This window comes from Bradyrhizobium sp. C-145, from assembly GCF_023375135.1.
GTDB lineage: Bacteria > Pseudomonadota > Alphaproteobacteria > Rhizobiales > Xanthobacteraceae > Bradyrhizobium > Bradyrhizobium zhanjiangense.
The window spans coordinates 630,645-688,315 of the sequence record NZ_CP088150.1 but is presented as its reverse complement, the minus strand read 5'-3'; the positions used below and the strand labels follow the sequence as shown (position 1 = coordinate 688,315).

The 57,671-nt window shown below is 60.9% G+C and carries 52 protein-coding genes, 2 tRNA genes and 2 pseudogenes (2 of these 56 cut by a window edge); 22 read left to right on the top strand and 34 right to left on the bottom strand.

Annotation, left to right across the window (positions count from 1 at the left end; all coding sequences use genetic code 11):
• Positions 1-201 carry the start of a ParB/RepB/Spo0J family partition protein gene (locus LRP30_RS03130; RefSeq protein ID WP_249759324.1) on the bottom strand. 1,815 nt of this gene lie to the left of the window's left edge, so the window shows 201 of its 2,016 coding nt (coding positions 1-201); the start codon lies at positions 199-201; its stop codon lies beyond the left edge, outside the window.
• A 1,268-nt stretch (positions 202-1,469) separates the two neighbouring features.
• Here LRP30_RS03130 and LRP30_RS03125 point away from each other — a divergent pair.
• The 10 genes from LRP30_RS03125 to LRP30_RS03080 all read left to right on the top strand — a co-directional run bounded on the left by LRP30_RS03125 (position 1,470) and on the right by LRP30_RS03080 (position 12,224).
• Positions 1,470-2,951, top strand: a complete 1,482-nt coding sequence (locus tag LRP30_RS03125; protein WP_249759323.1) for a DUF3987 domain-containing protein — start codon at positions 1,470-1,472, stop codon at positions 2,949-2,951.
• A gap of 322 nt (positions 2,952-3,273) precedes the next feature.
• The gene (locus tag LRP30_RS03120; protein WP_249759322.1) at positions 3,274-3,690 is read left to right on the top strand and encodes a hypothetical protein; all 417 of its coding nucleotides are present in this window, start codon (positions 3,274-3,276) and stop codon (positions 3,688-3,690) included.
• Positions 3,690-5,201, top strand: a complete 1,512-nt coding sequence (locus tag LRP30_RS03115; protein ID WP_249759321.1) for a hypothetical protein — start codon at positions 3,690-3,692, stop codon at positions 5,199-5,201. The genes LRP30_RS03120 and LRP30_RS03115 overlap by 1 nt, the downstream gene beginning before the upstream one ends.
• 238 nt (positions 5,202-5,439) lie before the next feature.
• Positions 5,440-6,462 (top strand): hypothetical protein, encoded by a 1,023-nt coding sequence (locus LRP30_RS03110; protein ID WP_249759320.1) that lies wholly within the window; start codon positions 5,440-5,442, stop codon positions 6,460-6,462.
• On the top strand, positions 6,455-6,778 hold the full coding sequence (locus LRP30_RS03105; protein ID WP_249759319.1) for a hypothetical protein: 324 nt from the start codon (positions 6,455-6,457) through the stop codon (positions 6,776-6,778). The genes LRP30_RS03110 and LRP30_RS03105 overlap by 8 nt, the downstream gene beginning before the upstream one ends.
• Positions 6,766-7,128, top strand: coding sequence for a hypothetical protein (locus LRP30_RS03100; protein WP_249759318.1), 363 nt, complete (start codon positions 6,766-6,768; stop codon positions 7,126-7,128). The genes LRP30_RS03105 and LRP30_RS03100 overlap by 13 nt, the downstream gene beginning before the upstream one ends.
• Positions 7,129-7,132: 4 nt before the next feature.
• The gene (locus LRP30_RS03095; protein ID WP_249759317.1) at positions 7,133-8,842 is read left to right on the top strand and encodes a type IV secretion system DNA-binding domain-containing protein; all 1,710 of its coding nucleotides are present in this window, start codon (positions 7,133-7,135) and stop codon (positions 8,840-8,842) included.
• Positions 8,843-8,921: 79 nt separating this feature from the next.
• Positions 8,922-11,600 (top strand): MobF family relaxase, encoded by a 2,679-nt coding sequence (gene mobF, locus LRP30_RS03090; protein ID WP_249759316.1) that lies wholly within the window; start codon positions 8,922-8,924, stop codon positions 11,598-11,600.
• 58 nt (positions 11,601-11,658) lie between these two features.
• Entirely contained in the window at positions 11,659-11,802 is a 144-nt protein-coding gene (locus LRP30_RS03085; RefSeq protein WP_249759315.1) for a hypothetical protein, read from the top strand.
• Positions 11,799-12,224, top strand: coding sequence for a hypothetical protein (locus LRP30_RS03080; RefSeq protein ID WP_249759314.1), 426 nt, complete (start codon positions 11,799-11,801; stop codon positions 12,222-12,224). The genes LRP30_RS03085 and LRP30_RS03080 overlap by 4 nt, the downstream gene beginning before the upstream one ends.
• Before the next feature lie 411 nt (positions 12,225-12,635).
• Here LRP30_RS03080 and LRP30_RS03075 read toward each other — a convergent pair whose 3' ends face one another.
• From LRP30_RS03075 to LRP30_RS03015, 13 genes are all read right to left on the bottom strand, one after another.
• Entirely contained in the window at positions 12,636-13,352 is a 717-nt protein-coding gene (locus LRP30_RS03075) for a hypothetical protein (protein ID WP_249759313.1), read from the bottom strand.
• 579 nt (positions 13,353-13,931) lie between these two features.
• Positions 13,932-14,007, bottom strand: a tRNA-Phe gene (locus tag LRP30_RS03070).
• A 184-nt stretch (positions 14,008-14,191) separates the two neighbouring features.
• Entirely contained in the window at positions 14,192-14,374 is a 183-nt protein-coding gene (gene yacG / locus LRP30_RS03065) for a DNA gyrase inhibitor YacG (protein WP_128931121.1), read from the bottom strand.
• A gap of 155 nt (positions 14,375-14,529) precedes the next feature.
• Positions 14,530-15,159 carry a Maf-like protein gene (locus tag LRP30_RS03060; protein WP_128931120.1) on the bottom strand — a complete coding sequence of 210 codons (630 nt, stop codon included), beginning with the start codon at positions 15,157-15,159 and terminating at the stop codon, positions 14,530-14,532.
• A 155-nt stretch (positions 15,160-15,314) separates the two neighbouring features.
• Entirely contained in the window at positions 15,315-15,782 is a 468-nt protein-coding gene (locus LRP30_RS03055; protein ID WP_128942888.1) for a low molecular weight phosphatase family protein, read from the bottom strand.
• A 6-nt stretch (positions 15,783-15,788) separates the two neighbouring features.
• Positions 15,789-16,286 carry a UPF0262 family protein gene (locus LRP30_RS03050; protein WP_091895172.1) on the bottom strand — a complete coding sequence of 166 codons (498 nt, stop codon included), beginning with the start codon at positions 16,284-16,286 and terminating at the stop codon, positions 15,789-15,791.
• On the bottom strand, positions 16,283-17,578 hold the full coding sequence (hisD, locus tag LRP30_RS03045; protein WP_249759312.1) for a histidinol dehydrogenase: 1,296 nt from the start codon (positions 17,576-17,578) through the stop codon (positions 16,283-16,285). The genes LRP30_RS03050 and hisD overlap by 4 nt, the downstream gene beginning before the upstream one ends.
• A 263-nt stretch (positions 17,579-17,841) precedes the next feature.
• Positions 17,842-18,291: a DUF2948 family protein gene (locus tag LRP30_RS03040; RefSeq protein WP_128947210.1), complete on the bottom strand. Its 450-nt coding sequence runs from the start codon at positions 18,289-18,291 to the stop codon at positions 17,842-17,844.
• A 265-nt stretch (positions 18,292-18,556) separates the two neighbouring features.
• Positions 18,557-19,381, bottom strand: coding sequence for an alpha/beta hydrolase (locus LRP30_RS03035; RefSeq protein ID WP_249759311.1), 825 nt, complete (start codon positions 19,379-19,381; stop codon positions 18,557-18,559).
• Between the two features lie 127 nt (positions 19,382-19,508).
• Entirely contained in the window at positions 19,509-20,018 is a 510-nt protein-coding gene (locus LRP30_RS03030) for a hypothetical protein (RefSeq protein WP_128942884.1), read from the bottom strand.
• Positions 20,019-20,331: 313 nt separating this feature from the next.
• Complete coding sequence (locus LRP30_RS03025; protein ID WP_249759310.1) at positions 20,332-20,640, bottom strand: EthD family reductase; 309 nt, start codon at positions 20,638-20,640, stop codon at positions 20,332-20,334.
• A gap of 126 nt (positions 20,641-20,766) precedes the next feature.
• A complete protein-coding gene (locus LRP30_RS03020) occupies positions 20,767-22,473 on the bottom strand; it encodes an FAD-dependent oxidoreductase (protein WP_164935226.1) in 1,707 nt (568 codons plus the stop codon).
• Positions 22,474-22,498: 25 nt separating this feature from the next.
• Entirely contained in the window at positions 22,499-22,687 is a 189-nt protein-coding gene (locus tag LRP30_RS03015; RefSeq protein WP_249761686.1) for a hypothetical protein, read from the bottom strand.
• 328 nt (positions 22,688-23,015) lie between these two features.
• Here LRP30_RS03015 and LRP30_RS03010 point away from each other — a divergent pair.
• The 4 genes from LRP30_RS03010 (at position 23,016) to LRP30_RS02995 (ending at position 25,527) form a co-directional block, all read left to right on the top strand.
• Positions 23,016-23,090, top strand: a tRNA-Thr gene (locus tag LRP30_RS03010).
• A gap of 94 nt (positions 23,091-23,184) precedes the next feature.
• A complete protein-coding gene (locus LRP30_RS03005; protein WP_249759309.1) occupies positions 23,185-24,819 on the top strand; it encodes a site-specific integrase in 1,635 nt (544 codons plus the stop codon).
• A 289-nt stretch (positions 24,820-25,108) separates the two neighbouring features.
• Complete coding sequence (locus LRP30_RS03000; protein WP_249759308.1) at positions 25,109-25,255, top strand: hypothetical protein; 147 nt, start codon at positions 25,109-25,111, stop codon at positions 25,253-25,255.
• A gap of 83 nt (positions 25,256-25,338) precedes the next feature.
• Positions 25,339-25,527, top strand: coding sequence for a hypothetical protein (locus LRP30_RS02995; RefSeq protein WP_249759307.1), 189 nt, complete (start codon positions 25,339-25,341; stop codon positions 25,525-25,527).
• A gap of 188 nt (positions 25,528-25,715) precedes the next feature.
• On the opposite strand, the gene LRP30_RS02990 is transcribed toward LRP30_RS02995, so the two are convergent.
• The 3 genes from LRP30_RS02990 to LRP30_RS02980 form a co-directional block, all read right to left on the bottom strand.
• Complete coding sequence (locus tag LRP30_RS02990; RefSeq protein WP_249759306.1) at positions 25,716-26,273, bottom strand: hypothetical protein; 558 nt, start codon at positions 26,271-26,273, stop codon at positions 25,716-25,718.
• A 199-nt stretch (positions 26,274-26,472) separates the two neighbouring features.
• Complete coding sequence (locus LRP30_RS02985; protein ID WP_249759305.1) at positions 26,473-26,871, bottom strand: hypothetical protein; 399 nt, start codon at positions 26,869-26,871, stop codon at positions 26,473-26,475.
• Positions 26,872-26,998: 127 nt separating this feature from the next.
• Positions 26,999-30,208, bottom strand: a complete 3,210-nt coding sequence (locus LRP30_RS02980; protein WP_249759304.1) for a phage tail tape measure protein — start codon at positions 30,206-30,208, stop codon at positions 26,999-27,001.
• A gap of 496 nt (positions 30,209-30,704) precedes the next feature.
• Here LRP30_RS02980 and LRP30_RS02975 point away from each other — a divergent pair, with 496 nt between their 5' ends.
• Positions 30,705-31,403 carry a recombinase family protein gene (locus LRP30_RS02975; protein WP_249759303.1) on the top strand — a complete coding sequence of 233 codons (699 nt, stop codon included), beginning with the start codon at positions 30,705-30,707 and terminating at the stop codon, positions 31,401-31,403.
• A gap of 308 nt (positions 31,404-31,711) precedes the next feature.
• On the opposite strand, the gene LRP30_RS02970 is transcribed toward LRP30_RS02975, so the two are convergent.
• The 13 genes from LRP30_RS02970 to LRP30_RS02910 form a co-directional block, all read right to left on the bottom strand.
• Complete coding sequence (locus tag LRP30_RS02970; protein ID WP_249759302.1) at positions 31,712-31,882, bottom strand: hypothetical protein; 171 nt, start codon at positions 31,880-31,882, stop codon at positions 31,712-31,714.
• Between the two features lie 205 nt (positions 31,883-32,087).
• Positions 32,088-32,339, bottom strand: a complete 252-nt coding sequence (locus tag LRP30_RS02965; RefSeq protein ID WP_249759301.1) for a hypothetical protein — start codon at positions 32,337-32,339, stop codon at positions 32,088-32,090.
• Entirely contained in the window at positions 32,336-32,755 is a 420-nt protein-coding gene (locus LRP30_RS02960; protein WP_249759300.1) for a hypothetical protein, read from the bottom strand. The genes LRP30_RS02965 and LRP30_RS02960 overlap by 4 nt, the downstream gene beginning before the upstream one ends.
• A 420-nt stretch (positions 32,756-33,175) precedes the next feature.
• The gene (locus tag LRP30_RS02955) at positions 33,176-34,069 is read right to left on the bottom strand and encodes a helix-turn-helix domain-containing protein (RefSeq protein ID WP_249759299.1); all 894 of its coding nucleotides are present in this window, start codon (positions 34,067-34,069) and stop codon (positions 33,176-33,178) included.
• Between the two features lie 82 nt (positions 34,070-34,151).
• Positions 34,152-34,331, bottom strand: a complete 180-nt coding sequence (locus LRP30_RS02950; RefSeq protein ID WP_249759298.1) for a CopG family transcriptional regulator — start codon at positions 34,329-34,331, stop codon at positions 34,152-34,154.
• Positions 34,332-34,509: 178 nt separating this feature from the next.
• Positions 34,510-34,767: a hypothetical protein gene (locus LRP30_RS02945; protein ID WP_249759297.1), complete on the bottom strand. Its 258-nt coding sequence runs from the start codon at positions 34,765-34,767 to the stop codon at positions 34,510-34,512.
• Between the two features lie 96 nt (positions 34,768-34,863).
• Positions 34,864-36,954: a UvrD-helicase domain-containing protein gene (locus tag LRP30_RS02940; protein ID WP_249759296.1), complete on the bottom strand. Its 2,091-nt coding sequence runs from the start codon at positions 36,952-36,954 to the stop codon at positions 34,864-34,866.
• Between the two features lie 180 nt (positions 36,955-37,134).
• A complete protein-coding gene (locus tag LRP30_RS02935; RefSeq protein ID WP_249759295.1) occupies positions 37,135-37,701 on the bottom strand; it encodes an HD domain-containing protein in 567 nt (188 codons plus the stop codon).
• 24 nt (positions 37,702-37,725) lie between these two features.
• Positions 37,726-38,421 carry an HNH endonuclease family protein gene (locus LRP30_RS02930; RefSeq protein WP_249759294.1) on the bottom strand — a complete coding sequence of 232 codons (696 nt, stop codon included), beginning with the start codon at positions 38,419-38,421 and terminating at the stop codon, positions 37,726-37,728.
• 113 nt (positions 38,422-38,534) lie between these two features.
• Positions 38,535-39,688 (bottom strand): IS3 family transposase gene (locus tag LRP30_RS02925; protein ID WP_249759293.1). Its coding sequence is split into 2 segments (ribosomal slippage): positions 38,535-39,439 and positions 39,439-39,688, totalling 1,155 coding nucleotides; the frame shifts between segments, so codons are not numbered across the junction.
• A complete protein-coding gene (locus LRP30_RS02920) occupies positions 39,582-40,769 on the bottom strand; it encodes a DUF262 domain-containing protein (protein WP_249759292.1) in 1,188 nt (395 codons plus the stop codon). Before LRP30_RS02920 ends, LRP30_RS02925 begins: the two co-directional genes overlap by 107 nt.
• 11 nt (positions 40,770-40,780) lie before the next feature.
• Positions 40,781-43,561 (bottom strand): site-specific DNA-methyltransferase, encoded by a 2,781-nt coding sequence (locus LRP30_RS02915; protein WP_249759291.1) that lies wholly within the window; start codon positions 43,559-43,561, stop codon positions 40,781-40,783.
• 32 nt (positions 43,562-43,593) lie between these two features.
• A complete protein-coding gene (locus LRP30_RS02910; protein WP_249759290.1) occupies positions 43,594-46,659 on the bottom strand; it encodes a DEAD/DEAH box helicase family protein in 3,066 nt (1,021 codons plus the stop codon).
• A 480-nt stretch (positions 46,660-47,139) separates the two neighbouring features.
• Here LRP30_RS02910 and LRP30_RS02905 point away from each other — a divergent pair, with 480 nt between their 5' ends.
• From LRP30_RS02905 to LRP30_RS02895, 3 genes are all read left to right on the top strand, one after another.
• Positions 47,140-48,606, top strand: a complete 1,467-nt coding sequence (locus LRP30_RS02905; RefSeq protein ID WP_249759289.1) for an ATP-binding protein — start codon at positions 47,140-47,142, stop codon at positions 48,604-48,606.
• An 18-nt stretch (positions 48,607-48,624) separates the two neighbouring features.
• Positions 48,625-49,017, top strand: coding sequence for a hypothetical protein (locus tag LRP30_RS02900; RefSeq protein WP_249759288.1), 393 nt, complete (start codon positions 48,625-48,627; stop codon positions 49,015-49,017).
• Positions 49,018-49,213: 196 nt separating this feature from the next.
• Complete coding sequence (locus LRP30_RS02895) at positions 49,214-49,513, top strand: hypothetical protein (RefSeq protein WP_249759287.1); 300 nt, start codon at positions 49,214-49,216, stop codon at positions 49,511-49,513.
• Positions 49,514-49,557: 44 nt separating this feature from the next.
• Here LRP30_RS02895 and LRP30_RS02890 read toward each other — a convergent pair whose 3' ends face one another.
• On the bottom strand, positions 49,558-51,720 hold the full coding sequence (locus LRP30_RS02890) for an exonuclease domain-containing protein (protein WP_249759286.1): 2,163 nt from the start codon (positions 51,718-51,720) through the stop codon (positions 49,558-49,560).
• A gap of 409 nt (positions 51,721-52,129) precedes the next feature.
• Between LRP30_RS02890 and LRP30_RS02885 the strand changes: the two genes are divergently transcribed.
• Positions 52,130-54,460: an ATP-binding protein gene (locus tag LRP30_RS02885; RefSeq protein WP_249759285.1), complete on the top strand. Its 2,331-nt coding sequence runs from the start codon at positions 52,130-52,132 to the stop codon at positions 54,458-54,460.
• A gap of 404 nt (positions 54,461-54,864) precedes the next feature.
• Here the strand turns inward: LRP30_RS02885 and LRP30_RS02880 are convergent.
• The 3 genes and pseudogenes from LRP30_RS02880 to LRP30_RS02870 form a co-directional block, all read right to left on the bottom strand.
• Positions 54,865-55,325, bottom strand: a pseudogene (locus LRP30_RS02880) (metallophosphoesterase family protein).
• A gap of 81 nt (positions 55,326-55,406) precedes the next feature.
• A pseudogene (locus LRP30_RS02875) lies at positions 55,407-55,931 on the bottom strand (Ku protein); the annotation flags it as partial.
• Between the two features lie 149 nt (positions 55,932-56,080).
• Positions 56,081-56,398: a metalloregulator ArsR/SmtB family transcription factor gene (locus tag LRP30_RS02870; RefSeq protein ID WP_249759284.1), complete on the bottom strand. Its 318-nt coding sequence runs from the start codon at positions 56,396-56,398 to the stop codon at positions 56,081-56,083.
• 145 nt (positions 56,399-56,543) lie between these two features.
• Between LRP30_RS02870 and LRP30_RS02865 the strand changes: the two genes are divergently transcribed.
• The 3 genes in view from LRP30_RS02865 to LRP30_RS02855 are tightly spaced (each overlapping or abutting the next) and all read left to right on the top strand, a layout consistent with a single transcriptional unit that may run on beyond the window.
• The gene (locus LRP30_RS02865; RefSeq protein WP_249759283.1) at positions 56,544-56,906 is read left to right on the top strand and encodes a metalloregulator ArsR/SmtB family transcription factor; all 363 of its coding nucleotides are present in this window, start codon (positions 56,544-56,546) and stop codon (positions 56,904-56,906) included.
• Positions 56,899-57,426 carry an arsenate reductase ArsC gene (locus LRP30_RS02860; protein ID WP_249759282.1) on the top strand — a complete coding sequence of 176 codons (528 nt, stop codon included), beginning with the start codon at positions 56,899-56,901 and terminating at the stop codon, positions 57,424-57,426. Before LRP30_RS02865 ends, LRP30_RS02860 begins: the two co-directional genes overlap by 8 nt.
• Positions 57,426-57,671: the start of an MIP/aquaporin family protein gene (locus tag LRP30_RS02855; RefSeq protein ID WP_249759281.1), read on the top strand. It continues 456 nt past the right edge of the window; the window shows 246 of its 702 coding nt (coding positions 1-246); the start codon lies at positions 57,426-57,428; the stop codon falls past the right edge of the window. Before LRP30_RS02860 ends, LRP30_RS02855 begins: the two co-directional genes overlap by 1 nt.

Here is a 57,671-nt window from a genome sequence, read left to right as displayed (position 1 = left end):
GACACCTTCCGCATTAAGCTCAGGTTCGACGACAAGATTTTGCAGAATGCCCTTGGCGGCGATGCTCGACGCATAGCCTTCGATTGCTGCTTCGCTATGCGGCGTCTTACGTGCGTTCTTCGGTGACTTCTTGAGCTTGCTGAGCGGAACGAAAATCTCCGTCCCGCTTGCGGGGACGGTCTTCACCTGCTTGGCCGACATGATCGATCTCTCCTGCTGTTTCACGGGCGCAGAGCGCGCACTCCGCGCCTGCGCCCCTGCCCGTCGGCGAGACCGGGGGTAGCAAGTGCCAGGGCGAGCCGGGCGGCGGGGGATCGCCCGCCCGATAGGGCCGCTCTCTGGAAGCGGGTCTGCACAAGCGAATGGGCAAGCCCGCGATGGTTCGTCGTCTAGGGACAGCGCGGAAGACCGGGGAGGCCGCCCGGGTCGGCGCCGGCATGAGCCGGCGCTTCACCCTGGCGCGCGCGAGGGGCGGAGCCCATTCGCGAGTTCAAAACGAGATAGTCGTCTCGATCGAAATGAAGTCATCCTCCGACAGGACCAGCAAGAAAGGCAGCCGCAAGAGCGTCAGCATAGCGCCGCCCCTGGCGGGACGCGGGACCGACTGCAGTCCCGAGACCGGTTAAAAAGGCACCCGCAGGAGGGTCAGCATAGCGCCGACGTGGAACGCGGCGGGACCCGGGACCGAGTGCCTCCGGCGAGGGACACCATATGCAACCTGAGACATCTGCCGCAGATGGCGACCAAATCGGCGGCGACGGTGGAGCAACACCATTATGGAAAGCAGGTCGCACCAGCCTGATGACAATCGACCTACAAATAATGCCGTCGAGCCGTGATCGGCTATTACTTCTGTCATTTCGTCATTTCGTCGGATCACGTCGGCAAAGGGGCCGGTGGGAATTGGCGCAACCAGTGCGGGGTTCTCCGCACTCGCGAAGTTCTCCCGCAACGAGGAGACTTTGCAGATCCCAACCGCATGGTCCGACGAAATGACAAAATGCCAATATTCGTCAGCCAGGATTCCAACGTCCGAGATCCCTTTGAACCCTGCACGTCCGGGCGGTCTCGCAATCCTCGTGCGAGATAGCGCCAGTTCTGACGAAAAGCTCGCATGCTCCCGGCCGAAACAGGGCCAGTCTTGTCAGACGAGGATGAACACAATCACCCGGCGACCGGGTGATCGGTTCGGCCTTCGATCCTGCTCCTGGACATTTTTGTCATTTCGTCATTCTGTCAGGCCCCGACTCTCTGGGTGGTCTCGTACCTTCACCGCATCCTGAGTATTGTCATTTGGTCATTTCGTCGGGCTGCAACCCTGACGGTCATATTCGGAAGCCCAGGCACGATCGTGCCGCTGGAGCGCGGAACATTGGATTTTGTGGGGGGTCACGGGACTCATCGGGTTTAAGTCGCCTGTAGATCAGATGCCGCCCACACGAGGTGGGTCTCAAACGGAAGGCATCATCATGGCGAAGAAGCGTACCACGACCAAGGCGGAGGCCGATGCTCCGCCGAACGGAGATGCGATCGGCACGAACTGGCCCGCGGCCGATCTGACGTTCATGCAGCCGCAGTCGACGCCGGCTCCGGTGTTCCCGCTGCAGCACCTCACCCCGGCCATCGAGGCGCTGGTCCGCGGTTTCACGGAAACGCAGCATCTGAGCGCCGCCTATGTCGGCCCCACCGTGCTCGCCACCGTCTCCGGCGCGATCGGCAATCGCTGGCGGATCGGACTGACGTCGGCGAAGACCGAGCCGCTCGCCTTGTTCGCCGCGATGGTGGGCCGGCCCGGCTCCGGCCGCAGCACCGTGATCGAGATCGCCCAGGACGCGCTTCAGCATGCCGAAACTGCGATCATGGGCCATGGCGCGAACACGCCGCGCTCCTCGGCAGGTTCGCAGGAGATGTCGGCGCATCAGGCGCGGCAGACCTCGAGCGCGATGAAGCGCATCTTGCGCAGCGGCGCCGTCCCGGCGGATCTGGATGAGGACGAAGCCGCTTCCGGGCCCCCGCTGGTCCTGTGCGATGCAACGGGCGCGGGCTTCATCGACGAGCTGCAGCACGATGCGCGCGGCCGCACGCTGCTGTCGGCCGAATTCCGCGGCGTGCTCACGGGGCTGATGGCCGGCCAGGGGCATCGCGGCCGCACGATCCTGCTGCAGGCTTTCGACGGGCCGCGCTACCCGGTCAAGTTGAAGACCGGGTTCATCGTTGTGCCGGCGCTGCTGCTGACCGTTCTGGCCGCGGTCCACCCGCAGTCGATCGGTCACATCACGCAAGGGGATGGGCTGTGTGCCCGCTTCCTGTGGAGCTATCCCGATGTGACGCCCATCCACGCGTTGCCCAGCGAGGCTGGCCCCGTGGATCTCCTGCGCAAGCTGGCGGTCGACCTGGTCCGCTCGGGCGGTAGCGACTCGACTGGCCAGTATTACGACACGATCGCGGTGTCGGACGAGGCGCGCACGGTGCTCGACCGCGCCAGCCGCACCTTCACCGCTGGCCTCGACGATCTCGGCGATCGCCTGCATGATGTCTACGTCCGTGCCGCCCAGCAGGCACGGCGTATCAGCGCGGTGTTCGCGGTCACTGAGGCGGTCAGCAAGGGCCAGCAGCCGATTGCGGTCTCCGGCGAGGATGCCGAGCGCGCGGTCGGCTTGATGGCCGAGTTCTTCCTGCCGATGGCCGAGCGCACGCTCACGGTGACGCGAGAGAAGGAAGAAGCCCCCACCACCCAGCTCGCCCGGCACCTGCGCCGGCTGGGCAAGGCGACGATCAACTCCCGCGAGGACATCCTGCGTGGGCGCGGATCGCCGCTGCGCGATGCCGGTGCGATCCAGGATGCGTTGCGCGAACTGCAGCTGCGCGGCCTCCTCCAGCCGGCGGAGCGGGTCGGCCTGGGCCGGCCCGCACAGAACTGGCTCGTGCACCCGGCCTTGCTAACGGCGTAGCCGAGAAGCGGCGACGGGGAGCACCCATCGCCGCTTCCCGCCTCGGTTAAGATAATTCGACGACGCGATCCAATCCAGCCAGCACGAAGGACGCAGAGAACTATCGGTCTTCGCGGCATGCATGCCGAATCTGGTCCGTTCATTTCGAAAGACGAAGCAGCACGGTGCCCACGTCCATCTGGCGGCGAGGTTGTCGCGTAGCCTCTTAGCGGCATCGATCAGCTGCACACGCGCGATGACAATTGCTCTCACATACAGCTTTGACGGTGTTACACGGGCGCACCGACCTTGCGATCACAATCCCTAGCCACACATCTTCGACATGGATATTGGCCAGCATATTCAGGCGATCGTCGAAACGCTCGGAGCGGGTGCGGAACGCATCCCGCTGCGGCGAGCGGTGCGGTCTTGCCTGGCTAATTTCGACGCCTTGCGCGGCCGCGGCCTGACCTGGGAGCAGATTGCCGCGCGCCTGACCCAAGCCGGCGCTCGCGACAAATCCGGTCGGGCCATTGCCGCGCACAACCTGCGAACCGAGTACGCGCGACTTGCCGCCGAGCCAGACGCCCATGAGGGAAACGGACGCGTGACGACGCACCGCCTCCTCGAACTCGAGCACGGCCGCAAACCAATCATTAAGAGCGCTGGTGTCACAGTTCCCCGATCGCCGGCGTCGTCGTCGAGCCGGCTCGCCGAGATTCTGAAGACGCGGCCGCGTCCGCTCGACCTGGACGATTAATGAAGCTTGCAAAGCCAGCCTCCGTTACCAGAGCAAGGCAACGTGACCGCGTCTCGGCTGAGCTCTTGGGGCTTGCCCTGAACTTCTACCGAGGCGAGCAGGCCGTCGATCCGCTATCGTCGGCGATGGATTTCGTGGCGGCATGCGACACCTTTGCCGCGGATGTCCACGATTGGCTCGACGATCTGCCTGAACATTCCGAAAAACAGAGAGGTAAAGGACGTGTTCAACGCTATCCGTCAAGGCGGCGAAAGGATCTGATCGCGGAGCTTCATCACTTCGCTGATTTTTTGAATGCAAATGTCGATCGGCCCGCAGGGCAGGCCCTCAAGATCGGCCCGTTGAAAGGCCGCCGCAACCTCAGCAAGTACGCTTGCGAAGAGTTGCTCGGCGATCGAATCCGCCCGCTTCGAATTCCAGACAAAGATCTAGCCGCGAACTGGAATCCGCGCGAACTCGCTCCATCGGACATTGACGTCATTAAGCGGGCCTTCGCCGCTGCCGAGGGCACGACAGTCAAATCTTACCGGCTCATTCTGCCTGAACCGCGAAATCTACTGGCGGGCGTCATTCAGGAGCTTTCGCACAGGTCACAAGATTGCACGCAAAACATCCCGATCCGGGATTTCGTTGAGATTCTCGGGCCAGAGGCCATTCTGAACCTGGGCAGCCGGGCTCGAATTGTTGCTTTCCAGCTTCAAAGCGCGACCGAGATGTGGGGAAGCAAGGAGAAGGATTCCCAACGCAACCGAACGGTGACCGATTTCGATAAGAGGCCGCCGATCTATCAATGGATCGCTGAAGCTCTCGAAATCGGCGCCAAAACCACGAGAGAGCCGCCAGGTGTGCAGGTGCGGCTCTTGGCCGGCGACAAGAGCAGCGACTCATTCGAAGACAGGTTTGCGGGATTCATCCGCGCCGCGATGAAGCTCATGCCGGAATTCGCGCTGAGATGTGGTGTCGGGAACTTCGACCCTTTGGTCGGGACCGACGGCGCATGGACCATCAAACGCAAGCGAGCCGACGGTACCGGCGCTCGTGTTGCGAGGCGCGATGTTGCTCTTGAAGTCGCCTATGACTTCGCAACGAGAATCGTGAGGCATCGCGAGCAGATCGTCATTCTCGGTGACTACGTCGAGACGCTCAGTCGATGGAACCTTCGCTTGGCCGCGTTAGCGCGGTCCAACCCGAAGCTGGTCGATGATCGCGATTACTTCCAGAAATTCGCAAGGAATGCAGCGGCGGTCTGGCGCAAGGATTGCGAAGACGAGTATCGCAGAGGCATATTTTATTCGTCCGACGCAAAGTACCGCGGAAATAACCAGCTGGCAGCGATGTTGGACATCGACATACTGCGCTCGCGCTATCCTCTCGGAAAAGGCGCGTCGCAATTTGCCGATGTGGATAGCACGCGGCTGCTGAAATTGCTCAGCCCTCTTCATTCGAATGTGGAGATTCATGCCCGGCTGGGCAGGATCTTCAAGCTTCTCGATCGGATGGACGGCGCTTGAAGCGGGCGAAAACCTCGACGTGACATATGATCGAACAGGACTTTGCTGATCCAGCCGACCGCTGGATCGAAACCTGAAAAACGCTTTCGACGCACTTGCTCGTGTCGAATGCGTTGTAACTTGGCGCATCTGTCGCGCGTGTTCGGTGGAGCCTCTCATGTTTGCGGTCCAAATCGACTGATCACAAGTCCCTTCGCAAGGACCGAGGGCTAGCCACCCTTGCAAGGATTTGTGGTCCTTGCCGCGCGCCCAGACGCGCTCTCCCACTCAAAGCGCTGCCCCTCGAATGTGGGGGGTCACGGGACCCATCGGTACGCCAAGCCTGATTCTTTCGCAGTTCCTTCAACCAGGAAAGAGGACTGCTATGAACGATCAGGATCGCAAGGAAAAGCGCCTGCAGCGCAAGGCTGTAAGGCTCGTCAAGGACGCGCGTGAGGCCGAAGAGCGGGCCAGGACCGGTCCCATCATTCACCTCGTCATCGGTCCCAAGGGCGGAATCGGAAAGTCGACTCTGGCGCGGCTGCTGATCGACAAGCATCGCTTGACGGGCGGCGGCGTCCGCATCGTGCAGGTGGATCGCACCGCTCTCCTGCCCAGGCTCTACGCCGATCTGGTGTCCGTCGTTCATCTGCCCGGCACCGAGGAGATGCGGAGCGATCCGTTGGCCGCAATGACCGCGATGGAACCGCTGTCGGCCGCGATCGACGCCTCGCTCGCAGACGGTGTGCCGGTCGTCGTCGATGTCGGCGGCGGGCCGTCGGCCGCGGCGACGGTCGAGTACATCGGCAAGGCCCGGCTGGATGCGCACCTGCGCAACAATGGCGTGCAGGTCGTGGTCTGGCTGGTGTTCGTGGCCGATTTCGCGGCGATGGGCCAGAGCGCCGCCCTCGGCAAGGCGCTCGCGATCGCATGCCCCTCGGCAGAGATCGTCGCCGTCCTGAACGAGCGCAGCGGCCGATTCAAGTTCTTTCCGGGCTCCTCCTCCGACGACGTCTGGCGCGAAGCGGTGGCGCCCTTCCTGGAAGGCCGCCGCATCCTGCAGATGCCGGCGGCCGCGGCCGGCGCGCTCGTGCCGTTCGAACAGCTCGGCATGACGTTCGTCGACATCATCAACGCCGATGACACCGACATCGCCCAGCGGCTCAACGTGTCGCGCGCGATCGCCGCGGTCCTGCAGGGCGACGTCGCGAGCTGGCTCGAGATCATGTGGGGTGGCATCGAGGCGCTGGCGACCGCTGATCAGGGAGGCCACGATGCCTGATCAGGTGAACGACCAGCAACAGCAGCCCCGGCCCGAAGAAGATTTCGATGCTTGGCTGCGCCGCCTGCGCGAGTTGCGCGTGCGCGGGGAAGCCGGGCGCCACGCAATCGTCGAGCGGTTGGGCACGATGCCCTTCCATCAGCTCCGGCGTGTGCCCGGCTGGGTGATCGCCCGGCTCGGCCCGCGCGGGATGGCCCTCTTGGCCGAACGCTCGCGGATCATCCGCGTTCAGGGGGGTGGCTCGCCCGCCCCCAAGAGCCCGCCCGCCCGGTTCGCACCGCGCGCAACATGCCGGAAAAGAGCGTGTCGTGGTTGACCCGGCTCCGCCGGCGCCAGCCCTTGTGGTGGGAATGCACGCGCAAGACGTCCATCTCGGCGGCGATCGGCGGTCTCATCATCGTGTCGGTCCCGTTCGTCGAGCGCATCCTGCCCGAATTGACGGTTCAGCCGTCGGCGCCGCGCGTCTGCGGCAGGCTCGACGCCTGGACCGGCGATTGCACCTATGTCGTCGGTTCGACGGGCCTGAGCCTGTCGACGGCCGCCGACAAGCTCGGCTTGCCGCTCGCCGTCCTGGCCGCGGCAAACCCCTCGTTCGACTCCAGCATCCTCTTGCCCCAAGGCGCGCGCCTCTACGTCCCGCGCCGCACTGGCATCAACCTCAGGTGACATCATGATCAAACCCCATCCGACCGAACCGTTCCCCTCGCTCTCCGGCGCGCGCCTCTTTGGCAGCATGACGTTCCTTGCTGTGCTGCTGTCGATGAGCGTCGCCTTCTGCACGCTGATCCCGCCCCTCGTGTGGTGGCATCCATACGATGCGGCAGTTACCGTGCACCTCTCCGACCTCTGGTCGTTCATCCAGCAGGCCAAGATGCCTCATCTGGAGACGAGCGGGATCGGCGAGCTCGCGGCGTATCCGTTGCGCCTCGTGGCCGCCCTCATCGACGCCATGCCGCCGGGCGATCTCGTCATGCCCTTCGTTCTCCGGCTTGCGGTGGCCTGCGCAATCGGAGTTGCCGCGGCGCGAACGGTATTTCGACGCGTGCGTGACGCCAGCCCAAAACGTATCGCAGCGCTTCACGTCAATGGGCCACGGCCGCTGTGGAGTCCGTCAGGTGCCGGTTATCTAAACGCGACCTTCCACCCGCTGCGTCGGCAAACCGGCGAGGGCATCTTCCTGGCTCCGGGAACACGCTTGCCTATCGTCACTGAGAAGGAGGGTATCCTGCTGATGGGGCCGCCCGGGTCGGGCAAGTCCGTGATTGCGGAGGGTCTGATGAATCAGGCCCTGGGGCGTCGCGATCGGGTACTGGCCCTCGACGTGAAGGGACAGCTAGCCGCCCGGTTTGCGCGATACCGGCCGCTCGTCTTCGACCTCGCGGGAGCAAATTCGGTGGTGTGGGCGATCGGCCGAGACCTGCTGGATGATGCCGACGCCGATGAATTCGCGGCAAGCCTGATCCCGGATTCCCGGGATCCGGTCTGGGCTGAGGGATCGCGACTGATCCTGAGCGCGATCATCCAGCACCTGCAATCCGAGCGCGGCCAACGGTGGGGCTGGCGTGATCTGCACGACATGCTGTCAAAGCCGCCGGGCGAACTGGAGCCCATGATCCGCAAAATCGCCCCTGATGTCGCCGGCATGATCATGACGCGCGGCGAGGAGCCGGCGAATTTTATCTTATCCCTCCAATTCAACCTGATCGCCCATGTGGGCGCCACCGCCCGCCGCTTCGCCAAGTTGGAGCAGGACGGGACACGACCTCGATCGTTGCGTGCCTGGGCCGTTGCCGGACAGTGGCGCCGGCCGATCATCCTGCGCTACGACCTCCAGCGGCGCGACCGTTCGGCCGCCTTCGTCAAGCTCGTGCTGCGGATTCTTGCCGGAACCATCCTGGGCGGAGACGTCGAGGACGAGCATGACTGGCGCATATGGTTGTTCCTGGACGAGGTCTCGCGGATCGGGATCGACAAGAGCCCGGCCATCACGGATCTGGCGGCGCTGGGACGGTCGCGCGGGGTCCGCACGATTGTTACGGTCCAAAGCCCGGCCCAGCTGAGGGAATCCGAGGCGTTCCGGGAAAACTTCGGGCTACAAATCATATGCGGTCTGGCGCCCGGTGAAAGCGCGCAGCGCGTCGCCAAGGAATGGGTCGCACAGCGCACGGTTCGCGACGCTCGCATCCCCGCGCACGCCGACCAGCGTCAACAGGAGTGGACCATTCCGCCGGTTACGGTCTCCGAATATCAGTCCGACCTCGGCCTGAAATTCGACCTGTGGGGACGTCCCTTCATCCGGGCCGCCGTGCTCGGCCTCGCTGACATTCCCATCGTCGATTGGCCCTTGCATCGCTGGCTCCCGCGCAAAACGCGGGCCTGAATAGTCAATCGAGAGCCGCCTCCGGGCGGCTCTCATTTTTTGAGCTTGCGGATTTTGTGGGGGGTCACGGGACCGATCGGTGCGCGATCTCCGGGATGCTTCCTCCATCATGGTTGCATCGCTCCAAATCGGCACCGCCTCGACGTACTACGCCCGGGACTATTATCACGGCGGCGAACGGCAGATCGCGGCAACATGGTTCGCGCGTGGCTCGCAGTTTGGTCTGACGCATGGTGGGGCCGTCGACATCGAGCGTTTTGCTCAGCTCCACGCGGGCCTCGACCAGGAGGGGCGCTGGCTGCTGACGACGGGCAGCCGCAAGGTTGAAGGCGTCGACTTCACCTTTTCGCCGTCCAAAAGCGTGAGCCTCGTCTATGCGCTCACGACGAATCTGGAGCTTCGCCAGGCCGTCCTCGACGCCCACCTGACGGGCGTCCACCGCGCGTTGGAGATTCTGGAGGACGAAGCGACTTACGCGCGCCGAGGCCGCGACGGGCTCCACCGCCAGCACGTCAGACTGACGGGCGCGCTGTTTACCCACGATACGGCGCGGCCGGCGCCCCACCTGGATGGATCGGTCTTTTCGGACCCCCAGCTCCACACCCATTCCGTCGTGTTCAACCTGGCCATGCGGAATGATGCTTCCATTGGGTGCATCGACACGCGTCTGGGACAGATCAAGACCTGCCTGGGATCGATCCATGCAGCTCATACCGCCTACGAACTGCGCAAGCTTGGTTTCGTCATTCGGGAGATCGGAAAGCACGGCACCTTCGAGGTGGGTTTTGATCCCGAAATCCGAAAATTCTTCTCCAGCCGCAGGAATCAGATCGAAGACGAGCTCGCCGAGAGCGGCCAGGATTCCGCCTCCGCACCTGCAGTAGCTGCGGCAGCCACGCTGTCGACGCGTCGCAGCAAGCAGCGCGATGATGGCACCGATCGCTTCGAACTCTGGCAGGGCAAGGCCGCCGAGCTGGGCCTCGTCCCCGGGCTCTGCGTCGAGAATCTGCGCGTGGCCCCGAACCTCGACCGCGGCGGTCGGGATGAGACGTTCGAAGCCGCGCTCGCGAAAATTCCCGAGCAGCTCACGGAGCATGAGGCGACGTTTTCGCGGATCGACGTGATCCGTGCTGTCGCGACCGCCCACGTTGGGACCGCGACCGATCCCGCGCATCTGATGCAACGCGTCGATCGCCTCATCGCGAGCGGCCGGATCGTCGAAATCAGAAAGGATCAACTCAAGGAGCCTGTCTATTCGACCCCGGAAATGGTCCGCCTGGAACGTGAGACGATTGATCTTGCAAAGCAGCTGGCGAATCGGCGCTGGTCTGGTCCAGACCTTGTCGCGCTGAACGAGAAGGCGGTCGCGGTCGGCCTGTCGAGCGAACAGGTCGCCGCCGTCAACACGCTGGCTGACGGGCGCGCCCTGGCGTTGCTTCAGGGCAAAGCCGGAACGGCAAAGACATATTCACTTAAACCGCTGGTCGGCCAGTTGAAGGAGGACGGACACCGCGTGATTGCGGCAGCCGCCTCCTGGCGCACAGCCGAGATGCTCGCGAGCGAATTGCAAGTCGAGGCGCGTGCCATCGATTCCTGGCTGGCCATTGCACGAACCGGCGGCCGCTTTCTCGATCCAAAGACCGTGCTCATCGTCGATGAAGTCGGGCTGCTTGGAGCACGGGCGACTCACGCGATCCTCAAGGAAGCCCTGAGCGACGCGGCGACTTGCGAACGGACACCGGTCGGTCCGATCACCGGACAAGTGAAGCTGGTGCTGTCCGGCGACTCCAGCCAGCTCAAGCCGATCGCGGCGTCGGCCGGCCTTGAGCTCGTCCACCTCGCGACCGAAGCGGCGGTGCTGCAGAAGATCGTCCGGCAGCGTGATCCGAAGATGCGCCGCGCGGTGGAGCACCTTGCACACCGCCGGGTCGACGAGGCCTTCAAGATTCTGGAGAGGGAAGACTGCATCGTCGAGACCGATGGTCAAAAATCCACCATCTCGACTGCTGTGGACAGATGGTTTGACGCCCGGCGGGAGCAACCCGGCAAGGATCATCTCCTGATTGCCCGCTCCAACGCCACCGTGCGCGGCCTCAATGCCGAGATCCGCAAGCGGCTTCGCGCTACCGGCGATATCCAGGGGCGGGACGTATCGGTCACGGCGTCGTCAGCATCAGGCGATCCCTATGTCTTGCGCCTCGCCGTCGGGGACCGGATCAGGTTCGGTCGCCGGGCCGAATTGGCTGGTCATCGGATCATCAACGGCACCTGCGGCAAAATTGAGCATCTTGAGCAGGACGGCCGCGACCACGCCAACATCACCGCGCGCATCGGTCGCTCCCGCGTCTCCTTCTCGACGAGGGCGGTAGCCGACGAGCACGGCCACGCACGTCTCGCTCACGACTACGCAACGACGGTCTACCAGTCACAGGGGCTGACTGCCGAGACCTGCACGGCTGTGATCGATGCCCACTACGTGCGGAATTCGCTCTATGTGGCCGCCAGCCGGGCGCGTGGACCCTTGTCGCTGGTCGTCGACGTCGCCGAGGTCGATGCCCATGTCAGAGCCGCGCGTTCGCGAGAGGCCAGGCAGAACGACGTTACTGCCAAGGAGCGTCGCGCCCTCCTGCTGAAATTGTTTTCTCGCGAGAGCACCAAGACGAGCACGATCGAGCCGTCCGAACTGGCGGATGCTACCGCAGTTGTCGCTCGCGATCGACAGCATCGCAAGAAGCGTGAGCTCGGCCATGAGCTCTAATCGCTCTCCAGCGAAGCCGCGGCCTTCCGATCCGGAGTTCTGGACCGTGGAGAGCGAATTGCCCGATCCGATCCCGGTCTCGAAGGCCGAGCTGGACGCAATCGAGCGATATTTCGGCGACCTGCTCGACGCGGTCTTCGATCCCAAACCCCGCACGATGCCGGGGGTGACTACGGCACCTCGAAAAGGAGAGAAGCGATGACCACCCATCCGTTCTACGAGCCCCGCATCCTGAAAATGGACTTGGAGAAATACGCCGACATCGCCGTCGACAGCGGTGTCTGGCTGGTTGGCGAGGTCCTGGCGCAGGGTCCCTCGACCAACGGTGAATTCACGCCCGATACCCGCTACGTCTACAAGCCCCGGCACCGGGAGGCGGCGATCTTCCAGCTTCGTGCAATGAACGAGGAGCTGCGCCACCAGATCTTCATTGAGGGCTTTCTCAGGCTTCCGGATAATGGCGCGCAGGCCATGTTCCAGGGCCTGTGTGAGACGCACACCGAGATGCTGCACGAAGCCTTCCGCGCCGAATGGACGCGGCGCCACGGCAAGATGATCGATGTGAGCAAGATGCGCAGCAAAGCTGCGATCGAATTGCTTCACAAGCTCGTACCGCCCCGCTAGACTCGATCCATGACTTGAGGCAGGGGCAATATTCTCATGGCACGCAAGCATCTTCACGCATTGGAAACGCCCTCGACGAACGGAGTCAAGGCGACGCGAAACGTGCTCATCTACGTGCGCGTATCGACCGACGCTCAGGCCCAGAATGCCCTCAGCCTGATGGATCAGGAGAACCAACTGGTTGCTCGCTGCAAGCGAGACGGCGAGAATGTCGTCGGCATTTTCCGCGACGAGGGTGAGACGGCCACGAACATGAAGCGGCCGGCGTTCGGACAGATGATCGCGCGCGCGACCGACGGCACGCGATCGGTCGACGCCATTCTCGTCTATTCGTTTTCCCGCGCGTTCAGAAACCAGTTCGAGCAAGAACTCACCGTCCGCGCACTGCGCAAGCACAAGGTTGAACTGATTTCATTCGCCGAGCCGCTGACCAACGACGCGAGCGGGGACCTGTTCAGAAAGTTCATCGGTATCGTCAACGAATTCCAGTCCGCGGAGACATCCCGCGCGACGACGCGCACCATGAAGGAGAACGCGCGCCGTGGATTTTCCAACGGCGGCATCATTCCATTCGGATACAAGTCCGTCGACGCGGAGATCATCGGAAACAAGCAGAAGAAAAAGCTCGCGATCGAACCGGTCGAGGCCGAGATTGTCGTTCGCGCCTTCGACCTTGCCCGGAACGGCGATGGAAACTCCGGCCCGCTCGGCACCAAGAAGATCGCGATCTGGTTGAACGAGCGCGGCTTCCGTTCGAGGAACGGCTCGTTGTTCGGCACCGGAACCGTCCACGAGATTCTCACGCGCGACGCCTATACAGGGGTTCGCCGTTTCAATGAGTTCAACCGCAAGGGCGATGGCGAACGCAAGGACGCCGACGAAATCGTCGAATATGATGTGCCGACGATCATCGATCGTGCCTTGTTCGACGAAGTCCAGGCCCTTCTGGTTGCGCGGCAGCCGCGAGCCAAAGGGCCGCGTCTGACCTCGGCGCCCTCCTTGCTCGGCGGACTGGTGCGCTGTGACTGCGAAGTATCTTGCGCGTTGACGACCGCGACAGGCACCTCCAGGACCGGAAAGATCTACGCCTACTACAAGTGCATCCAGGCCACCAAGCAGGCGCGCCACAAGCAGGGCGACGGGACGAGCTGCGTCAACCGAAAGGTTCCCCGTCCGGTCATCGAAAAGCTGGTTGTTGAGGCTCTGACCGATCAGTTGCTACAGCCGGACCGGGTGACTTCGATCTTGCTCGCCTTGAAAGCCCGCCGCGACGAGCGGCAGGCTTCCGCCGATCGCCGGATCGTCGATCTCGCCCGCCAGGCTTCTGAGGCCGAAGAGCGGTTGGGGCGCCTCTACGGCGCGATCGAGGCGGGTACCGTTGACGGCACCGATCCGACTCTCAAAGAGCGCGTTGCGGCTCTGAAAGCCTCCCGGGACAGAGCGGTTGAAGCGCTGGATTATGCGAAGAAGTCGAGCGCAGCGCCGATCGAGATTGACCCTGTCGCTGTCGATCGGTTCACCCGCCTGATGCGCGAACAGCTGATCTCCGGCGATGTCGCAGCGCGGAAGGCCTATCTTTCGAGCATGGTGGACGCGATCATCGTGTCCGAAGACAAGATCCGGATCGTCGGTTCAAACGACAACATCCGGTCCACCTTTGGACCGGACGGGCAACCGACGCCCCGGGTTCGTAAATCTGTTCAGGAATGGTGCCCAGGGGCGGAATCGAACCACCGACACTGCGATTTTCAGTCGCATGCTCTACCAACTGAGCTACCTGGGCGTGCTCCAAGAGAGGGGCCAAAGCCCATCGAGCGGGCGGTTTATAGTGGGCTAGAAGCGACCTGTCCACCCGGCTCCGCCTGAAGGCTACGCCGGGCGCGGCGCGGCTGTGTACAAGGTGGGGCGGGCTCGCCGCGGCTGGCGCGCGGCGCTTCTTGAGCTCACCAAATCATTGATATCGCTAGTTATTCCACGTCATCGGTGTCGTCGTCGCGGCCGGGGATGACGTAGGAGCCTTTCAGCCAACGGTTCAGGTCGACGTCGCGGCAGCGCGAGGAGCAGAACGGGCGGGTGGCCTCTGACTGCGGCTTGCCGCAGATCGGGCAGGTCTTGCGGGGGGCAGCGGGCGTTTTGACGTGATCGTTCATGGTCGGGGCAGCTTACACAAGGTAAGGCAGGTCAAGCGCCTGCCGGCAAACGAGTTCCTCGGGCGAAGGGCGCAGGCGCCCCGCCCAGGGCCCGCGGGCCAATTCTACTGTGCATGGGGTTGTTTTCGCGTTTTTTGTCGGCGGCGCTGTCAGGCTCACACCGCGATGGCGTTGAGCCAGCCGAAGCGGGTCGGAAAGCCCTCGCCGCCGAGCAGGGCCGTGGTCTCGTACAGCGGCAGGCCGACCACATTGGTGTAGGAGCCGACCATCTTGACCACGAACGAGCCGGCGATGCCCTGCACAGCATAGCCACCGGCTTTGCCGCGCCATTCGCCGGAGCCGATATAGGCCTGGATGTCGTCTTCCGACAGGCGCTTGAAGCGGACGCGGGTCTCGACCAGGCGCTGGCGGAAGGCCTCGCGCGGCGTCACGAGGCAGATCGCGGTGTAGACCCGGTGGTTGCGGCCCGACAGCAGCCGCAGGCACTGCGCGGCTTCGTCGACGAGGTTGGCCTTGGGCAGGATGCGGCGGCCGACCGCCACCACGGTGTCGGCAGAGAGGATGAAGGCGCCGCGCAGCTCGTCATCCAGCTGCACCGATTTCAGCGCCGCATCGGCCTTGGCCCGGGCCAGGCGGTTGGCGCAGGCGCGCGGCAGCTCGCCTCGCTTCGGCGTCTCGTCGACGTCGGCCGGCCGGAGTGCATCCGGCTCGATGCCGGCCTGGTTGAGCAGCGACAGGCGTCGCGGCGAACCGGAGGCAAGTACGAATTTGGGGCGGCCGAGCATCAGGTGATTTGGGGGATGAAGCAGGAGTGAATTGCGCGCGGAACCTATCGGAAGGGGGCCGGTTTCACAACCCGGGAACCGGAGGTTTGCTGATTCGAAGTTGCCAACACGCGTGTGCCTGCGCTCTGTGACGCGGGTGTTACGGTCGCCGCATGCTACCCGCTCGCCGCACCCGCCTTCGCGAATCGCCGGCGGATGCGCATCAAGAGCTGATCGCAGACCTCGCGATAGGCAGCGAGCTTCTGGTCACGGCTGCCTTCGATGGTGGTGGGATCCTGCGTCGGCCAGTATTCGACGTCGGCGGCGAGCGTGCGGGTCAGCTCCAGCGCCCTGTGGTGCGCCTCCGGCGACAGCGTGATGATGAGGTCGAAGTTCAGTCCCTCCCAGTCCTCCAGCTCCTCGAAGGTCTGCGGCCTGTGGGCGGAGATGTCCTGGCCGAGCTCGGCCATCACGGACACCGCAAACGGATCGAGGTCGCCCTTCCTGGTGCCCGCCGACCTCACGTAGAGGCCCTGCGGAAACATGTGCTGCAACAGGCTCTCAGCCATCGGCGAGCGCACGCTGTTCATCGCGCAGGCGAATAGCACCGATTGCGGATCGCGTGCGCGTGGGGGCGCAGCCATCCGCTTTTATCCTTTCCAATGCAGGACGGTAATGAGCGTGAACAGCCGGCGCGAGGTCTCGAAGTCGACCCGCACCTTGCCCTTCAGCCGCTCCTGGAGCGTGCGCGATCCCTCGTCGTGGATGCCGCGGCGGCCCATGTCGATGGCCTCGATCTTGTCCGGCGTCGCGGTCCGGATCGCCTGATAGTAGCTGTCGCAGATCATGAAATAGTCCTTCACGATCCGCCGGAACGGCGTCAGCGACAACAGATGCGCGACGACAGGCGTGCCGTCCTCGCGGCGGATGTCGAACATCAACCGGTTGCCGGTGATGCCGATATGCAGCGTGAACGGTCCCTGCCCGTCGGCACCGTCGGGCGCGAACAAATTCTGCTCGATCAGGTCGTAGATCGCGATCGCGCGCTCGTGCTCGATGTCAGGCCCGGAACGGCCGATCGAGTCCTCGTCGAGCGTGACGCCGACGATGCGATTGTTGGAGTCGTCCTGTTCGGGCGGCTTTGTCATGACAGATTGAGGCGCAATCCAATCGAGCGCGAATGGGCGTCCAGCCCCTCCGCCTGTCCGAGCGTCATCGCGGCCGGGCCCAGCGCACGCAGCTGATCCGGGCCGCATTTCAGGATCGAGGTGCGCTTCATGAAGTCGTGCACCGACAGCCCTGAGGAGAATCGCGCCGAACGCGCAGTCGGCAGCACGTGGTTGGAGCCACCGACATAGTCGCCGATCGCCTCCGGCGTATGCGCCCCCAGGAACACCGCACCGGCGTTGCGGATCTTCGCGGCGAGCGCATCGGGATCAACTGTCATGATCTCGAGATGTTCGGCCGCGATCGCGTCCGCGAGCGGGATGGCGTCAGCAAGATCCTTCACCGTGATGATGGCGCCGAAATCGGCCCACGAGCTGCCTGCGATCGCGGCGCGCGGCAGCGTCTTCAGCTGCGCCGCGACCGCCTTCTCGACGTCGGCGGCAAGCCGCGCGGAATCGGTGATCAGGATCGATTGCGCGCTGGCATCGTGCTCGGCCTGCGCCAGCAGGTCCGCGGCGATCCAGTCGGCATTGCCGGTGTCGTCGGCGATCACCAGCACCTCGGAGGGACCGGCGATCATGTCGATGCCGACCTTGCCGAACACCAGCCGCTTGGCGGCAGCGACATAGGCGTTGCCGGGGCCGACGATCTTGGCGACCGGCGCGATCGTCGCGGTGCCGTGCGCGAGCGCGGCCACGGCCTGGGCGCCGCCGACCCGGTAGATCTCGGTGACGCCGCCGAGCGAAGCCGCCGCCAGCACCAGCGGATTGAGCTTGCCGTCGGGCGAGGGCACCACCATGACGAGACGCGCAACGCCGGCGACCTTCGCGGGCACCGCATTCATCAACACCGAGGACGGATAGGCCGCGGTGCCGCCGGGCACGTAGAGGCCGGCGGATTCGATCGCGGTGTAGCGCCAGCCGAGCTCGACGCCGAGCGGGTCGGTGAAACGCTCGTCCGTCGGGAGCTGGCGGCTGTGATAGGTCTCGATGCGGTCGCGCGCGAGCTTCAGCGCGTCCAGCGTCGCGGCATCGCAGGCCTTTGTCGCGGCTTCGATCTCGGCGGCGGTGACGCGCAGCCCCGATGCATCCAGCGTCAGCCGGTCGAACTTTGCGGTGGCCTCGAGCAGGGCCGCATCGCCCCGCTTGGCAACATCGTCGACGATCGCGCGCGCGGCGGCCTCGACGTCGGCCGAGACCTCGCGCTTGGCGGCGAGGAAGGCCGCGAATCGCTGGTCAAAATCGGCGCTGCTGCGGTCGAGACGAACGGGCATATTGGCTTGGCTTCTGGCTGGTCTTTTGGGGCGGATTGGCTCACCCGACCCCCTGCTCAATGGCGCGGCCGGGAAGCGGCGTCAACCCTTGGGCCCGGCCGTTCCTCTCCAGCGCCGTCCCAGCGACGGCCAGGGCCCATTACCACCAGCGGATGGGTGCAGGCGCAATTGGGCCACATCTCGTTTCAACAACGAAGCCTTAGGGTGATGGGTCCTGGCTTTCGCCAGGACGACAGCGGAATGCGCGGCCTTGGCATGCCACCTCACCCCTCCCCCGCGATCCCCGGTCCCGTTCCCAGCGCGTCCGCCCCGAGGTCGGTCAGCTCGCATTCCAGGCATTCGACGTCGAGGCGGATGGCGCCGCCCTGGGCGAACAAAAGCAGGGCGCTGCCACCCGGCTCCTCGCTGCGGCCATCCTGGGGGTGAAACTCGATGCCGATGAGGTCCAGGATCTCGTCCGGCGCGGCGAGGTCGATGTTGCGCGATTTGCAGGCAAGCACGCGGTCGAAGCGGAGCGCGGCGACCAGCCGGCGCGGCTCGGCCGCGCCTTCCAGCGTCTGCTCCCAGTCCAGCCGGCTCATGCCGATGACAAGCCGTTTCTCGCTCTGCCGCCAGATGATGTCGGAGGCCTGGACACGGGCGTCCTGAACATGGGTCGAGATCACCGCGAGATCGTCAGCATCGAGTGCGATCAGCTTGAGTTGGGGACACATCGCCGGCGCTTCTCCTTCAGGGCGGACAGGACTCAACGCGCGCGGGCGCCGAAATTTCCGCGGCAAGCTAACTGTCCCGTACACTTGAGGCTATTGATATCCTCCATCTCCAGCACGTTCCGCGGATACCCCTCCCGGGCGACGCAACCCCGCACCCGTCTCGCCGCCGCGCCATAGCCGATGCGAAGCATCGGCGTTCTAAGGACAGCGGCCGAAGGCCGCCTATGCCACCCTCTCCCGCAAGGGGAGAGGGTAATCGTGAAGCTCACTCCTTGAAGAACGCCAGGAGGTCCGCGTTGATGGTCTCGGCGTGCGTGGTCGGCATGCCGTGCGGGAAGCCCTTGTAGGTTTTCAGGATGCCCTTCTTCAGCAGCTTGGCCGACAGCGGTGCGGAATCGGCGTAAGGCACGATCTGATCGTCATCGCCGTGCATCACCAGGACCGGCACCGTGATCTTCTTCAAATCCTCGCTGAAGTCGGTCTGCGAGAACGCGACGATGCCGTCGTAATGCGCTTTCGCGCCGCCCATCATGCCCTGGCGCCACCAGTTCTGGATCACCGCCTCCGACGGCTTGGCGCCGGGACGGTTGTAGCCATAGAAAGGACCCGCGGGGAGGTCGCGATAGAATTGCGTACGGCTGGCGGCGAGTTGCGCCTGGAGACCGTCGAACACGCTCTTCGGCAGGCCGCCGGGATTGGCAGGGGTCTGCACCATCAGCGGCGGCACGGCGGACAGGATCGCCGCCTTCGCGACGCGGCTCTCGCCGTGACGCGCGATGTAGTGCACGACCTCGCCGCCGCCGGTGGAGTGGCCGACATGGATGGCGTTCTTGAGGTCGAGATGCGCGGTGAGCGCGGCAAGGTCGTCGGCGTAGTGATCCATGTCGTGGCCGTCGGCGACCTGCGTCGAGCGACCGTGGCCGCGGCGGTCATGGGCGATGACCCGGTAGCCGTGCGTGACGAAGAACAACATCTGCGCGTCCCAGTCGTCGGCCGAGAGCGGCCAGCCATGGCTGAACACGATCGGCTGGCCCGAGCCCCAATCCTTGTAGAAGATCTCGACGCCGTCTTTGGTTGTGATGGTGGGCATGGATTGCTCTCTTTCGGTGAAATCATCTGCACGACGCGCGAACAAGCGCGCCGATGATCCGCAGATAGTTGCGCGAGACCCCGAATGCGATGCATCGCGTCAACTGGGAACGTTGAGAATCGTGTGATCAGGCAAACGCCATCGGCCTGAAGCGGCGCCAGGCGCCGATAGTGAGCAGCACGAAGAACACCAGCACGATGCCCTGCACCACGGCGAACACCGGACCCGACGGCGGCGCCGGCGGCACGGCGGGTGCAAGCGCGGCGAGCGCCGGCACCTTCAGGAACGACTGGATCACCAGCACGAAGACGTTGAAGTAGAGCGAGATCATCGCGGTCACGATGTAGACCGGACGCCAGACGCCTTGGAGCTTCATGCCGTAGAGCGCGATGCAGGCGATCGCCAGCAGCACCAGCGAGATGATGCCGATGATGTGCGAGGGCAGCAGCTCTTTGAGGGGAAACAGGAAGCCGGTTGCGCTGGTGAGGATCGTGAACAGCAGGAAGATCGCGGTGAGGCCCGGCATCGACTTCGAGCCGAGCAGGCCGAACATCACGACGAGGCCGGTGGCGATGGCGATCAGGCTGATGATGACATGGATCAGCGTAAGCGCGGGCAGGCTCAATCCAAGCACCATGGCAGCTCTCCTACTCTCCGCATTGAGACGATCAGAGTAGTATGACGGTGCTCATGGGATTGTCACCTGCGTTGGTGTCCCACAGTGCGCGCAGCCATGCGTCATCGTGCGAATTGACAAACGCATGGCTGAATTTTCTGCAGCGCTGTCACGAACGACGGCAGTTTGTAGCCCAGATGGAGCCGCAGCGAAATCCGGGGATCTCGCTTGTAGATGCTGCTGTCCCGGATTACGCTTCGCTCCATCCGGCCTACGAGCTTTCAATCGATCGTTGCAACATCGGCCCGCGATCGGCGGGCCGATGCGACGCGGCTCACACTTCCTTGGTGTCGAAGATCAGCAGGTCGGCACCGCCACTGGCGAATTTCGGCACGTCAGCGCCGGTCGCCTTGCCTTCCGGGCTGCCGAATGCGGCCTGGATGTCGTCTACGCTGTCAAAGGTGAGAATGGCGACGAGATGGATTCCGGAAGGCCCAGTGGGGGAGCTGACCGGTCCCTTGCTGACGGCGTATTTCTTCAGGCCGGGAAGTTTCTTGGCGAGTGGAATGTGCGTCTCGGCATAGTACTTATCGAAGGCAGCAGCATCCTTGGGCGTTTTGTAGAGCACGACGATTTCAGCCATTTAGTCCTCCCAATGAATCTTTTGTTCGTTCCACGGGCGATACGCCTCGCGACGAGGGGATAGTCTGCACCAAGCGGCGCGATGGCAAGCCACATTCGGCTTGCCATTCCCTTGTCTTGTCCTTGCCTAAAGCGCCGGTTTTGCGGCGTCGCCGAGATAGCCGTGCAGGGAGGCCACGACCTGCGCGCCTTCGCCGATGGCGCCGCCGACGCGCTTGACCGAGCCGGAGCGGACGTCACCGACGGCGTAGACGCCGGGCACCGAGGTCTCGAGCGGCGCCACCAGCTTGCCCTGGTTCTGCTCGGATTGCGCGCCTGTCACGACGAAGCCGCCGCGATCGAGCGTGACGCCACAGCCGTCGAGCCAGGAGGTCGCGGGATCGGCGCCGACGAACAAAAAGAGATTGCGGATGTCGGCAGAATCCTCGTCGCTCGACAAGCGGCTCTTCCAGCGGATCCGCCGCAGCAGCGCGGCCTCATCGCCTTCGAGCGCCGTGATCTCGGTGTTGAACATCAATTCGATGTTCGGCGTCGCTTCGATGCGCTCGATGAGATAGCGCGACATGCTGGCGCCCAGGCCACCGCCGCGGATGATCATCAAGACTTTCTTCGCGTGACCCGACAGGAACACGGCGGCCTGGCCTGCCGAATTGCCGGCGCCGACCAGCGCCACCTCCTCGCCGGCGCAGAGCCGCGCCTCGACCGGCGAGGCCCAGTACCAGACGCCGCGCCCCTCGAACTTGTCGAGGTTGTCGATCTCCGGCCGGCGATAACGCGCCCCGCTCGCGACCACCACCGCGCGTGACCGCAAGGGATCGGCGCCGTCGAGTGCCACCGAAAATGCGCCGTCCTTGCGGGTGCAGTCGAGCGACTTCACCGTCACAGGGATCATGATGTCGGCGCCGAACTTCTGAGCCTGGGTGAAGGCGCGCGCGGTCAGCGCCTGGCCGGAAATGCCGGTCGGAAAGCCCAGATAGTTTTCGATGCGCGCGCTGGCGCCGGCCTGGCCGCCGAAGGCGCGGGTGTCGAGCACGGCGACGGACAGCCCTTCGGACGCCGCATACACGGCGGTAGCGAGCCCGGCCGGTCCGCAGCCGACGACAGCAACGTCGTAGATGCGATCACCCTTCGCCCCGCCGATCATGCCGATGGCGCGCGCAAGCTCGGTCTCATTGGGGTTGCGCAGCACCGCGCCGCTTGCCGCGACGACCAGCGGCCAGTCTTCCGGCTTGGGCGAATAGCGCGCGATCAATTCGGCCGCATCGCGATCATTTTCGGGATCGAGCAGATGATGCGGCTGGCCGTTGCGGGTGAGAAAGCCCTGCAGGCGCACCACGCCCGCCGAATGCGACGGACCTATCAGCACGGGACCGCCGATGCCGCCCTGGATCAGATTGACCCGGCGCAGGATCAACGCGCGCATGATGCGCTCGCCAAGCTCGGCTTCGGCGACCAGCAGCGCGCGCAGCCGCTCCGGCGGCAGCAGCAGCGTCTCGACATCGCCCTCGGCGCGGCCGTCGACCAGCGCCGGCTGTCCCGAGAGCTGGCTGAGCTCGGCCAAAAATTGCCCCGGCCCCTGGTCGATCACCGGGGTGACATGGCCAAGACCATCGCGCTGGGTGATGGCGACATGGCCCTTCAGCACGACGAACATGCCGGGTCCCGGCTTGCCGGTCTCGAACAGGAACTCGCCGTCGGCATAGCGGCGGACCTCGCCGAAATGCCTGATGCGTTCGATCTCGGCCGGCGTCAGCGCCGGAAAGGTCTGTTCGGGGCGGGTGAACCGCGACATCAGCGCGTCGCGATCGGTTCGTTGCTGTTCGTCCTGCCCCATGGCCACTGTCGTGCACTCCAAAATGTTAGTCGTCGGCCTTGCCGGCGGGCCCCTCATTTAGGGACTCATCGTCGTTGTGCGAGGGCTCGGCCATTGCGGCGCGTTCGCGCGCCTGCACCTTCCGCCGCTTCAGGTTTTCGCGCAGGGCGGATTTCAGCCGGTCCTGTCGCCCGTCCTGGCCGCGTGCTGCGGCTTTATCGGTCTCGTCGATCATCATCCGGGCTCGTCAAGAAAGGGTCGCGTCGCGGTTTAGCATGCCCAAGGAATACGACAGCTCAAGAGGCCCGCGCGATCCGATCGTGCGAACTTCAAAATGGGCCGAATCCAACCGCACAGCCAACTGGCCAATTGGCTGGGGGACATCACTGGGACCAAAATCGTCCAAAATCGGTCATTTCGGGGCAAAATGGTCATCTCCGGTCGGCAACGGCGCTGATTTTCTCGATTTGGCAGGGCCGGCAAGCTTGCACATGAGGGGGCCTTGTGGCATCCATCGCCCCGCTTGGCGGGCCCAGTCGCGGCCCGATTCTGTGCCAGCATTTGCTGCCGTAGCTCAGTGGTAGAGCACTCCCTTGGTAAGGGAGAGGTCGACAGTTCAATCCTGTCTGGCAGCACCATCCATCCCATTGGATGCATTGATTTTCTTGGAAATTCGGTCCTGAGTGCCACACGAAAGTGCCACACAGACCCATGGTTTCCTTGAAGACTTCTATGGCTAAACGCGCCCGCTCCAACGTCCCCCAATTCCGAATTCGAGTTCCTGCAAAGGTCGTCAACCAGCTCCGCGGTAGGCGTATTCTGCTCAACCTGTCGAATCGCCACGATCTTCCGTGCATCAAGGTGACGAAGATCGCTGACGACATTGCGTTCAGCCTTGAAACGAACGATCGCATCATCGCTGAGGCCCGGCAGGCGAATGCGTTGGACCACCTCAAGAGACTCTTCGAACTAACGGAAGCTGAGCCGATCCATCTTTCATACAGGGAGCTGGTCGCTCTCAGCGGCGAGACCTACCGGCTCTACAACGAGATCCATGGAGACAATCCCGGAGAGCCTTCTGCCTGGGCCTACCACAAGGCACTTCACAGAGCAGCGCTTGAAGGACGCATCAAGAACCCGCCGCCGGCCGCGCTCGCGCCAAACGAAACGTCCAACGCAATCGAGCTGTTCGGGACCGGCGATCTGACTGCGGCTGTGAACGCGCTTCCGGCGGGACAATACGACAGCCTGGAGGACCGCTTCGGTTTGCTTGCCGACTGGGTGCTGATCCGCCATCGCATCAAACTTGCATCGGCAGAGCGGCGGCGCTTCCTACAGCTTGTCGGCACGGCGTCCTTGGACGCTGGATGGCAACTGCGCCGCAATTCGGAAGGCGACTATAGCCCGGACCCAAAAGCGCAACGTTTCCCAGCAATCGAAACGGTCGCAACAATCAAACCCAAGCAGACGATCACTGGCTTGTTTGATCTGTGGTGGGCAGAGGCCAAAGCTACCGGGCGCAGCAAGAGCACGCACGACGCCTACAAAGGCGCCATAGACCGCTTGGTGAAGTTCCTAGGACACGACGATGCCCGCCGCGTGACTGACACAGACATGATCGCGTTCAAAGATTGCCGCCTAAAGACGGTTTCCGCCAAGACGTTGAAGGACGGTGACTTGCCGGGGATCAGGTCAGTGTTCGGCTGGGGCGTGGACAATCAGAAACTGTCAAAGAATCCAGCTGATGCAATCAAGGTCAAATCTGAAAAGAAAATCCGCACTCGCTCAAAAGGCTTCACGGACGAAGAAGCAGAAGCGATTGTCGGTGCTTGCCTCGAATACGAGCGGAAGCCGAAAGAGGATGCCAGGACCGCCGCCGCAAAAAAATGGGCGCCACTCATCGCGTGCTACACCGGCTGCCGCATTGCTGAGGCACTCCAGCTTCGCAAAGAGGATATCCGTAAGCACTCCAAACATCATGTGTTTGACTTCAATCCCGACGCCGGCAGCATCAAGTCAGGTTCGTATAGGCTAGTACCTGTGCATGAGCACCTCATCGGCCTCGGCTTGCTACGCTTCGTCGAGGAGTCTGATGAGGGCCCCCTCTTTGCTAAGGGCGCCTACAAGCGCGTCTTGGATTTTGTTCGAACGGTCGTGACCGACAAGCGTGTGCAACCAAACCATGGCTGGCGGCACCGTCTCAAAACTATCGCCCGAAACCTCGGGCTAGATCATCGCATCGTCGATGCGATCCAGGGGCACGCGCCGCGAACAGCCGGCGAGGACTATGGAGATGTGACTGTACCGGCTATGGCGCGGGTGATCCAAGCTATCCCGCGTCCCGTTCCAAAAAAGCGTTCTTCATAGCGTCTCGTGAGGCGCCGCGAATCCGCCATGAATTGGTCGGATACGGAAATTCGCATCAGAGCATAGTCAGACCCACAGCCCGGTGGCGACGATTGCTCAAACCCTGGATCGTAATACGGGGAGAATAGGGACTAGCGATCCCAACAATGACTACCGGCACGCCGCCGGCTCTCTAATGATCTTCCTGGTGCGCACGCTGTGCACCACGCGCAATGGGCCTCGATTGCGCAGGGGTGATCCCAACACGTAACTCGCCTTGGCGAAGGCCTTGGCACGTGGGGATTGTCCTATGAAGACCATTGGCTGGGCTGCGATTATTTTCACCGTCCATGACCCCTACACTTTCGGTGCGCTTGTCCTGCTGATCGCGGGCGAGATCGCAGCCTCGTATCTATCTCGTCGCAAGCCAGCGCGAATTTCTCAAAGGAAGAAATAGGCCCGCGCTTAGCGATTTTTTAACCATGTCGTCCTATTCTCATACTGCCGCACTTTGTTTTCCAAACGCTTTTGAGAGGCTCAATGAGTAACGAAGCCGGAACTGTCCAGAAATTAGACGTCCAGAAATTGGACCTCGTGAAAGGTGCCATGGCGAAGGGCCTACATCGCCTGGTCGTACGCACCCGCAAGATGAAGCTGAATTGGTGGAGCGGCAACGTAGCCGTCGAAGAGACCGTCACCACCGTGGAGCCTAACAATGCTAGGCACTGAGCTTCCTCACTGGCGCAAATGCAACCGGTTCACCCAGGACACGCTGCGGGAAGCGCTTGGCGTGAAGTCCCGGCAGACCATCATCACGTGGGAAAAATCTGAGGCGCCGCTTCCGCGCACGATCGAGCTGGCATTGCTGGCCCTAGAATATCTGCCAGAGAAGTGCCGGAAGATCGATGGCCACCGCTTCACTGCGGCGGAGCTGCCGGCTGTGCGTGAGAATGTGAGGATGAGGACTTAGCCTGTTTGTCAGCCGCCTCCTTGGCGTCTGTGGCCAACATGATGAACATGCCGCAATGATAGATGGCGCCCATCACGACCTGTGTATGGGTCATGTCCCGGACGGCCTGCTTTTCCCGCTCAGTCTCGTTGACGGCAATATAGGCTTCGCGCACGTCCTCGCTCAGTCTTTTGATCTCCTCATCATTGAGGGAATGAGCAAGTTCGTTTCGCACGTAGGAGCACTTCGATAGTAAGTCCCAAATCGGCTGATCGACTTCCGGCGGATCAATCTTCTTGCATTCCTTGATTTTTTCCTTGGTGAAGAAGAAGTGCTTCGGATCCCTCCCGTAGACATCGAGCAAAGCGGTCATCGACCGCTCGACTACAATCTGCGCCTTTAGGACGGTCAGAATCATGTCGTCGACGCGCTTCAGATTCTCGTCGAACCGCTGGCGGTGTTCTGCAAAGAGCAGCTCGCGCTGTGTGGGCTCGCGCTCCTCAAGCTCCCATATTTCCTTGGCCATCAGCTCCCTCCTTGGTTGAGGGCAAGCATGACATCATTTGGTGGGCAATTCACCGTTTTTACGGTCGGCGTACACTCCGCGCGGATCCTTGTAGAGCGCGCGGGACGAGGCTTCCTTCGAGCGCATCCCGAAAATGTGCATCGCCAGCCTCCGCGATCGGAGCGACCAGGAGGCTACTGCAAGTCGCATCTGCCGATCGCTAACCTCTCTCGACATTCTTGCGCTTAGCCAATGGCTGCTTTTTCTTGGCCCGAAGACTATCAAGCTTCATTTGGACTAACCTTTGAAGGCTATCCTGCGCAGCTTGCAATTGCTGCTCAGTGGCAAGTGACCGCTCCTGCCTCCAGGTCTCCGGCGGCGATTTAACACGACACAAGCTCCGCATCTCCTCGATAGCTTCTAGGGTGGTGTAGAGCTTGTTTGCGATCTTCTCACACCTGAGGCGTCCCTTGGCGATCTCGTTACGAAGGCCAGGGACTCCTAGTGAACCATCAGGGAAGGCCAACCTCGCGGCGACCTGGAGTCTCAACGGCGTGGTTGGACCAACGTTTTCAACAGAAATAGCGCTCTGCAATTTCGATGAACTTTTCGTCGACATCTTCTCTGTCTCTTTGACGTTCAACTGAAATGATTGTCGACGATAGGTTCACACTATTTGCATAGCCATTTGCATCCGCGCAAATGCCGCAGTTGTGAAAGGCGGCCGCGCGCGGCCACCCTTCTGATCAAGTGTATTCGGACTCGCTGTCGTGAGCGCGCCAGTTCATCGATTCGTCGATACGTCGCTGGACGAGCGTGGCGACCGTGTTCGGGTCTTGCTGGCCGTGGATGTGGATGGTTGCACCACCACCGGCACCGGGTCCGAAGTCGCCTCGTATCGGAGCGCTCATCGCCGGAGGCGGAGGAACGTTCTTGATGGCTTCCGCAGGCGACGGCACCTTGCTGATGGCGTTCCCCGAGCTTGCGGCGCTATTCATCAGCCACTCACGAAACGCACGAGAAGCGGCGTGGCCACGGAGCTTGCCCCATTTGCCGCCACCCCAATCGTTGAACCGCTCGCGGTTGATGTTTACACCAGTACCGCCAGCGATGTAGTTCGGATCGCCGGCACTACCTTGGTCGGTGTGCCCCCTGATGTAGTTGCTACCAGCGAGGGCTTCGTCGATCTGCCGCATGCGAGCAGCCATGCGCTTGGGATCGCGTTCCAGCTCTCTCAATCGACCGATGTCTAGGCCCTTCCGAACGGGACCATAGAAGCTCCGCCCGCGATTGTTGAAACCAAGGCCACCAGCGATTGAGCCGCCGTTCATGTCCATCCGGTTCATCAAGCTTTCTGCAACCGCCGTACCAGCTCCCGGATTTTCCAGGTCGATCACAGCAGCCAACTGCTTTTTCAGCGCGGGGTTTGATTGAAGTTCCCTTGCGAACCGTTCACGGCGAGCCGCTAAGAAGGCATTGCCGCTGAGGCCATGGCCGGTACTCATGTCACCAACACCGCCGTGAGGTATGCTGACATCGCCTACTCTGTCGGTGCCACGACGGATGACGCTGCCGCTGCGACCAGCCGCGAAGTCAGGCAGAGCACCGCCCGGCGTGCTACCGAACAGACTGTAGGCTCCGCCACCGGCAGACGATCTCACTGACGGAACGCCGGCGATGACGCCGCCGCCGCCAGAGCCGGTGCCGAGCCGCGAGAAGCCGCCCATCGTGGAACTGATGAACGATGCACGCTCAACGGTTGCGCCGATCTTCCTCATCTGCTCGGTCAGGTCGTCGACAGAGTACCGCCCGGTGAACGACGGGATGCTCTTTCGATTGGTGATGACGCTTGAATACGACGCTTTTTGGAAGGACGCCGTAGCGCCATTCGATGGACCGAGGAATGATTGCTTCTGGACTGAGCCATCTTCCCATGGACCGGAAGCGCCATGTCCGCCCCCCGTGCCTTCTCCACCGATAGGAGAGAGGCCGATCCAGCCGCGAACCCGGTTGATCATGGATAGTGCAACGTTCTTGATCGCATCGACGACGGAGACGAACGCGGAGAACATTTTATCCGCGACCCAGTCGAGCGCCCTTTTCAAGGCAATTACCGAAGCGATGAAAAGGGCGAACGGACTGTTCAGCAGCGCCATTGCTCCGGCAATCAGCAAGATCAGCGGATTGACGACGACGAGCGACGCTGCGAGTGCCGTTAGATTGGCGGCAAGTCTACCGGCACCTTCAGGATTGTTGCCGCCTGTCAGGAACTTGACGACGTTGAAGACCGACAAGAGGCTTTCGCCCCAGGCTTTGATGCCAGCAGCAAAGCCACGGCCCCAGGACTTCCACGTCTCGATCGTGCCAGGGCTGAACTGAGATGCCAGCCAATCGACCGCCTGTCCCCAATCCTTCAAGCCGAAGCCTTGGATTATTCCGTCTGTCAGCGCTTCGAAGTGATCCTTGATCGAGTCCCAGTTGAACGAGTCAGCGTGTCTCAGGATTGCATCGGCAATTTGCGTGAACGCCTTATCCAATCCGCCGCCGATCTTCTCTTGTGCCAGTTTCGCTGCGGCCATGACACTGGCAGCAGCGCCGGACATGGACATGATCGACTTGAGCGCGGCCTTGTCGAGGAATCCTTTGTCGGTCTCGATATCTCGTTCAACCTGCTTCAATTTGTCCTTGGCGAGGACCATCGAGAGAATTTCATCGAACCACTGCTCGCCGCCAAGGTCTTTCGCCACACGGATGCGCAGCTTCTCCGGCAGCTTGGCGAGGTTGTCGAAGATCTTGTAGATCGACTCCATCGGCTTGCTCCGCATGGATTGCGCCATTCCATAGCGCCCGCCGAAACCGAGATAATGAGCGGCTTCCTGCATATCTTTCGCTCGCTGACCATGCGCTGTGTCCGCGGATGCAACACCACCGACAAAATGCGAGACGAAATTTCCAGACTTGCCGGGCTGGATACCGACGTCGATTGCGGTACCGACGAGTCCGGCCAGTTGCTCCGGGGTTAGTTTCCCTCCAGTCGTCGCGATCGCAGAGAGACCTCGCTTCACACCTTCAACAATGTCGGTGCCGGACGCCTTCGTGTCTTTGTTGGCTATCGCGATTGAGTTTGAGATCGAGGCGTAACGAGCCTTATCAAATGCAATGAAGGAAGCGAGTCCGCCAAATAGCTCTGCGGTGTCCTTCGCGGAAATGTCCATTGCAGTTTTGGCTTTGAGCGCAAGCTCTGTAGCCTCGCCCAGGACTTGCTTGCCGATGCCGGCCTTGCTCAACTCAGTCGCAACGCTGAGCGTTCCTTCGATGCCTGTCCCGAACTTGATGCCGAGATGATCTAGGGCGCTCTTTCGAAGACGGCGGATTTCGTCGCTGGACAGGTCTGCAAACGTCTCTGCCGATGTCTCGGCTTTTGCAACCCTGAGCCGCTCCCGAAAGGCCGACGCGATACCACGTCCGAAGTTTCGCTCTGCCGATACCACGCTGCTGCTTAGCTGGCGCACTGCCGATGCCGCACCGACGCCTAAGAAGGTGCCTCCCGCAATCTTGCCGACGCTGGTGCCACCTCCCCGCGCGGGGGATGTGCCGGCTGAGCTTCGCTTCGCGACGAGAGCTTGATACTGGCGCTCTTCGCTCATCATCGCGGCGTACATGCGGCGCGCTGACTTCTCTCGGTCCTGATCAGCCTTTGCCCATGAACTTCGGTAGGACGCTGCCGCGCGTTCGGCGACGTTGCTGAGGCCCCGCATTTGGTCGGCAGCCGATCTGTTGGCTCGAGTCACTCCGTCCATCGACCGGGCGATCGATCTGCCGACTTTGGAAAAATCATTGTTGAGGCTCTTCGCCTTGGTTCTGAGTGCTTCGATGTTTTTCATGACTCCGGCGACTACCGGAGAGATGCCATCGGTTGCCGTTAACGTTGCGCTGACGCTCAGGGTCTCAGACATTTGGTGTCTCTTTGTTGATAGAGGTGCTTCGCCGCGCCGCTGCTGCGGCCGGACGCGCTGACCTCCCTTTTTTGGTGGGTACTTCAGAAGGCGGGGCTGGGGGTGTAATTCCCCCTTTTGATGCTCGCTAGTAGGAAAGGGGCGGCCAACCCCAGGGGGCTATGCCAATAAAAATTCGGGGTCGTGGGAAACCGTTTGGGCTTTGTCGATTGAAGCGATGCGAGAGGGCCGAAGCTTGATCTCTTCCTTCGCCTTGGTGGAATGCAGCACCAGCCGTACCGCTGAGCGACCCACATAGGAGTGAGTGGAGTTGGCGGCCCCGCTTACGGGGCGGGCGCCAGCTTGGAAGCGTTGTCGGTCATACCTGGGAAACTTACGGGTAGTGCGACCACGAAAGTTTCAACCAGCCCTTGGCAGATTCAGCTTGCTGCCCCTCGCGCAGCATATTACAAAATAGTCAACGAACATTGACTAGTTTGTAAATGGGACTGGACACATGGCTAGCACGGGCAAATGGGTCGCTTACTACAGGGTCTCGACTGACAAGCAGGGCAAAAGTGGCCTTGGCCTTCAGGCCCAGCGCTCCGCTGTTAAGACGTACTTGAATGGTGGCGACTGGAAGTTGGTCAAAGAGTTCACCGAAGTTGAGAGCGGCAAGCGCTCCGACCGTCCGCAGCTACAGGCCGCCCTTGATGCCTGCCGCATGTTCGGCGCCAAGCTGGTCATCGCCAAGCTGGACCGGCTCTCGCGTGACGCTCATTTCCTTCTCGGGCTGGAGAAGGCTGGCGTTGACTTCGTTGCGGCGGACATGCCGAACGCGAACCGGCTGACCATTGGCATCATGGCGATGGTGGCTGACGAAGAGCGACGCATGATCTCCGCCCGCACCAAGGCTGCTCTACAGGCCGCGAAGGCCCGTGGCGTCAAGCTCGGTGGTCGTCGCAAAGATGCGCAAGGCAAGCCAGTCTCCTTGACGCTGGATGCCATTGCCATGGGCCGGGAGGCCATAGCGAAGCGCGCAAATGCAAAGGCCGCAGACATTGCTCCGGCCATTCGAGAGCTACAGGCCGGTGGCGTAACGTCCCTGACAGCCATTGCCGCTGGTCTCAATGATCAGGGCATTCCGACCCCACGCGGTGGTCAATGGCAGGCTGTGCAGGTCTCCCGCGTCCTAGAGCGGCTCGCGGCAGCCTGATCTCGGTCAGTGGAAGGACTTGCAAGCATCGCCGCTGCGGAACGTTCCTGATGGGCAGGCGCGAGCCGGGATGGTGGGATAGGCGCGCGGGGTGTTGGCGTGCAACGCCTCGCAGAATGCGCTCACACCGACATACCCAGTAGGGCATGTGCCAGTGCGCTGGATGCGCTCCCGGCGGTCGTGAGTCGGAGTTGGATATTGGCTACCTGCCCAAAGGGATGACGGGACGGCTGTAAGCGCTGCGAGCAACGCGGTGATCCAAGCTAGCCTCAACATGACTTTCGTAGCCCTAACCATGCAGCCCCTCATTACGCGAAGCCGCACGGCTTTGTACCGAGCGATGTGGTGACGGCGCCAGCACCTGCGAGGTTCCGCATTGCCAATTGCATGGCAGCGATGGCCATGCGAGCCGCGGTCGATGCGGTGCGCCCGACTTCGACCGGGCGACGCTCAATTTCATTGCCTTGATCAAGGCTCATGAGTGGTCTCGGTTGCGCGTTATGCCGGAAGCGCGGTCCAATGCGGCGTCAACCGCCAGGCGATCGAAACGCAACGTGCCTTCGATCGGTCCCGGGATGACTCCGCGAGCGATAAGGTCTGCCAGCGATTTGCTGTGGGCATAGCCCAAATATTGCGCCAGCTCACCCTTCGAAATCAGCCTTGGCGAGATGTGTGTGCCGCGCTTCATTGGTCTTCAACCTTGATATCCGCGAGGCGCTTCAGCGCTGCATCCAGCGCTGCCTGCTCTGCGGAGGTGTCGCGAACCCTTTGGAGGGCCTGCCGTGCCGCTTCAACGTCGGCTTGAGCAGCAGCAAGACGCTGCTGCCGATCCCACTCTAGGAGGTGAGCCGCCCGCTGGTCGCGAAGCTCAGGGGACATATTCGCTACAAAGTCGGCGGTGGCGGCTACGCTGCCCGTTCGAAAATATCGAGTCATTGGTTTTGTGTTCCTTGGCGGCGCTCTGCCGCTCGTTCGTCCATCATCTTGGCTGTGAGAGTGCCGGAGGCATATTTAGCGCGGACCTGCCGCCAGTCGTCGGGCATCAGGCTCTGCTTGCGGCCAGCCGCGATCTCTTCACGCATGGACTGCGTCAGCGTTTGCTCCACTGGCCGCATTCCGGTGTGTAGTGAGGTGTCAACCAGGTTGCCGAAGGCGTCAGGCATCTGAGCACGGAGGCTGCGCACAAAGTCAGCAGGCGAGATGGAGCCCTTGCCTGGCATGCTGATCAGGTTCTGTGTGGTCATAAAACTGCCGGCGAGATCGATCGCAGCTCGCATCATGGCCGCTGCGTTTGGCTGGTAGCCCTGCCGACGTGCTTCCAAAAGGATCAAGTCTTCAAGGTTGTCGGTCATCGGAGGGCATCCCTGCGGAGGGTGGAGATCATTGATCGGCGGATCCAGCTTGACCGGTTTGGGCAACTGGGATCGTCCCTCCGAGCAGCTTCGTCGATCTTGTCGAGCAACAACTTGGGGACAAGCATGGTCAGGTGGACCATCGGAGACTGAACGAGTTCCGACGTATCGAGAGCGGATTTCATGTGATGGTTCCGAAACAAAAAACCCGCCGCGCTGCGAATAACAGCGGACGGGTTGGGAATGACAAAGGGAGCCGCGAGGGCTCCCATAAGACTGTCGATGCTATCCTTGGCATCGTAGAACAACTACTACCATGCCCCGGGGCTTTCGTCAAGACTAAGCGCTTGAAATCATTGATTAAGCTCGAAATTCAAATGCTCTTTTATGCGATACGAAAGCTGAGCGCGAGCCACTAGGTCAGACCCAAACCCTTTGTTTCAGACGTTCCGATTTGCTCAACACTTCGAACTGGGTCCAACGGTGTTCCCGCAGCCACCGGGCTGGAGTGGTGGCGAAGCGCGGGTCGTCTCCTAGGCGTTTCTTGTACATGCGGAGGCCATCCATGATTTGCCTGGACGAAGTGTCGCCGGCCCGCGCGATCTTGCGAAACTCAACGAGCGCTTCTGCACGGTATTTCGCCAGCTTGTTGGGGAAGCCTTCAAAGAACGCGTTGAACTTCTCCAAGATTACATCTTCCGAAGGACCATCCACCCCCTCGTTATCATTTGCATACGACTCCTCAGCCTGGTTCGTCGTTGAACCATCATCGAGGCAGCCGGCATCGCGCCCGACACCTGAGTTTTCTTCACCGGGTTCTTTCACTGGGTTCTCTTCACTGGGTTCTTGGGGCTCCCAAGCACTATCGGTCATGGCTTCCAAGCCCCAACGGTTAGGGCTCCCAAGCCCTATCTCATGGTGCTTTGGAACTGCGCCGATGGTGCTCGCAAGTTCTATCGTCGTCGCTTGCCTCCAATTCGGGATGTACTGGTTGGACGACTTCATTCCTCCCTTACGAAAGCGATGCACAATCCTGAACCAGCCCGTATCAACCAGGATGTTGAGCGCATCCTTCACTGCATCAACAGAGCAGCCGATTTCAGCCGCAATCGTCTTGTGCTCTGGACAGATTAAGCCCGTCTGCCCGTTCCGGTGTAGCATCAAAACGAGCGCGACACGGACAGCCAAAGACTCCCGGGCCTTGATCCGTTTGTCCATTGCAAGCGCGCTTAGAAAATCGAGGCGCTGCGTCGGTTCGATCTTGGTTGGAGCATTGTCCCTGCCGAGCTTGTGTTTTAGGGTCTCTTCTGACATAAGTGATCTTGTGATTTCTTGAACTGATTGAAAGCTCTTCGGCGTTGGCGCGCCGGAGGCTTTTTCTTTTGATGGATCGCGTTTACTTCGCGGTGGCCTGACGCTGCTGCAAGTAAGCAGCCACAGCCTCCCGCATGAACTGCGAGCGAGAGAGGCGCATTTCGATGCGAGCCTGATCTAGCGCCGCCAACTTGTCAGCCGGCAGCTGGAAGCCGACATAGCTGCGAACGTTGTCGGGGTTAAAGTGCATGTGGGTTCCCATTGTAGCTTTCTCTCCAAAGCAAAAAGGCCGCAGCGGATGCTACGGCCTAGGGCGGATGGAAAAGGCCCCACCTACGGCGGGACCCTTGTTCATAAAAATAGCGATGTAGGAGTCATGTAATGAGGGGTGTCTGGAAATGCAAATTTTTGTTGGTTGGCCAAGCGCGCCGTGCCCTGGATCACCTGAACACGATCTTGACAAGCAGAAGCAAAATGATGAAGGCGACGGCCGGCGCGTAGAAATTCTTCCATTCGTAATTCTTGCGGTGCCGGCGCACTTCATACGCCGCGCGCTCTGCCGGATCGGAAGAATGTTCCCAGCGCCGAGACATGATCTCGCTGACTTCACCAGCCCTAAGCTGTTCCCGGTGCTGTTGCTCCAGTCGCTCGGTACGTTCAAGCCGAGCCATCAGCTCGTCCATTTTCTTGTTGCCCATATCTTTGCCCCAACAATTACGACATAAATAGATCAGTGTGCGCCATCAAGCATGCTCGGGCCCGTAGCCCGAGCTGACTGCCGGCTCCCCGCGATCCTATGATTTGTCGAAGTCGTCCAGAAACTCCGACACAGGCGTCACCCCGCAGACCAGCAGATGATCTCGGGCGCGCGTGCAGGCCACGTAGAGCAAATGACGCTCGGTCTCGTAAACCTCCTGCAGGTCGGCGTCGTCGCCTACATTCTCGATGCGCTCCTGGAGCGGGATCACCTCATCATCGCAGGCCATCACCGCGACGGCGCGGAACTCCAGGCCCTTCGCCAAATGCATGGTGGCGATTGAGACCTGCCCGCTCGCTGTCTCGACCCGCTCGTCTAAGACCCTGAAGGCAAGACCCGCCTGTTTGACCGCGGCGCCGGCGCGGTCGAGCTGAGCTTCGGACCGAACGAAGATCCCTAACTCATGCGGCAGCACGCCGGCTGCCGTGAGGTCCGCAATCCAGCCTCCAACCGCCTTCCATTCTTCCGCTTGGTCCCGGTACGCATGGATCATCGGCTCGGGACCGTTGAAGACCGAGATCGCATCGTCCCGCTTCTCCGAGTTGCCATCCACGTCCGCGACCGATGGGCCTAGCAGTCGGTCAGCCTGCGTCCGAATCTGGTGTGAGGTGCGATAGTTGACTCGGAGCGTCCGCGATCGCCCCCTTATGTCGACGCCCAGCGACTTCCAGGAGAAGGGCTGCTGGAAAATGCGCTGGCCAAGGTCTCCCGCAAAGAAGAGCGCTTTGGGCCGGTCGCCGCCAAGTGCCGCCAGAAACTTGAGATGGGCAGGGCTGACGTCCTGCGCTTCGTCCACGACCGCGAAATCGAACACGACCCTCTTGTCACGACCGATCGCATCCGCCAGGGAGCTGAACAGCTCGGGCCAAGTGACCAACTGGCTCGCTCGCAGCTCGGCCTGGACACGCTCGAAGATCGTCCACAACTGCTTGCGCTGCGCCTCCGGCAGGCGAGTCCTGCGTCCAAGCCTGGCAACGTCGCGATAGGCCTCCCATGACTTTAGCTGCCAGGCATCGACAACCTGGTCCCATTCCGCGACCAGGAAGCGCTGGCTGAACTTGTGGGTACCAGCCTCCGCTGCTTCCTTTTCGATCAGATCGCGAACGACATGGGCGCTCGCAAGAGTGGCTGGCCCGATGTGCGATCTGTACAGCCGAAGTCCGATGCTGCTGAGGGAGTGCACGTCAATGCGCTCGCCAAGACGCGGCTCATTCCCCAGCAACCGGCGCAGCTTCGCCTGGAGCGCATGCGCGAGGGTGTCTGAGAATGTGGTCAGAAGCACGCGGGCCGGCGGATAAGTCCGGGCGAGGTGGGCCGCCCGGTGCAAGGCAACGATCGTCTTCCCCGTGCCGGCTGATCCCGATACGCGGGCCGGGCCGGCGTAGTCGCGTTCGACCATCTCTCGCTGTTCCGGGTGAAGGAAGACGGTCCATTTTTCCCAAGGAAAGTCGAGAGCGCGTTGCAGCTCCTCGACGTTGGTCATCATACGGAATCGGCGCTGTGCGTCCGGGTGCTCGAACGGGCTGGTCAGTTCCTTCGGAGCAGTTGCGGGTCGAGGATTGCCGCCGGTTGCCAGTTGAAGCAAGGCTTCGGCCGCCTCGGCTGGCAGGTGATCTGCCACGATCAGAAGGGTATCCTCGGTCGCCTTCTTGACGTCTGCGAGCCATTCGATCGGCACGCCATAGCCTAATAGTTCATCGACAGAGACATTAGTGAACAGCGGCAGCTTCTCCGGCGCCGGTCCTTGCACCAACGGCAATTCGGTTTGCACGTAGACCGGAACAAGCACCTCCTTCACCGTTTCGCGGATCTCGACGAGCTGGGCCGCTCCGGTTTTCGGATGGGTCTCTAGCTTGCGTCTTTCCGCCCAATCGTAAGCCTTGTCATGGTGGTCGACGTAGCAGAGCAGGAGGCTTTGGTCGCTCCTATGAACAATCAACCGGATGTCGCTGTTCACTCGAACGGACCAGAAGTTCTTGTCCCGGGCCTTGTCAAGCTTGTGGAAGCTCATGCCCGGACTAGCGGGATTGAGCTGCAGGTCGAATGCCGTCGTCTTGACCGCCTTCTGCTCATCGCCCGTTAGTCGGGCGAGGCTGTCGGTGAAAGTGTCGGCAATCCGAAAATCCATGACGTCCGCTCTACAGGTAGATTCCACCAGGATGCGATGATCGATCGGTCGAGGGGTTACGATCGGGAATCGCGTTGATCTTAGAAGCAGCGAACTGACCACTAGTTTCTCCTCCGCTTGCGGAGCAGAAACTCCTTCGTAGGTACCTAGATCTCAGAACACGCTGTATCCTTTCCTGCTTCATGCGCGTTGAGCAGGAAGGTGGGAGACAGCTCGAGATAGGTCGCCGGCAAGCGGGCACGGAAGTGCTCCCTCGAAGATCGCGCTTAACTCGCGGTAATACCAGATTGTGCCTTCGCGCCCTCCGGTGAAGCGATCCCAAAGGTCCTCGCCTATCCGACGATAGTCATTAAGAATGGCCTCAGCGTTGTCGACCTTGTCAGCAAGTGAAACCAAAAGCGAGGTCTCGGGTTTGCTGGGCAGTGCTGCCAGATACGCTTCTTTCCGCGGCCGCCACGCTGGCTTCGGTTCGACCCAGGAGTCGGTGCAGTCCGAGACGATCTGCGCAACTTCCGGCCCGAAGCGCCTTCTGATGACATTTAGCGTCGCCTGACCGCCCTGGTCTTCCGCTGCATCGTGCAACAACCCCGCAATCGCTTGGGTCTCACTTCCTCCAGCAGAAAGGATACGGCTGGAAACACTGAGCAAATGAGCGATGTAGGGAACGCCGCTCCCCTTCCTCACCTGATCACGATGGAGATCCGCGACATAAGCCAAGGCTTCGTCATAGCTTCTCGATAACGGCATCAACATTTTCCTCAGTAGGGCCAATTACGGCCGAGGCCATAGCTCAACAGCAATCTCAGACAATTCACCGGATCGCTTCTCAATATCTCTAAATTTGAAATTGGACCGCTTTGTAAGCTCATTAGTGAGAATGATAGACGATTCCTTGTAAGCAGCTTTCTTGCGAGCAAACGGATTATTCGAGGCTCCAATGTTCAATGCTCCAGCGAAGAGAGTAAGATTACCTATTCGATCAACGAATTTCGGGTGCTGGCTTTCCGCGTTGCTACCAAGATATGTCACCCAGTCGCCAAGTTCTTCCTTCACCTTCTTTGTCTTGATCTTTTGCGGCATGATGTGCTCCACATGAACATCAGTGGCCCCGAGAACTTGCAATTCATCATGCTTCCCATGCTTGGAGGCTTCGATCCGCTCCAAACAGTACCTGGCTCGCTCGATGAGATTGGATGTAAAGGCTGCTTCTGCGAACTCCGCCTTGAACTTCTCGTCCGTTGGGCAAAGTTCTCGATAGGCTTTCTTTGTCGCCTCCAAGGGATTCTTGGGATCCACGCCACACAGTCGCGCGAAGAGCGTCTCGGTGTCATTGGATCGTTCGCGGCAAACATGTCTTCGTAACACGAAACTCTCAGTGAGCTTCAGAACCTCCCTGAACTGCTTGTCGTCGCATCCCCCAACTCGAAGATGCATGAGGAAGCCACTTGTTTGCGTGGCCTTAATCATCCGCAGATTGCGAAGGTGACGATTAATGCGAGTATCGTCCGTCGTGCCAAGCTCAATCTCACCGTAACATTTTGCGGATTGAATGAGCTGCTGCCGGTTTGATGGACACCCGGTTAAGCTAATCCCACCTTGCGCTCGAACTCAACCGGGCTGAGATAGCCGATGGTCGAATGCCTGCGGGTCGTGTTGTAAAATCTCTCGATGTAGTCGAACACATCGGCGCGTGCCTCATCTCTGGTTCGATAGATCTTGTTGGCCGTACGCTCGGTCTTGAGCGAGGAGAAGAAGCTCTCCATCGCCGCGTTGTCCCAGACGTTGCCGGAGCGGCTCATGCTGCAAACGATGCCGTGGTCGGCCATCAGGCGCTGGAACTGTTCGCTGGTGTACTGGCTACCCTGGTCGGAGTGATGCAACAGCGCATCCGGCTTGCCGCGCCGCCAGACGGCCATCAACAATGCGTCCGTCACGAGCTGCGCCGTCATGGCGGCACTCATCGACCAGCCCACCACGCGGCGTGAGAACAGGTCGATCACCGCTGCCACATAGAGCCAGCCTTCGGCCGTCCAGAGATAGGTGAAGTCGGCGATCCATTTCTGGTTCGGACGCTCGGCAGCGAACTGCCGGTCCAGAAGGTTGGCCGGCACCGTCTCGAGCTGTCGATCGCCGCTGTCCTTCGGCAAGCGCCGACGTCGCGGCCGTGCCCTCAAGCCTTGCAGGCGCATCAGCCGCTCAATGCGGTGCAGGCCGCAATCCGCCCCGTCGGCGAGCAGGTCACGCCACACCCGGCGTGCGCCATAGGTGCGGTCGCTGGCGGCGAAGCTGGCCTTGACCCTGCCGCCGAGCTCCTCGTCGCTGCGGAATCTGGTGCTGGGAGAGCGGTTCAGCCAGGCATGGAAGCCCGACCGCGACACTCCCAGCGCATCGCATAGCCATGCCACCGGCCAGATCGTCCGGTGCTTCGCGACGAAGGCGAACTTCATGTCGCTTCCTTCGCGAAGTAGGCTGCGGCCTTTTTTAGGATATCTCGCTCGGCCTTCAGCTTGGCGACCTCACGGCGCAGCCGCTCGATCTCTTGCTGCTCGGGCTTCATCTGCCCATGGCCGGGGAACGCCTGTACCGGGTCAGAGCCGAACTCCTTCACCCATTTGCGCAGTACGTTCTCATGAACGCCCAGGTCGCGACCGGCTTGCGCCACCGACACCCCGCGCTCCCTGACAAGCTTGACCGCTTCGATCTTGAACTCTCGGCTGAACTTCCGTCTCTGCATGACCAACCTCCGGCTTGATAAAACACCCAATCTCGTGTCCATCAAACCGGCAGCAGCTCAGAACCAACCTGTCCAGGAAATCGCCGAAGCTAACTACTTCAGCACGCGCAAACTCGGATTCGCCATTGGAAACTTCTTCGCCATTCCCCACCTCATCTTCATCCTCGGAATCGTCCATATCGGGGTAGTTGTGTCGATCGGGAAGCTTGGCCGCCTCAGCGACCTGCGTCATGAAGAGAGACTTGAATCGTGATACGACCTCAACCTTCTTCACGCGCACTTGAAGCAATGACATCAAATAATATCGGAAGAAGGCGTCAGAATTTATCCCATCAAGGTGATGAAGCAATTCGGCCCAGCTCTTCCGCGCCTGATCTAATGCTGCGTCGCCAAAGCGAGCGGCATTTCCCAACAGGAAGTTTTTGACAATATCGGTCGGACTTAATCGCAAGCCACGATTGTTGATCGTCTCGAATAGCTTGAAGGCGTCTCTCGCCTCGCTGACATCCAGGCGGATCACAACGGCTTGGTTTCTGAGCTTGTAGACAAAGTCCTGGATACCCTTGATCGTCGATTCTCTTATTCCCTCCGCTATCGCGTCCTCTCGCACCACCCGAAACGCATCCAGAAGTCGCTGATTTATGTAGGTTCGGTCGGTCCTTTGCGCGATGTGATCCTTGAACTCTTCAGCATCTATGGAGTCTAGCAGTACCTTTTGTTCAGCCTTGCCACTTGGAGGCACTGCCTGCAGCAGCATGGAAATGTCGCGAGCTGCATCAGCTAGCCCTTCTTTCTCAAAAATTTGCTTGATGCACTCCAACAGGATCACGATTGTCGTGAGCCGCTGCTGTCCGTCTACGACTTCAAGCTGATTTAGCCCGGCCTTATGGTGGCCAGCGAGGCAGACCAACATGCCAAGCAGATGCTGGTCACCTGGCTCGATAAGACCAACGTCCTCAACGAGATCCCAGATTTGCTTCTCAGTCCAGGAGTACCGCCGTTGGTAGGTAGGAATTACGTACTGCTCGTTAGCAGAATTGAATAGCTGGTTTATCGTCAAAGAAGTTGGCGTAAATTTCATGTCGCCCCCCGTTATACTCGAAATACCTTCATCACCTCATCGCCAAGGTGATTGATCACCTTCACAGCGATCCGGCCGCTCTTGGGCTTGTCGAACGAACGCGATGTGTCGCTGTTCAGCGTGGCCCAGGCTTCCGGATCGATCTCGGCCTTCAGGGTAGTTTTGAGCGCGCCGTAGGGGTCATTTGCGCCGAGGAAGTAGGCATGGCGGACGAAGAAGCTCTCCTCGTTGTAATCGGTATCGATGAACCAGCAGGCGATGCCGTCCGCGTTATCGCTGATGACCTCGCCAGTCTGCGGCTTGAACACGTCCACTCCTTTGACCTTAACGCGGAGCCGTCCGTCCTTTTCTTGGATCAGGTCGATATCGGGTTCGCCGAATATGACGAACAGGTTGCCCTTTGAGGTCGTCTTGAGATCGTCTGCCATATGCAGGTCGGCGTTCATGCGCGCCTTGAGCACGGGAATACGGCCGAGCTTGTTGAACTCTGTGGTGTGGGCCTCGTAATTGAAAGCGCAGGCGATCAACACGTCGAAGGAAGCGTCACCGGCCTCGCGGGCGGCAGCGACTAGATCGGCGCGAAGGACAGTGCCGAACTCCGGGCCGATGAATACCGCCGCCCGTCGCTCGGTTTCGCCTTCCATGTAACGCCCTTCCGCGCAGACGAGATCGCCCGGCCAAGGCGAGAGCGATGTGAAGGTGATCCGGTCCTCTTTGTGCGCCTGCTGGACACCGGCGATCTTGAGATTTTCGAGGATCATTTCGGGGAAGGATTTCTTGGCTCCGTATTCGGCGCCATGGTCCTCAAGGCCATCGATCAGCTCGTCGTTCTCATCTACGCCCAAGATGCGGTGCGGGCTGAGGCTCTCCACGGTGAAGGGGCCAGCAACGCGGACCTTCTTGTTGTCAGTGTAAGGCTTATCGTAGAGATATTCGAACTCGGCCTTGGCTGCGATGGAAGCGTCAATTTCTTGCTGCCGCGCGATGCGCGCCTCCCACCATTCCGCGTGTAGCTTCTTTGCGGTCTCGGGCCATGCCTTGTCCGCCTCGTGCGGGATTTCCCATTCATGCCATTGCTTCTTCAGCGCGGCGTTCAATCTCGTACGCCACGGTTCGAGCTTAGTTTGCCACCGCTCCCAGATGACATCAATCTCGGCATTATTGGCGATCGACTTAAGCGTAACGTGCGGAACGCGCTCGTAAACGAAGCCATGACGAAGATCGCCATGCACCAGCTTGGTGCTTGGGGCGGCGCGCGTGATCTCACCTTCTTTGAGCTGTCCTTCGCGGGTGTCGGCGAGCAGATAGAACGGATACCGGGCGCCCATGATACGGGCACGAGCAAGAGCCAGAGCCACGCGCGAAGTGTCAATTGTGATCCAGCGGCGGCCCCATTGTTCTGCGACTGTAGCGGTCGTGCCGGAACCGCATGTTGGGTCTAGAACAAGATCACCCGGATCGGTGGCCATGAGAAGGCATCGCTCAACGATTAGCGAGAGCGTTTGCACCACGTAGACTTTGGGATCACCGAATCCTGAAGTTACGGTGTCATCCCAAACGTTGGTCAATGGGAAGACAGGAAAGTCGTTCAAGTAGCGGACATATGAAAGTGTATCGCCCAGGAGTGCGAGCCGATTCGCTTTCTGGAGCCGCGCGACTCCCGGCTCTCCTGTTTTCCAATAACCTCTTTTCGGACGGATAGAACGGCCGAAAATGGACACTGGGAAGTCGCCGGGAGGTCGCTGACTAGTCATGTTGTCGTAGCGAAAAACCCGACCTGTTATCGACGAAGGACGAAACTTTTCCTCTTCCGTCAGTGCTCGTCTACGACCATCGACTCCTTCAACCGACCGATATTGTCCGCCTCCGTCACCACCAACTCTCTTCGTCAGGTAGGGCTGGCGGTATTTTACTAGATTTCGATCTTTGGCGTACCACAGAATAAAATCATTAACGCCCGGCAACAGGTCAGTTGACGCGCTACTCGTCTTCGTAACTGAAATGAGAACAACGCAATTCTTGTCCCCAAACACCTCATCCATGACAGATCGGACTCGATGGACGTTCTCGTCACCAATCTGCACAAAGATCGATCCGGAATCTGTCAGCAAGTCTTTCGCCACTGTGAGGCGATCGCGCAAGTATGTGAGATAGCTGTGTATGCCGTCGCGCCAGGTATCCCGAAATGCTTTGACCTGTTCCGGCTCGCGGGTGATCTGAGTGGCGCTGCCATCCTTCACATCGCGGCTAGTCGTTGACCATTGAAAATTGCTGTTAAATCGGATGCCGTATGGCGGATCGAAGTAGATGCACTGCACCTTTCCGCGGAGACCCTCGCGTTCAGCAAGGCTTGCCATCACCTGTAGCGAGTCGCCCAGGATCATCCGGTTCGACCAGTTCTGGTCGTGCTGATAGAACTCGGTCTTATCAGCTCCCTTGGGGATGCCGTTGAAATCTGCGAAGAGGTCAGGGGTAATCTCGCCGCCCTTATGTTCGCGCTCTTTGGTGACGCGCAAGAGATCGTCGATGAGTACCTTGGGATGGACCTTCTCCTGAATGTAGAGCGGCGGAGCTTGGACAACGAGATCGCTCCAGTCCTGCTCATCCTTGCCGCGCCAGACGAGTTGCGGATCGAGGTCCCGGTTGCGGGGATAGAACACCTTTCGAGGATCTTGTTGCTCTTTCTCCAGCACCGATTGGAACTCCGCCGTCGGAATGTTCTTCCTCTTGGCTTCATCGTGCTTGAGCGTCTCAACTGACTTTGCAGCCTGCTTCTTTCCGTTTCTTGCCATGCAATCCTCTCGGCCTGTCGCCCTGATAAATCTCAGGCCGGTTCCTTGATGCGGTGCTTATCGATCAGCTTGTCAAATTCGGCCTTCACCCTGGCTTCGAAGTCCGTGCCGATCTGGTAAATCTCTCCGAACTCGGCGAAGGCCCATCGCCCGAAGGTGCCGAGATGGTTCACGCCGGGCACCCAATAGGTCTCCATCGTGGCCTTCTTCTCCTTGGCATCTTCGCGCCGATAGCCCTTGATCTCGACGATCAGATTGAGCGGATCATCCGGACCGCGGCCATCATCGACCTTCACGATGAAGTCGGGCCAATATTTCCGGTTCTCGGAGCCGTAACGGTAGGGTACTTCGAATCCGAGATTGTGGTTCTTGGTGTAGGCGATGACGCGCGGGTGAGCCTCCGCCACACGACAGAACTCTGCCTCCCAGTCCGAGTCCAGGATGACCCAGTTCAAGTGGTTCTTCGGCGGCGGTCCGCTCGTATCCCATCGCTCGGCTCGCGAGGTGTTGAACCGGACGCGCCGGGTCGATCCGACTTGATTGTAGGGGTTCAGCAGAGCCTTGATCGGCCGTTCGCCGATGAAGTGCCGAGTGATGGCGGCGGTGATCCGATTGCATGCCATGTCCGCCAGCTCTTGATACATGAGCTGCGCCGGATAGGTGCCGCCTTTGCAGACCAGGCACGTATCGAGCCACTGCTTCACGATGCGTTTAAGCTGACCGAATAAGGTGAGGTTCGGCTCCTCGCCGGGTTCGCGCCACTTGGTGGTTATCAGGCGATGCGTGAGATTGTAGACAAGAGAGGAGGGCCGCATGTCCCCAAGATGTTCGAGGCTCATGTCGACACCTTGGCCAATGATGCCCGAGTTCCGGGTGATCGAGGGACCGACGAGATCCGGGCTGAGTTCGAGCACGGAGTCGTCGTTGAAATCCGCCGTGAGCCGTTCCTCCGGCAGCTCGACACGATAACCCTCGACACGCGGAAAACGGATCTCCAGGGCATCCCGATCCGGGCTGATGGCCTTGACCTGAATGGTTTCGCGCGGCGACTGCGGCGGAGCGATGACCGGCTTGGCCGTGAAGTCGAAGGGGATGCCGAACACGTCGGCGTATTCGACGTTGAACAGCCCCTCCTCGTTGAGCTGATAGGACTGTCGGCGCAGAGCGCGGCCGATGACCTGCTCGCAGAGCAATTGCGTCCCGAAGGCGCGAATGCCCAGAACATGGGTAACCGTATTGGCGTCCCACCCCTCGGTCAGCATCGAGACGGAGACGACGCAGCGGATCGAGCCGCCGAGTTGACCGAATTTGCCAACGGTATTCATCACTTCACGCAGCAGATCAGATTCACTGATGTTGTCGGCAGCGTGAGCGTCCTTGGTACGCTCGATGATGTCGCGCTTGAACCGGTCAATTTCGTCGGCGGCCATGGCGCGGAAATTGTCGTCCAGCGCATTTCCGGCTTCGAGCTGCTCGCTGTCGATCAAGAGCGTGTTCGGTCGCGGCAACGGATTGCCAGTGACGTCGTCGAAGTTCCGGAACAGTGCGAAGCGGCTGTTCTGAAGTGTCGTCGAGCCATCCGAGTTCTTCCGGAAGAAACCGGAGATGAAGTCATAGACCAGCTTCGAGATGGCCGTGTTTTGACAGACGATGATAAAGCAGGGAGGGACTTTGATTCCCTTCTCCTCCCAGAGCTTGAACGTCTTCTCGTAATGGCCATAGAGCGCCTCGATTGCGGTCTGCAGGCGGGTCGGAAGGCGAAGTGGGTCTAGCTCTTCGCCCTGGCCGCGGCCCTTCTTGGGCATGTCTTTCCGAATGTTCTCCCAAAGATCGCGGAACATCGGCATCTCATTGCCGGGAATGTTTTCGGCCACGGGAACGCGGGGCAGCTTGACGATCCCGCATTCGATCGCGTCCATCAGCGAGAAGTCGCTCATGGTCCAGGGAAAGAGGGTGCCTTCCGCGTATCCTGAGCCGCGGAGGAAGAACGGGGTCGCCGAAAGGTCAATGACGCGCGCCACGCCGAGCTTGCGGTTCACCGCCTCGATGCCGGAGATCCAGAGCCGGGCGGCCTCGTTGTTTTTCTCCGCCTCCTTCCTCTCGTCGCCCTTCAGATCCTCATCGTCGGGCTCCTTGGGTTTCTCCCGGTAGCAGTGGTGCGCCTCGTCGTTGATGACCATGAGGTTCTTCAGGCCCATCAACTCGCCCATGACGCGCTGGATCATCTGACCTTCGGTCTCCAGCGTGCTCAGCTCGTGGCCAGTACGTCCTTGCAGAAGCTGACGTCCGCCTTTGGACAACTCCAGCCGCTCGCGAAGCTTGAATGCGTGATAGTTGGTGATGACGATCTTCGCCCGGTGCAGATCGTCCAGCATGTCGTTGGGAACGATCTCGCGGTCCGAGTAGTAGTTCTCGGGATCATTCGGCTGTAGCACCCGGAGCCGGTCCCTGATGGTCAGGCCTGGCGCACAGATCAGAAACCCGCGGGTAAAGTTCTTGCTGCCTACGTGCCGGCAGGCGTTGATGGTTTGCCACGCGATCAGCATGGACATGACCGTCGTCTTACCTGCACCGGTCGCCAGCTTCAGCGCCAGCCGCATCAGCTCGGGATTGGCGTCCTTGTTGGCTGCGGCTAGATGGTCCAGCAGGCGCTTTCCCTGCCGGGTGGCGGGAGCGACTTCGGTCAGCCAGATCGCGGTTTCGACCGCTTCGATCTGGCAGAAGAACGGACGCACCCCGCCTGAATCGTGATGCCGCCAATGCTGGAGCAGGCGAGCCGTCTCCGGCGTGACTTGCCATTGGTTTGGGTTGGGCAGAGCACGCCATGAATCCACATGGCTCCGGACCTCATTGATGATCGAAGTGATGTCGTATTGCTGTTCCGCCGTCGAGAGACCCTGGCCCTCGTCGAAGACAAACCCGTTTTGCGAAGCGGGCTTCCTCTTCTTCGGCTTCGGAATTGGAGTGACGAACTTCGCGGATCGCCGGCTCTCGACAATGCGCTGCGTCGGCTGCCCGGTCTCGTCCAACTCCCAATGGCGGGTCGGATAGGCGTATGGCGAATTGAGAATAGGATGATCAAAAAACGGATTGTCCACCGGCCCCAAGCCCCCCCTTGTGCCGCTGTTCCTTTTCGAGAACGATTTCCTTCATCGGATCAGTGGCATCGACCCATCGCACACTTAGGGCCCCTCGCGCTCCCAATGCAACCTTTTCGATAGAGTATTACCCAGCACATTCGACGATCGCCTAGGGTGACGCATCTTGTCAGAGGCGGTTCACGGTTCGATTTGAGTCAAGATATTGAGACTATTGCGGAAATCTGAAATGAATCAACTCTTTTGCACGCGGTTCTCTGTCAGCTACCATTGGTTGATTCGCTCGTCGCCGCGGACAAAAAGGTAAGTGTCAAACGCGGCGATGTACGATGCTTCGATTGGGTCGGCTTGCCGCTCAGCCACACTCGAAAAGCACCTTGGGGGTTCGAGTTGCGCCAAGACGAGGCGATAGCGCAATTGTCGGGCGCTAATCGAACTAACTCGAGAGGCGCTGGGGGGAATATGTCCAAGAGCCGGAATATGACTGACGAGGAGGTCGGGCTTGCTCGTGCGATGATTGCAAAGGGCATAAGAAATGACCAGGTGCACTTCTACTTCAACCGATCGGACCGCCTCATCAGTTCTGGCCGCATCGCGCAAATTAAGACAGGCTCCTACGCGAAAGATGTCCCCGCCGCGACAGAGGCCGAACTTGCCGCTTTCTTGGCCAAGTGGGAAGTTGATCAGGCCACCGGCCATCGGAAAGGACCCTTGTCGCCGACCGATGTAGAATACATCAAGGCTCTATTCGAGAAGAGGAAGAGTCAGTGGTTCGTCTGCAATGGCGAGACGGACGTAGTAGAGTGCAAACTCAATTATTCGGTGAGCGGCCCGATTATCAAGGCAATAGCAGGCCTCGCAAATAACAAGGGTGGTCATATTCTCTTTGGTGTCAGGGACAAGACAAACGTTGTCGAGGGAATGTCGGACGACAAATTCCACACCCTCGACCCAGCAATTCTCAATTCACATCTGCTCAGCAGCCTCGATCCAGTCCCGAAAGTAACCCGCGTTGCGGTTACGCTGGGCCAAATGAGTGTCGGCGCGATCCATGTCGAGAAGCAAGAAGAGGGCCCCGTGATCGCCGTAAAAAGCGTCGGCGACCTAAAGGAGGGCGGCATCTACTTTCGCTATGTGGGCGAGACACGACTGATCAAGCCGGGGGAGCTGCGGCAGATTATCAAGGCGCGCGAACAGAAGGCCGTTGAAGACTTCAGCAGGCGAATGTCCCGAGTGGCTTCCGGTTCTGAGGCAACAATAGACCTCGACACCGGTGAGGTAGCCGGTAGGACCGGGCGTTTCTTGATCGACAAAGAATTGCTGCCCTCAATACAGTTCATCCGTGAGGGCGATTTCAGCGAAGTAAAGGGTGCACCTGCGCTGCGGGTGGTCGGTGAGGTGCAGCCGATATCTGCCGCTGAACGGACAAAAGTGCATGTGATCCGGGAAAACATCACGCCTGACTCGATCATCGAGAACTTCTTGCTCGACGCAAACGTTCAGGAACCATTGCAGTACCTGCACGCGCAGGCACACTATCCCCGCAAATGGATGCCGATTTGGCACTACGTCGACCAGCTTTCGACCCCTGTGGATGAGATCGTCGAGGATCTTCGAACCATTATTGCCAGTGTTCCCACGAGCCGTGATGCGGTTGTGCAGCGACTGCGCGGCACATTAACTGCTCATAAGCTTTACACCGGCAGTCCTGCGAAGATCCTGCCGGCCTTCCTTGTTGGGAAGATCAATGCTCCCAAGACAGTGGACGAATTTGGGGCATTTGCGAACGCGGTGCAGGGCCTGCCCAATGACTTCAAGAATGCTGGTGATCTAAGGCCAATCTTGCTGAGCTGTTTGAAACGCGACAATGAGGGGAAGCATCGGTCTGCCATTTATCGAGCAGCCTCGCGTCTTGACGAAATACTTCATTCCCAGAGGGACAGTTGATATTGGCGGAGATATTGAATGCACTATGATCATCAATTCATCGACGCAAAAGATCGAAAAATTGAGTTTGACGTGAGGGAGGATTGGATAAGCGCTTACCATGAAGGGGAAAAAATCGGCGAGTTCAGCCTGCGCATCGTGGAGCATGACATGTTCGGTGACGCAGTCCATGCTGACGTCATTGACCTTCAAGAAGGCTTCCGAAGTACCGGCATCGGTTCAGAGATGGTCCGCATGGCCTTCGAGATGCACGGAAAGATTATTCCTCCGGCGACTTACTATCCTGAAAAAGAGAATCGAAACTCAATGACGCCCGAAGGGCTGCGCTTGATGATCTCTTGCCAAAAGAAGGGCTGGGTCGGGCCATTCCCAGACCAGGAGCCACCCGATTGTGATGAGAACGGCGGCTAACAACTGGGCCGTCAGAGACCGTTCCGCGTTCGTGCGCGGGCGGTCCTCTACCGGCGAAGGAGTCGCGGCCCCCGCGTTCTGGACAACGGAACAGGTGGACAAGCCGAAGTCCTGCCGATTGCGAATCCCTGCCACGTGCTAACCGCCCGGAACGAGCGATGGGACGGAAGGATTCGTCCCGGCAGGAGTGATCTCTATGCTGATCACGAAGGAGAGATGGCCGGCAATACGGACCCTGCGTGGCTGGGCCATTTTGGCGCTGAGCGACGCCGGCGCCATCCGCGAATGCGAGGAGCACGGTTGGATGCAGGACCGGGCCGACCCTCATGCCCGCGACTGCGCGTTCCGGATCGCCAGAGAGGCGCCGCCGCCCGGCGTCTCGCCGGCGGCCGCCGCAGCCGCGATCACCGAAGTATTGGACTCGATCGGCGATACTTGTCCCGAGTGTCCACCGGACTATCTTCGATCTAGCGAGCCCCGGCTGTCGTCGCCGTAGCAGCGGTCTCGGACGGCATAGCCGATACCCTGCCCGGAGCGGGACTAAGCTGCCTGCACGGCTTCTGCCGAGATACCGTCGTCGCGCTTCTTGTTAATGAGGTTCAACAGCCTGGCCGCCGCCCGAGCGTCGCACAGCGCGCGATGGTGGTCTTCGAGCTCGATGTCGTAGATCGCGCACAGCTTTCCGAGTCCGTACGATTTGTGCCCAGGATATCGACGCCGCATTCCCACGCAAGTGCACAGCTTCGGAAAGCGGAAGCGCCGTTCGAGCCGTTCGTACTCGTACGACAGGAAGCCGTAGTCGAAGTTCACGTTGTGGGCGACGAAGATGCCGTCTCCCATGAACGCCATAAAACTGTCGGCGACTTCGTGGAACACGGGCGCATCCCGAACCATCTGGTTGGTGATGCCGGTCAGTTCGACGATCTTCGCGGGGATCTGCCGCTGCGGATTGACAAGAGAGTGCCACTCGTCGACCACCTGGTGGTTACGGACCTTGACCGCTCCGATTTCGGTGATGCGATCTCCGGACGACCAGGCTCCCGTGGTCTCGATGTCGACGACCACGTAATCCTGCTCCGGATCGAACCGGTAGTCCACGCGGCCGATCTCGGCCCGGATGCCAGCGTTCTCCAGTTGGCGCAGACGGGTCAGCTGGTTGCGGCGTATGGCGTCGCCTTCCGCCTTGACCTCGACGAAGGACACCTTGCCGTCGCGCACTTGCATCAGGTCGGGGAAGCCGTCCCGCATGCCGCGGAAGTCGTCGCACATCGCCCGAATAATCTGGGCCAAGCCGTCCGCGCCAGCGCCTTCGAACAAGGCACGCAGTGCGTCCATCTGCACGTGATCCCAAGCGAAGATTCCGTTAGGCCGGCCCCATCTGGCGGTCACAGTGCGCAAGACGATCGGAAGCGCATTGCCGGATCTGACCTCCGCGAGCTTAACGTCGATCTGCGAGGCGAAACGCCGATGGAAGGTCCGGTCGCGAAGGCAATGCGGGACCCAGTCGAAACCGCTGTGAAGCTGGCCGGACTCGAAAAGCTCATCCCAGAACAACAGCCCGAACAGCGTGTGCCAGAGCGTGTTCTCCGCGAAGTAGACCTGCCCGCCCTGGCGCCGCAGCACGCCGGCGACGCCTGCCTCGGGATTCCCGCGATGCGTGTCGTCGACGACGATCGTCCGCCCCGACCGCAGCAACTCGGTGCACAGACCTGTTCGCCGTCCGCCGAACTTGCGCGCGTAGAAATCCGTCGCGAAGAGATACTCGTCGTCGCTCTCGGGATCGTCGATCATGTCCCGCAGCAGATTTTCAGCCGCTTCCTTGTCGTCCTTCGCGTACAGCAACCGGACGAGGCGCTCGCGGCAATCGGCCGAGCCGCCAAAACGATAAAGCCGTTCGGCCAGATCCTTGTCGCCTTGCTTCTCGAAGAACTGTCCGACCTGGCACGCGGCGCGGGCTGCAAGGTCGGCGGCGTATTCGGTCGTCCGCGGGGGGCCGTCCAGGATTGCCGCGGTCGCCCTCTCGAATACGTCGGCGGAACGGACCTCGATGCGGTCCAGCACCTGGCTATAGTGAAAGCACGCATGCGCTTCGTCGGCGTCGGCGAAGCGAGCGCTGAACGACGTCTCCCTGTTGGTACGCAGGATGCCGAGATCGCGCAGAGCGAAGTTCTTGAGGTCGTCGGCCGTCTTGCCGAAGTAGAGATACAGCAGGAATTCGATCGGCCGCGTGTTGTCGAGTGCTATGAAGCCGCCGGCGCCGCAATGTTTTGCGGCAAGATCGAATGGAATCGCGGCGACGAAGAAGTCGGCCAGCACCGGTTTTGACCATGAGGTGCGGACGTCGCGGCCGAAGCCCGCTGCACGGGCGCCGTCGAGAAGTGCGGACTTCGGCAGGCAGAGTACGAAGGCGGAATAATCTTCGGCACGCAGGCCGCGCGCATGGCCACACTCGATCAAGTCACGAGCCGCGATTTCGAGGTCGGTTATCTCGGGGTACTTGAAGAGTGCGCGATTGAAGATCGCCCCTCGTCGGTTGACCATCCGGATGAGCAGACACTGCGCGTCCTTCGACAGGTCGCGAAAGCGCGCGGTGAACGAACGGTGCTCGTCGGTGAGGATCTCGCCATATGTCCTCTCGACGAAGTCGAGCATTTCGACGAAATGGTCGAGATAGTAGTAGATCGGCAACGTTGTAGGCTTCATTTGACGCGCGTTGGGTTCCCATCGGTTCTGGCCAACGAATCTGTTCTCAACAACCAGCCAATACGGTTTTATCGTTCATTTTTTGTTCTGACAGCTTTATTTGTCAAGCTGGAGCGAAGGACGGACCCGTAGAGATGGACTTACCGGCCCATAGCCGACCCCGCCCGCGACGCGGCACGTCGGATCCGCGAGAAGATCAACTGGTTCTCTATGTTGATCGGCTATTGGAAAACCGCTATGCGCGACTCTCGACCTTCACAGCATCGATGTGCGGGTTTGCTTACCTACTACTGCGAATTACGGGGATAGCCCACTAGTACGTCCTATGGATAAGGCGGCCTGTTCGCTTGCAGATTGGTGGACGCGGTATAATTGTCCAAAAATTGTATCCCGCCAACTGATTCGCATCATGGCCAAACGAGAGCAGGTCTTCGTCGCCTACCCGTCCCGCGACACCGCCCTCGCGGACGGGATCGTGGACGCAGTCCGACGTGCCAATGCGCTGACCCTCCCGGTGATCTACGAGCCCTGGCTGTTCAACGACATCGCCGGCGCGGCACTGATCTCGCCCATCCTCGAAAAGATCGATGATTCGCCCTTCGTCGTAGCCGACATCACCTATCTCAACCTCAATGTGGTCTACGAAATCGGCTTCACCATCGGCCGGCAGAAGCGCGTGTTCCTGGTCAAGAACAAGAGCATCGACGGGGACAAGGCCCTGATAAACGCGGTCGGCATTTTCGACACGTTGGGGTACCGGGATTACGAGACCTACGAGGAACTGAAGCAGTGGCTGTGCGCTCATATCGAGCCGACCCACATCCCTTTCTCAACGGCGCTGGACAGCAAGTTCCCGGTGTACACCGTCGAGCCCGCCACTCGGGACGACGGCATCAACACGACCATCTCCCGCGTCAAGAAGGCTCGTTATCCCTATCGCAGCTTCCACGGATCGGACGACCTTCGCATGTCCGCGCCGGAGACCATCCGTCAAGTCGCCGCCGCGTCGGGCGTCATCCTGCCGTTCCAAGACCCGAGCCTAGTTGGCGCTACGGAACACAACGTCCGCTGCATATTCGTCGCTGGGCTGGCTGAGGGCATGGAGAAGCCCACGCTGCTGCTTGCCCCGTCCGCGTTCCAGGCGCCGCTGGACATCAAGGACGAAATCACGCCGTACAAGAACACCGAGGATATCGCGCGGGGCATATCAGACTTTTGTCCGCTGATCGTAGAGTACTCCAGCCGGATAGAGCCGTCCGGCATCGATGCGCAGACGCTGCTCGAAGCCCTAAGCATCGGCGATCCACGCGCCGAGAATGAGATGCCCACCCTGGGCCTGTACTACCTCAAGACGGACCAGTTCGAACGCACTGTGCGGGGCGAAGCGAACCTTGTGGTCGGGCGCAAGGGCTCGGGCAAGACCGCGCTGTTCATCCAGGCAAGGAACAAAATACGCGCCGACAGGCGCAATATCGTGGTTGACCTGAAGCCAGAGGGGTACCAGCTCATCAAGCTGAAGGAAGATATCCTCACCTATCTCTCGGCAGGCGCACGCCAGCATCTGATCACGGCGTTCTGGGAATATCTGATCCTGCTGGAGGTGGCTTACAAGATCCTTGAGAAGGACCAGCATACCTACCGGCATAATCACGAGCTGCACGACCTTTACCTGAAGCTACGCAACACCTACCAGCTTGCCGACTTCGCGAGTGAGGGCGACTTCTCGGAACGGCTCACCAAGCTGTCGGACAGCCTGATCGAGCGCTACCAGCAGACCTTCAGCCAAGAACAGGATGCGCAGCGCCTGACCGCCGCCCAGGTGACCGAACTTCTCTATACTCACGATCTGCGCGAGCTGCGGAAGATCATCTCCAGCTACCTGGGCCACAAAAGCTCGGTCTGGGTGCTTTTTGATAACCTTGACAAGGGCTGGAGCACACACGGCGTCGATGTGATCGATGCCATCGTCCTACGCTGCCTGGTAGATGCGGGCCGCAAGATCGAGCGCGAGATGCGCCGCGACGACCATGACTTCCATTGTGTGGTCTTCGTCCGCAACGATGTCTACGACCACTTGATGCGTAACAGCGCCGACTTTGGCAAGGAGTCGCGGGCCGCGCTCGATTGGAGTGACCCCGACATGCTGTGGGAAATGCTTCGCTTGCGTCTGGTCAACGGGATGCAGGACAAGCTGGACGAGTACGACTTCCAGACAGTCTGGCGCGAACTGTGCACCTCGCACTATGCCGGCGAGGAAACATCGGCCTACATCATCGACCGCTCGCTGATGCGGCCTCGGAACGTGCTCAAGATCTTCAACCATTGCCGGGGCTTCGCCACCAACTTCGGCCGCCAGAAGATCTCTGACCAGGACATCGAGAAGGGCATCGTTGCCTACTCTCATGACCTGCTGGAGGAGCTGGACCGCGAGCTGTCCGACGTGTACCCCGCGGCCAAGGACCTGCTCTATTACTTCTTGGATGCGCCCGCCGTCCTGACCGCTGACCGGTTGAAAGCGATTCTCACTGAGAGTGGCCTACCCGAGGATGATCGCGAAAAGGTGACCGACTTCCTGCTGTACTATGGCGTGCTTGGCACGCGGCTCGGCGAGAAGGACCACTTTATCTATTCCGTGAACTATGACCTCAAGGTGCTGAAGATCAGGGCGAGCCGACATACGGAAGCCGCTGACTACGTGGTCAACCCAGCCTTCTGGCCAGCACTCGGCATCCGGCCCTAACATCGTCACAGGATCCAATGCCGTGCCGCACCTGGGTGCGGATCATGCTGCGGGTTGCGGCTCCCAGCTTCTCCCTAGCCCCCTCATCCGGTCCCTTTCAGCACAGAGCCCGTCGACCTTGTCCAGCATCCGCTCAAGCAAGACTTCGACCGAGCAGGTCGGGATACCGGCTCTGTACAGCATAAGAATTCCTTGAGTTCGCGGCCGACTTGCACGCGCATGCGCTCAACCTCCGAGCGGAGAGGTTCGAGTGTGCGCATGGTTCGCTCTGAAATGGCGTATGGAAACGACGATGCCGAACCGCAGCTCGATCTGCCCATCTGACGCTGCCCATGGACGCGGCTTACAGCCCGGCGGCGGAAACGGCACCGAAAGTTTGCCTGACTGGAGTACGGCGACGCGGCTTATCCGACTTCAAGATCGTGGATGATCGGTTTCAGTCCGTCGGTTCGAGGCTCGCAAGCGTGATCGGTAGCTTGAAGCGGCGGCGCCCAGCACTGCCGGGGTTCAGGTAGAGCAAGCCGCCTACGGTATTGATCTTCGGCACGTGGGAGTGGCCCGAAACAATGACATCGATGTCCTCAGCTACGGGATCGACCTGCAGGGTGTTGAGGTCGTGCAGAACGTAGAACAGCCGTCCGGCGAGCCGCACGAACTCGGTCTCGGCAAATTCGGTGGCCCAATCGCCCGTATCCACGTTCCCTCTGATCGCCGTGACGGGGGCAATTCTCCGCAGCGCGGTGATGATCTCGGGATCGCCGATGTCGCCGCCGTGAATGATGTGGTCGACATGGGCCAGCATGCGAAGAGCCTCCGGCCTGAGCAGGCCGTGCGTATCCGAGATGATGCCGATGGTGAGGGTCATCGAAGCGTCCGGTCGAAGCACTTTATCGCGCGTTGGGCCGCGGCTTCCTGATGCACCGCCGGTGCCCCGGACATCAACCGCCTAAGCCGACTTCCGCCGCTGGCCCGTCGCGGGTTTCTTCGCCGCCGTTTCTTTCGCCTGCTTCTTGCCGGCGATCGGCATCAGCATCTCCTTTTGGCCTGCCGCCGCCTTACGCGGCTTCTTCGTAGGCTTTGCAGCCTTCGCCGGCACGGCCTCCTTGCCCACGCTCCGCCGCAGGGCCTCCATCAAGTCGACCACGTTCTCGCCTTTCGGCCGCTCCACCGGACGGATAGTCTTGCCCGCGCGCTTCTGGTTGATCAGGTCGACCAGCGCGGTCTCATAGTGGTCCTCGAATTTCTCGGGGTCGAACGTACCCGCCTTCTGGTTCACGATGTGCTTGGCGAGATCGAGCATGTCCTTGGTGACTTTGACGTCCTGGATCTCGTCGAAGTACTCCTGCTCGGAGCGGATCTCGTAGGGGTAGCGCAGCAGCGTACCGACGAGCCCCTTCTCCAACGGCTCGAGCGCGATAATGTGCTCGCGGTTGGTGAGAACCACGCGGCCGATCGCGACCTTGTCCATCTCTGTCAATCGGCGTTCAAATATTGCAGGCCGAATGACACGTGCGCCGCCGCTGCGAGGCCGACGGGACCCGCTCCGATTATTGCGACCGTCTTAGCTGCGCTCATCCAGCCTCCCATTCTTCTAGAAACATCGAATGATCAGGCAAAAAATCAGGCCGCCGTCCGGGCCTCCTTGCACTCCGCCTCGTCGGCGCAGCACTCGGCGACCAGGAAATCAACCAGCCCCCGCATCGTGTCGTATTCGGCGTGACAGACCAGCGTCGTGCCGTCGCGGACCTGAAAGATCAGGCCGACGGCGACGAGGCCCTTGACGTGATGCGACAGCGTGGACGCCGGAATCTTCAAGCGCTCCTGCAACCGCCCGACCGGCATGCCGGCGTGGCCGGCGCGGACAAGCGTCCGGTAGATCTTGAGCCGGGTCGGGTTGCCCAGCGCTTCCAGGTATGCGGCGGCGTCATCGATCTTCATGGCCGCATCATAAGCTGCTCTTCCTCTGGGATCGTCAACTATATTTCTAGAAGGTTAGAAATAACGATCGCCTGCTGACCGGCCGGCAGGCCTTCCGCCTCGAATCCAATTGACGCGGGCGAGATATTTCCATAAGTCTGGATATATGGAAACAGAAGAAGCCGTCCTGGCGCTCGCCGCCCTTTCCCAGTCGACCCGTTTGGCGGCCTTCCGGACGCTGGTCCGGCACGAACCTGATGGCATTGCGGCCGGCGACCTCGCCCGCCTGTTGGAAGTCCCGCCGAATACGCTCTCCGCGCATCTGTCGATCTTGACCCGCGCGCGCCTGGTGACGCCCGAACGCCGCAGCCGCTCGATCGTGTACCGCGCCAACCTCACTGAATTTCGCGATGTCGCAGTTTTCCTGCTGCGGGACTGCTGCGGCGGGCGGCCGGAAGTTTGCGAACCGGTCGTCGAAAGCCTGCAATCCTGCTGCTCTCCGAAACGAAAGGAGCGAACCCGTGGCTGATCAACTCTTCAACGTCCTGTTCCTCTGTACCGGCAACTCGGCGCGCTCGATCCTCGCGGAATCGATCCTCCGGAAGGACGGGGCCGGCCGCTTCCAGGCCTTCTCCGCCGGCAGCACGCCGAAAGGCGCGGTGCATCCGCTGGCGCTGCGCACGCTCGAAAGCATGGACTACCCGATCGACGGGATGCGCTCGAAAAGCTGGCTGGAGTTCGCCGCGCCCGATGCGCCGGTGATGGATTTCGTCTTCACCGTCTGTGACAACGCCGCTGGCGAGGCCTGCCCCGTCTGGCCGGGTCAGCCGATGACCGCGCACTGGGGCATCGAGGATCCCGCCGGGGCCGAAGGTACGGAGCTCGAAAAGCAGGCGGCATTCGTCACAGCATTCCGCTACCTGAGGAATCGGATTGATACCTTCGTGAGCCTACCGCTGCGCAGCATCGACAAGCTCTCGCTCGGCACCAAGCTGCGCGAGATCGGCCGCTCTGAGGGTGCGACACGTCAAACACCAAAGGCCGGCTGATGGACACGTTCGACCTTTCGCGGCGCCTGGCGGCCGAAGCACTCGGGACCGGAATCCTGGTCGCGACGGTCGTGGGCTCAGGCATCATGGCCGAGACGCTGACCAAGGACGTCGCGCTGGCGCTGCTGTGCAACACGTTGCCGACCGGAGCCATTCTGGTCGTGCTGATCACGGTGCTGGGCCCCATCTCCGGCGCGCACTTCAATCCCGCCGTCACGCTGGTCTTCACCGGCAAGCGCGAGCTG

Bases quoted from the DNA above. Each gene is read 5' to 3' on its own strand.
- LRP30_RS03055 (WP_128942888.1), bottom strand. From the start codon at position 15,782: ATGGCTGCGCCCCCACGCGCACGCGATCCGCAATCGGTGCTATTCGCC.
- LRP30_RS03120 (WP_249759322.1), top strand. From the start codon at position 3,274: ATGGATATTGGCCAGCATATTCAGGCGATCGTCGAAACGCTCGGAGCG.
- LRP30_RS03095 (WP_249759317.1), top strand. From the start codon at position 7,133: ATGATCAAACCCCATCCGACCGAACCGTTCCCCTCGCTCTCCGGCGCG.
- hisD (WP_249759312.1), bottom strand. From the start codon at position 17,578: ATGCCCGTTCGTCTCGACCGCAGCAGCGCCGATTTTGACCAGCGATTC.
- LRP30_RS02970 (WP_249759302.1), bottom strand. From the start codon at position 31,882: ATGAGCCTTGATCAAGGCAATGAAATTGAGCGTCGCCCGGTCGAAGTC.
- LRP30_RS02905 (WP_249759289.1), top strand. From the start codon at position 47,140: ATGACTGACGAGGAGGTCGGGCTTGCTCGTGCGATGATTGCAAAGGGC.
- LRP30_RS03080 (WP_249759314.1), top strand. From the start codon at position 11,799: ATGACCACCCATCCGTTCTACGAGCCCCGCATCCTGAAAATGGACTTG.
- LRP30_RS03035 (WP_249759311.1), bottom strand. From the start codon at position 19,381: ATGCCCACCATCACAACCAAAGACGGCGTCGAGATCTTCTACAAGGAT.
- LRP30_RS03015 (WP_249761686.1), bottom strand. From the start codon at position 22,687: ATGATCGACGAGACCGATAAAGCCGCAGCACGCGGCCAGGACGGGCGA.
- LRP30_RS02985 (WP_249759305.1), bottom strand. From the start codon at position 26,871: ATGTCGACGAAAAGTTCATCGAAATTGCAGAGCGCTATTTCTGTTGAA.
- LRP30_RS02980 (WP_249759304.1), bottom strand. From the start codon at position 30,208: ATGTCTGAGACCCTGAGCGTCAGCGCAACGTTAACGGCAACCGATGGC.
- LRP30_RS03005 (WP_249759309.1), top strand. From the start codon at position 23,185: ATGGCTAAACGCGCCCGCTCCAACGTCCCCCAATTCCGAATTCGAGTT.
- LRP30_RS03020 (WP_164935226.1), bottom strand. From the start codon at position 22,473: ATGGGGCAGGACGAACAGCAACGAACCGATCGCGACGCGCTGATGTCG.
- yacG (WP_128931121.1), bottom strand. From the start codon at position 14,374: ATGAACGATCACGTCAAAACGCCCGCTGCCCCCCGCAAGACCTGCCCG.
- LRP30_RS02960 (WP_249759300.1), bottom strand. From the start codon at position 32,755: ATGACCGACAACCTTGAAGACTTGATCCTTTTGGAAGCACGTCGGCAG.
- LRP30_RS03000 (WP_249759308.1), top strand. From the start codon at position 25,109: ATGAAGACCATTGGCTGGGCTGCGATTATTTTCACCGTCCATGACCCC.
- LRP30_RS03025 (WP_249759310.1), bottom strand. From the start codon at position 20,640: ATGGCTGAAATCGTCGTGCTCTACAAAACGCCCAAGGATGCTGCTGCC.
- LRP30_RS03105 (WP_249759319.1), top strand. From the start codon at position 6,455: ATGCCTGATCAGGTGAACGACCAGCAACAGCAGCCCCGGCCCGAAGAA.
- LRP30_RS02965 (WP_249759301.1), bottom strand. From the start codon at position 32,339: ATGACTCGATATTTTCGAACGGGCAGCGTAGCCGCCACCGCCGACTTT.
- LRP30_RS03050 (WP_091895172.1), bottom strand. From the start codon at position 16,286: ATGACAAAGCCGCCCGAACAGGACGACTCCAACAATCGCATCGTCGGC.
- LRP30_RS02890 (WP_249759286.1), bottom strand. From the start codon at position 51,720: ATGAAGCCTACAACGTTGCCGATCTACTACTATCTCGACCATTTCGTC.
- LRP30_RS02920 (WP_249759292.1), bottom strand. From the start codon at position 40,769: ATGAAATTTACGCCAACTTCTTTGACGATAAACCAGCTATTCAATTCT.
- LRP30_RS02915 (WP_249759291.1), bottom strand. From the start codon at position 43,561: ATGGCAAGAAACGGAAAGAAGCAGGCTGCAAAGTCAGTTGAGACGCTC.
- LRP30_RS02885 (WP_249759285.1), top strand. From the start codon at position 52,130: ATGGCCAAACGAGAGCAGGTCTTCGTCGCCTACCCGTCCCGCGACACC.
- LRP30_RS02955 (WP_249759299.1), bottom strand. From the start codon at position 34,069: ATGTCAGAAGAGACCCTAAAACACAAGCTCGGCAGGGACAATGCTCCA.
- LRP30_RS02995 (WP_249759307.1), top strand. From the start codon at position 25,339: ATGAGTAACGAAGCCGGAACTGTCCAGAAATTAGACGTCCAGAAATTG.
- LRP30_RS02870 (WP_249759284.1), bottom strand. From the start codon at position 56,398: ATGAAGATCGATGACGCCGCCGCATACCTGGAAGCGCTGGGCAACCCG.
- LRP30_RS03040 (WP_128947210.1), bottom strand. From the start codon at position 18,291: ATGTGTCCCCAACTCAAGCTGATCGCACTCGATGCTGACGATCTCGCG.
- LRP30_RS02975 (WP_249759303.1), top strand. From the start codon at position 30,705: ATGGCTAGCACGGGCAAATGGGTCGCTTACTACAGGGTCTCGACTGAC.
- LRP30_RS02900 (WP_249759288.1), top strand. From the start codon at position 48,625: ATGCACTATGATCATCAATTCATCGACGCAAAAGATCGAAAAATTGAG.
- LRP30_RS02895 (WP_249759287.1), top strand. From the start codon at position 49,214: ATGCTGATCACGAAGGAGAGATGGCCGGCAATACGGACCCTGCGTGGC.
- LRP30_RS02865 (WP_249759283.1), top strand. From the start codon at position 56,544: ATGGAAACAGAAGAAGCCGTCCTGGCGCTCGCCGCCCTTTCCCAGTCG.
- LRP30_RS02930 (WP_249759294.1), bottom strand. From the start codon at position 38,421: ATGATTAAGGCCACGCAAACAAGTGGCTTCCTCATGCATCTTCGAGTT.
- LRP30_RS03125 (WP_249759323.1), top strand. From the start codon at position 1,470: ATGGCGAAGAAGCGTACCACGACCAAGGCGGAGGCCGATGCTCCGCCG.
- LRP30_RS02950 (WP_249759298.1), bottom strand. From the start codon at position 34,331: ATGGGAACCCACATGCACTTTAACCCCGACAACGTTCGCAGCTATGTC.
- LRP30_RS02990 (WP_249759306.1), bottom strand. From the start codon at position 26,273: ATGGCCAAGGAAATATGGGAGCTTGAGGAGCGCGAGCCCACACAGCGC.
- LRP30_RS03060 (WP_128931120.1), bottom strand. From the start codon at position 15,159: ATGCTCGGCCGCCCCAAATTCGTACTTGCCTCCGGTTCGCCGCGACGC.
- LRP30_RS03115 (WP_249759321.1), top strand. From the start codon at position 3,690: ATGAAGCTTGCAAAGCCAGCCTCCGTTACCAGAGCAAGGCAACGTGAC.
- LRP30_RS02940 (WP_249759296.1), bottom strand. From the start codon at position 36,954: ATGGATTTTCGGATTGCCGACACTTTCACCGACAGCCTCGCCCGACTA.
- LRP30_RS02935 (WP_249759295.1), bottom strand. From the start codon at position 37,701: ATGCCGTTATCGAGAAGCTATGACGAAGCCTTGGCTTATGTCGCGGAT.
- LRP30_RS02945 (WP_249759297.1), bottom strand. From the start codon at position 34,767: ATGGGCAACAAGAAAATGGACGAGCTGATGGCTCGGCTTGAACGTACC.
- LRP30_RS03030 (WP_128942884.1), bottom strand. From the start codon at position 20,018: ATGGTGCTTGGATTGAGCCTGCCCGCGCTTACGCTGATCCATGTCATC.